We start from the raw sequence: 57392 nt of genomic DNA on the forward strand, positions 1-57392 counted from the left end.
CGAGGCCAGGCGGGCCGCGACCGCGAGCGAGCCGTCGTTGTTGAAGCCCATGCGGTTGATCAGCGCGCGGTCCGGTACGAGCCGGAACAGCCGCTTCTTGGGGTTGCCGGGCTGCGCCTCGCCGGTGACCGTGCCGATCTCGACGTGGTCGAAGCCGAGCATCGACATCCCGTCGATCGCGACGGCGTTCTTGTCGAAGCCCGCGGCGAGCCCGAAGGGGCCGTGCATGCGCAGTCCGAAGGCCTCGGTGCGCAGTTCCTTGTGGCGGGGCGCGAGGGCGGCTGCGACGAACGTGCGCAGGACGGGGATCCGCGCCGCCAGCCGGATCCAGCGGAAGGCCAGGTGGTGGGCCTGTTCGGGGTCCATCCGGGTGAAGACCAGGCGGAAGAAGAGCTTGTACATGTCGGTGTCCTCACCAAGAGGGGGACACCGTTTCCGGTGTCCCCCTCCTGGCTGCTAGTCGCGGGCCGCGGTCAGGTGTTCGGCGTGTTCCTGGAGCGAGCGGACGCCCACGTCGCCGTGGTTGAGGGCGTCGATGCCCTGCACCGCGGCGGCCAGCGCCTGCACGGTCGTCAGGCACGGCACGGACCGCGCCACGGCCGCCGTGCGGATCTCGTAGCCGTCCAGGCGGCCGCCGGTGCCGTACGGGGTGTTGACGATGAGGTTGACCTCGCCGTCGTGGATGAGCTGGACGATGGTCTTCTCGCCGTTCGGGCCGGTGCCCTCGGACTGCTTGCGGACCACGGTGGCGTTGATGCCGTTGCGCTTGAGGACCTCGGCGGTGCCGGAGGTGGCCAGCAGCTCGAAGCCGTGCGCCACCAGCTCGCGCGCCGGGAAGATCACCGACCGCTTGTCGCGGTTGGCCACCGAGATGAAGGCGCGGCCCCTGGTGGGCAGCGGGCCGTAGGCGCCGGCCTGCGACTTGGCGTACGCCGTGCCGAAGACGTTGTCGATGCCCATGACCTCGCCGGTGGAGCGCATCTCCGGGCCGAGGACCGTGTCGACCCCGCGGCCGTGGATGTCGCGGAACCGCGACCACGGCATGACGGCCTCCTTGACGGAGATCGGCGCGTCCAGCGGCAGCTCGCCGCCGTCGCCGGTCTTCGGCAGCAGCCCCTCGGCGCGCAGTTCGGCGACGGTCGCGCCCAGCGAGATCCGGGCGGCGGCCTTGGCCAGCGGCACCGCGGTCGCCTTCGAGGTGAAGGGGACCGTGCGCGACGCGCGCGGGTTGGCTTCGAGGACGTAGAGGATGTCGCCGGCCATCGCGAACTGGATGTTGATCAGGCCGCGGACGCCGACGCCCTTGGCGATGGCCTCGGTGGAGGCGCGCAGGCGCTTGATGTCGAAGCCGCCGAGGGTGATCGGGGGCAGCGCGCACGCGGAGTCGCCGGAGTGGATGCCGGCCTCCTCGATGTGCTCCATCACGCCGCCGAGGTAGAGCTCCTCGCCGTCGTAGAGCGCGTCGACGTCGATCTCGATGGCGTCGTCGAGGAAGCGGTCGACGAGGACCGGCCGGGAGGGGCTGATCTCGGTCGACTCGGCGATGTAGGACGACAGGCGGGTCTCGTCGTAGACGATCTCCATGCCGCGGCCGCCGAGGACGTAGGACGGGCGGACGAGGACCGGGTAGCCGATCTCGTCGGCGATGGCCTTGGCCTCGGCGAAGGTGGTGGCGGTGCCGTGCTTGGGGGCGGGCAGGCCGGCCTCCTTGAGCACGCGGCCGAAGGCGCCGCGGTCCTCGGCGGCGTGGATCGCCTCCGGGGAGGTGCCGACGACGGGGACGCCGTTGTCCTTCAGCGCCTGTGCCAGGCCCAGCGGGGTCTGGCCGCCGAGCTGGACGACGACGCCCGCGATCGGGCCGGCCTGCGCCTCCGCGTGGACGATCTCCAGCACGTCCTCCAGCGTCAGCGGCTCGAAGTACAGCCGGTCGGAGGTGTCGTAGTCGGTGGAGACGGTCTCCGGGTTGCAGTTGACCATCACAGTCTCGTAGCCGGCCTCGCTCAGCGCGAAGGAGGCGTGGACGCAGGAGTAGTCGAACTCGATGCCCTGGCCGATGCGGTTGGGGCCGGAGCCCAGGATGATGACGGCCGGCTTCTCGCGCGGCGCGACCTCGGTCTCCTCGTCGTAGGACGAGTAGAAGTACGGCGTCCTCGCGGCGAACTCGGCGGCGCAGGTGTCGACCGTCTTGTAGACCGGGCGGATGCCGAGGGCGTGCCGGACCTCGCGGACGACGTCCTCGCGCAGGCCGCGGATCTCACCGATCTGCTGGTCGGAGAAGCCGTGCCGCTTGGCCTCGGCCAGCAGGTCGGGGGTCAGTTCCGGGGCCTGGGCGAGCTCGTCGGCGATCTCCTTGATCAGGAAGAGCTGGTCGACGAACCAGGGGTCGATCTTCGTGTACTCGAAGACCTCCTCGGGCGTGGCGCCCGCGCGGATGGCCTGCATGACCGTGTTGATCCGGCCGTCGGTGGGCCGTACGGCCTCGGCGAGCAGTGCGGTCTTGTCGCCGGGCTCGCCGACGAAGGTGAACTGGCTGCCCTTCTTCTCCAGCGAGCGCAGCGCCTTCTGGAAGGCCTCGGTGAAGTTGCGGCCGATGGCCATGGCCTCGCCGACCGACTTCATGGTGGTGGTCAGCGTGGAGTCGGCCTGCGGGAACTTCTCGAAGGCGAACCGCGGGGCCTTGACGACCACGTAGTCGAGCGTGGGCTCGAAGGAGGCCGGGGTCTCCTGCGTGATGTCGTTCGGGATCTCGTCGAGGGTGTAGCCGACGGCGAGCTTGGCGGCGATCTTGGCGATGGGGAAGCCGGTCGCCTTGGAGGCGAGGGCGGAGGAGCGCGACACGCGCGGGTTCATCTCGATGACGATGACCCGGCCGTCCTCGGGGTTCACCGCGAACTGGATGTTGCAGCCGCCGGTGTCCACGCCGACCTCGCGGATCACGGCGATGCCGATGTCGCGCAGGATCTGGTACTCGCGGTCGGTCAGTGTCATCGCCGGGGCGACGGTGATGGAGTCACCGGTGTGCACGCCCATGGGGTCGAAGTTCTCGATGGAGCAGACCACCACGACGTTGTCGTGCTTGTCGCGCATCAGCTCCAGCTCGTACTCCTTCCAGCCGAGGATGGACTCCTCCAGGAGCACCTCGGTGGTCGGGGAGAGCGTGAGGCCCTGGCCGGCGATGCGGCGCAGCTCCTCCTCGTCGTGGGCGAAGCCGGAGCCGGCGCCGCCCATGGTGAAGGAGGGGCGGACGACGACCGGGTAGCCGCCGAGCGTCTCGACGCCCTTGAGGACGTCGTCCATGGAGTGGCAGATCACCGAGCGGGCGGACTCGCCGTGCCCGATCTTGGCGCGGACGGCCTCGACGACCTCCTTGAACAGGTCGCGGTCCTCGCCCTTGTTGATCGCCTCGACGTTGGCACCGATCAGTTCGACGCCGTACTTCTCCAGCGTGCCCGCCTCATGCAGCGAGATGGCCGTGTTGAGGGCCGTCTGGCCGCCCAGGGTGGGCAGCAGGGCGTCCGGGCGCTCCTTGGCGATGATCTTCTCGACGAACTCGGGGGTGATCGGCTCGACGTAGGTGGCGTCGGCGATCTCCGGGTCGGTCATGATCGTCGCCGGGTTGGAGTTCACGAGGATGACCCGCAGGCCCTCGGCCCGCAGGATGCGGCACGCCTGGGTGCCGGAGTAGTCGAACTCGGCGGCCTGGCCGATGACGATCGGGCCGGAGCCGATGACCAGGACGGACTGGATATCGGTGCGCTTAGGCACGCTGGCCCTCCATCAGGGAAACGAAGCGGTCGAACAGGTAGGCGGCGTCGTGCGGGCCCGCTGCCGCTTCGGGGTGGTACTGGACGCTGAAGGCCGGGCGGTCGAGCAGCTGCAGGCCCTCCACCACGTTGTCGTTGAGGCAGACGTGGGAGACCTCGGCGCGGCCGTAGGGGGTCTCGGAGACCTTGTCGAGCGGTGCGTCGACGGCGAAGCCGTGGTTGTGCGCGGTGACCTCGACCTTGCCGGTCGTACGGTCCTGCACCGGCTGGTTGATGCCGCGGTGGCCGTACTTGAGCTTGTAGGTGCCGAAGCCGAGGGCGCGGCCCAGGATCTGGTTGCCGAAGCAGATGCCGAACAGCGGGGTGCCGCGCTCCAGGACCGCCTGCATGACGGAGACCGGGTGGTCGGCGGTGGCCGGGTCGCCCGGGCCGTTGGAGAAGAACACGCCGTCCGGGTTGACGGCGTAGACGTCCTCGGCGGTGGCCGTGGCGGGCAGCACGTGCACCTCGATGCCGCGCTCCGCCATGCGGTGCGGGGTCATGCCCTTGATGCCGAGGTCGACGGCGGCGACGGTGAACTTCTTCTCGCCGATCGCGGGGACGACGTACGCCTCCTTGGTGGCGACCTCGGCGGAGAGGTCGGCGCCCTTCATCTCGGGGGCCTGGCGGACCTCGGTGAGCATGGTGCCCTCGTCGGGCAGGGCGTTGCCGGAGAAGATGCCGACGCGCATGGCGCCGCGCTCGCGCAGGTGGCGGGTGAGGGCGCGGGTGTCGATGCCGGAGATACCGACGACGCCCTGGCGGCGCAGTTCCTCGTCCAGCGTCCGCTTGGCGCGCCAGTTCGACGGCACGCGCGCGGGGTCGCGCACGACGTAGCCGGCGACCCAGATGCGCTTGCTCTCCGGGTCCTCGTCGTTGACGCCGGTGTTGCCGACGTGCGGGGCGGTCATCACGACGACCTGGCGGTGGTACGACGGGTCGGTGAGGGTCTCCTGGTAGCCGGTCATGCCGGTGGAGAACACGGCCTCGCCGAAGGTCACCCCCACGGCCCCGTAGGCACGGCCGCGGAAGATCCGGCCGTCCTCCAGGACGAGGACGGCGGGAACCTTGGTGGCTCCCCTTGTGGAGGTCGTCATCGTGCGCCTTCCGTCTTGTTGATCATCTTGTTCAGGGTGTCGACCCACTCGTTGTGCTCGGCGGCCGTGTCCGAGCGGAAACCGGAGTCGATCAGGCGTTCGCCGTGCGCCCAGGTCACCACGAGCAGTCCGCCCTCGGTGAGGACCTTGCCGGCGATGCCCTTGTCGAGCCGGGCCTCGCGCAGCTGCCCGGCCGGGACGAAGAAGTCGGTCGCGCCGGGGCGAACGACGTCCAGTCCCGCGTCCGTCAGCGTGAGCTCGACCCGGCTGCGGGTGCCCAGGCCGTGCGCCACGATGCGGTCGAGCCACTGCCCGGCGGTGGTGGAGCCGTGGTAGCGGCCGCTCATGCTCAGTCTCACCGGCCCCGGCTCATCGGGCGCGCTGGGCAGCTCCGGGAGGTCGCTCTGGAGGGTGCCGCGCCACTTCCAGCCCTCGCGCATCAGCCAGTAGACGAGCGCGACGAACAGGGCGAGTCCGACGAGCCAGCCGATGCGGGCGGCCCAGTCGGTCACCTCGGCCGACTTCTGTTCTGCGGCGATGGTCAGGAGTGGTGTCACGTGAGCTTCCCGTCGACGAGCGTGGCCTTGCCCCGGAGCCACGTGTGCGTCACACGGCCCGGCAGCTCACGCCCCTCGTACGGAGTGTTGCGGCTGCGCGAGGCGAAGCCCGCGGGGTCCACGGACCCACGGTATTCCGTGTCGACGAGCGTGAGGTTGGCGGGCTCACCAGCCGAGACGGGGCGACCGTGGCCCTTGGCCTGCCCGATCTCGGCGGGCTTGAAGGACATGCGCGCGGCGACCCCGGCCCAGTCGAGGAGCCCGGTGTCGACCATGGTCTCCTGCACCACTGACAACGCGGTCTCCAGGCCGACCATGCCCATGGCGGCCGCGGCCCACTCGCAGTCCTTGTCCTCGTGCGGGTGCGGGGCGTGGTCGGTGGCGACGATGTCGATCGTGCCGTCGGCGAGCGCCTCGCGCAGCGCCAGCACGTCGCGCTCGGTGCGCAGCGGCGGGTTGACCTTGTAGACCGGGTTGTACGTGCGCACCAGCTCGTCGGTGAGGAGCAGGTGGTGCGGGGTGACCTCGGCGGTGACGTCGATGCCGCGGGACTTGGCCCAGCGCACGATCTCCACGGACCCGGCGGTGGACAGGTGGCAGATGTGGACGCGGGAGCCGACGTGCTCGGCGAGCAGCACGTCCCGGGCGATGATCGACTCCTCGGCCACCGCCGGCCAGCCCCCGAGCCCCAGCTCGGCGGAGACGATGCCCTCGTTCATCTGGGCGCCCTCGGTCAGCCGCGGCTCCTGCGCGTGCTGGGCGACGACGCCGCCGAAGGCCTTCACGTACTCCAGGGCGCGCCGCATGATGACGGCGTCGTCGACGCACTTGCCGTCGTCGGAGAAGACGGTGACGCCGGCCGCGGACTCGTGCATGGCGCCGAGCTCGGCGAGCTTCCTGCCCTCCAGGCCGACGGTGACGGCGCCGATGGGCTGCACGTCGCAGTAGCCGTGCTCCTGGCCGAGCCGGTAGACCTGCTCGACGACGCCGGCGGTGTCGGCGACGGGGAAGGTGTTGGCCATGGCGAACACGGCGGTGTAGCCGCCGCTCGCCGCCGCACGCGTGCCGGTGAGAACCGTCTCGGAGTCCTCGCGGCCGGGCTCACGCAGGTGCGTGTGCAGGTCGACCAGGCCGGGCAGCAGCACCTTGCCGGCCGCCTCGACGACCTCGGCACCCTCTGCCGAAAGCCCCGTACCGACGGCCTCGATGACCGAGCCGTTGATCAGCACGTCCTGCGGCTCGCCGCCGAGCACCTTGGCACCACGGATCAGGATCTTGCTCATGTGTCTTACTTCTCCTCGATACGGGTGTGGCTGACGGCGGGCTCGCTGCCGCCCAGCAGGAGGTACAGGACGGCCATCCGGATGGAGACTCCGTTTGCGACCTGCTCGACGACGGTGCAGCGGTCGGAGTCGGCGACCTCGGCGGTGATCTCCATGCCGCGGACCATCGGGCCGGGGTGCATGACGATGGCGTGCTCGGGCATCTTCGCCATGCGCTCGCCGTCGAGGCCGTAGCGCCGGGAGTACTCGCGCTCGGTCGGGAAGAACGCGGCGTTCATGCGCTCGCGCTGCACGCGCAGCATCATCACCGCGTCGGACTTGGCGAGGGTGCTGTCGAGGTCGTACGCCACCTCGCACGGCCAGGTCTCGACGCCGACCGGCACCAGGGTGGGCGGGGCGACGAGGGTGACCTCGGCGCCGAGGGTGTGCAGCAGGTCGACGTTGGAGCGGGCGACGCGGCTGTGCAGGACGTCGCCGACGATGGTGATGCGCTTGTCGGCGAGGTCCTGGCCGATCCCGGCGTCCCGGCCGACCAGGCGGCGGCGCATGGTGAAGGCGTCCAGCAGGGCCTGGGTGGGGTGCTGGTGGGTGCCGTCACCGGCGTTGATGACGGCGGCGTCGATCCAGCCGGAGTTGGCCAGCCGGTACGGCGCTCCGGAGGCGCCGTGCCGGATGACGACCGCGTCGACGCCCATGGCCTCCAGGGTCTGGGCGGTGTCCTTGAGGGACTCGCCCTTGGAGACGCTGGAGCCCTTGGCGGTGAAGTTGATGACGTCCGCGGACAGGCGCTTCTCGGCGGCCTCGAAGGAGATACGCGTGCGCGTGGAGTCCTCGAAGAAGAGGTTGACGATCGTGCGGCCGCGCAGGGTCGGCAGCTTCTTGATGGGGCGGTCGGCCACCCGGGCCATCTCCTCGGCGGTGTCGAGGATCTGGACGGCGTCGTCACGGGTGAGGTCGGCGGCCGAGATGAGATGACGCTGCATCTGTCAGGCTCCGTAAGGCAATTCGGGAGTTTTCGGGCAAACGGACGCACACGTCGGCACGCGAAGCGGTGCCGTGCGCCCGGCTTGCTACTGCGCGGTCTGCTTCACACCGAGCAGCACGGTGTCGCGACCGTCCTCCTCGGCGAGCTGGACCTTGACCGTCTCCCGCAACGACGTGGGGAGGTTCTTGCCGACGTAGTCGGCGCGGATGGGCAGTTCGCGGTGGCCCCGGTCGACGAGGACCGCGAGCTGTACCGCGCGCGGGCGCCCGATGTCGTTCAGCGCGTCGAGGGCGGCGCGGATGGTGCGGCCGGAGAAGAGGACGTCGTCGACGAGGACGACGAGGCGGCCGTCGAGGCCGTCACCGGGGATCTCGGTACGGGCCAGCGCACGCGGCGGATGCATGCGCAGGTCGTCGCGGTACATGGTGATGTCCAGCGAGCCGACCGGGATCTTGCGCTCGGTGATCTCTTCGAGCTTGACGGCGAGCCGCTGGGCGAGGAAGACGCCTCGGGTGGGAATGCCGAGGAGCACCACGTCGTCGGCGCCCTTGGCGCGTTCGACGATCTCGTGGGCGATGCGGGTCAACACCCGCGCGATGTCGGGGCCTTCGAGGACGGGCCGCGCATCGGACGCTTGAGTGTCCATACGAAAAGGACCTCCTTCTCCGCCTCACGGGACGGACCTTAAAGGACGTCGGGTTTGCGCCACTCACCCTAGCAGGCCGCACCACGCCCCCGGTTCACCCCCATGGCGTAATCGGCCGCCACTCCCACGGAAGAGTCGGTGTGGACCATTCGGCTTGACGCAGAAGAGTCACGCTGCGTAACCTCACAGTGAGTTACCAGCCGCGCGGCGGGAACACAGCCGGCCGCGTCGACACAGTGTCCGGGGAGCTATATGTCCAGCGAATACGCCAAACAGCTCGGGGCCAAGCTCCGGGCCATCCGCACCCAGCAGGGCCTTTCCCTCCACGGTGTCGAGGAGAAGTCCCAGGGTCGCTGGAAGGCCGTCGTGGTGGGCTCGTACGAGCGCGGCGACCGTGCCGTGACCGTGCAGCGCCTCGCCGAGCTGGCGGATTTCTACGGCGTTCCGGTGCAGGAGCTACTGCCGGGCACCACGCCGGGCGGCGCCGCCGAGCCGCCGCCGAAGCTGGTCCTGGACCTGGAGCGGCTGGCCCACGTGCCGGCCGAGAAGGCGGGCCCGCTGCAGCGGTACGCCGCGACGATCCAGTCGCAGCGCGGTGACTACAACGGCAAGGTCCTCTCGATCCGTCAGGACGACCTGCGCACACTCGCCGTCATCTACGACCAGTCCCCCTCGGTGCTCACCGAGCAGCTGATCAGCTGGGGCGTGCTGGACGCCGACGCGCGTCGCGCGGTGTCCCACGAGGAGAACTGAGCCTTCTCCCGTCTCAGCAGAAACGTGCCGCCGGGGTGGCCGGAACTTGACGGTTCCGGCCACCCCGGCGGCTTTCGGCGCGTCTCACGCGTCACGGACGTACCAGGGCGCGTCTCACGCGCCACGGACGCACCAGAGAGGCGCACGATGCCGGAGGGGCCCACAGCGCGTCGCTGTGGACCCCTCCGGCATGTGGGTGCGTGCCCCGTTACGCCTCTTCGCGGCGCAGTGAGGGCTTGAGCTCCTTCAGACGGCCGAGGAGGCCGTTGACGAACGACGGCGACTCGTCCGTGGAGAACTCCTTGGCCAGCTGCACCATCTCGTCCAGCACGACGGCGTCCGGGGTCGCGTCGACCCAGATCAGCTCGTAGGCGCCGAGCCGCAGGAGGTTGCGGTCGACGACCGGCATCCGGTCGAGCGTCCAGCCGACGGAGTACTGCGCGATCAGCTCGTCGATGCGCGCCGCCTGCCGGGCGTAGCCCTCGACCAGCTCCATCGTGTACTCGCTCACGGGGGGCTGCCGGGTGTCGCTCCGGGACAGCCGGACCCAGTCCGCGAGGACCGTCAGGACGTCGACGCCACGCTGGTCGCCCTCGAAGAGGATCTGGAAGGCGCGCTTGCGGGCCGTGTTGCGGGCAGCCACGGTTAGCTGTTCACCCGGCCGAGGTAGTCGCTCGTGCGGGTGTCGACCTTGATCTTCTCACCGGTGGTGATGAAGAGCGGGACCTGGATCTGGTGGCCGGTCTCCAGCGTGGCGGGCTTGGTGCCGCCGGTGGAGCGGTCGCCCTGGACGCCCGGCTCGGTCTCCTGGACGACGAGCTCGACGGCGGCCGGCAGCTCGACGAAGAGCACCTCGCCCTCGTGCTGCGCGACGGTGGCGGTGAAGCCCTCGATCAGGAAGTTGGCGGCGTCGCCGACGGCCTTGCGGTCGACCATGAGCTGGTCGTAGGTCTCCATGTCCATGAAGACGAAGTACTCGCCGTCCATGTACGAGAACTGCATGTCGCGCTTGTCGACAGTGGCCGTCTCGACCTTGACACCGGCGTTGAAGGTCTTGTCGACGACCTTGCCGGAGAGCACGTTCTTGAGCTTGGTGCGCACGAAGGCCGGGCCCTTGCCGGGCTTGACGTGCTGGAACTCGACGACGGACCAGAGCTGGCCGCCTTCGAGCTTGAGCACCATGCCGTTCTTGAGGTCGTTCGTGGAAGCCACGGTTGCGGAATCTCCTGGACTGACGTGGACGACCCCGGGGCACGCACCTGCCTAGAGTGCGAGCAGCTCCTTGGTCGTGATGGTGAGTAGCTCGGGTCCGCCGTCCGCCTCGGGGCGAACGACGAGCGTGTCATCGATCCGGACACCGCCCCGGCCCGGGAGGTGGACCCCCGGTTCGACGGTGACCGGCACGCAAGCGTCCAGTTTACCCATGGCCGCGGGGGCCAACTGCGGGTCCTCGTCGATTTCGAGCCCGACACCGTGCCCGGTGAGCGGTGGCAGGCCCTCCGTGTATCCCGCGGAGTCCAGTACGTGGCGTGCGGCACGGTCCACGTCACGGCAGGCGGCGCCGGGTGCGAGGGCCTCGCGGCCGGCGCGCTGGGCGGCGAAGACGAGGTCGTACAGCTCGATCTGCCAGTCGGCGGGGGACGTGCCGATGGCGAAGGTGCGGCCGATCTCGCAGCGGTAGCCGCGGTAGGTGGCGCCCAGGCAGACGGAGAGGAAGTCGCCCTCCTCGACCCTGCGGTCGGTGGGGCGGTGGGCGCGGCGACCGGAGTGCGGGCCGGTGGCGACGGAGGTCGGGAAGGCCGGGCCGTCGGCGCCGTGGTCGACGAGGCGGCGCTCCAGCTCCAGGGCGAGATGCCGTTCGGTGCGGCCGACGAGGATGGATTCCAGGAGCTCGCCCAGGGCCTGGTCGGCGATCTCGGCGCCGATGCGCAGACAGGAGATCTCCTCCTCGTCCTTGACCACCCTGAGCTGCTCGACGGCTCCGCCCAGGTCGGCCAGGCGCAGGCGCGGCGCGACCGAGCGGATGGCGCGGTGGCGGGCCACGGTGACGTAGTGCTCCTCCAGGGCGAGGGAGTCGGCGTCCTGCGCGGCCGCGAGGTCGGCCGCCGCGACGGCGGGATCGCCGCCGATGCCGGGGAGGGTGTGCAGGCGCAGGGCCTCGTCCGGGCGCCCCTCGGCGGGACGGTCGTCCGGCGGGCCGGCGCACACCAGGACGTCCTCGGTCCTGCCGACCAGCAGGACGGCGCCGCGCGGGGCCGCGCCTGCGAGGTAGCGGACGTTGGCGGGGCGGGTCACCAGGGCGGACTGGCTGCCGCCGGCTTGGCAGCGGTCCCTGAGCCTGGCTCGGCGGGTGGCGTACACCTCTGACATGTGTCGAGCGTAGGAGCGTTGTCTGTTTTGTGCCGGTTGGGAGGGCCGAGTGGGGGTTGCGGGGGTGGTGCGTCGGGTGCGGGCCGGTGGGGGTTTCTCGCGCAGTTCCCCGCGCCCCTTGAGTACGTCAGCTCCCCTGCGCCCGGAAGAACCGCGCTACCACTTCGGCGGGCTGGCGATCGAGCGTGCCAGTACGTCGTCCAGCACCTGTGCCGTCTGCGGTACGTCCAGCTGGGAGTTGTCGATGATCGGCAGGCCGGAGCCGTACCAGCCGGCCATACGGCCGTGGATGCGGGCGACCTCCTCGTCGGTGAGGCGGCGGTTGCCGGAGCGTTCGGCGTTGCGCTCCAGGACGATCTCCAGGCCCGGCAGGAGAACCACCGGCAGCAGCCCCGGACCCACATGGCGCTTCCAGCCGCCGAGGCCCACGACCGGGCGGTCGGGGAAGACGGCGTCGTCGAGGATGCAGGAGATGCCGTTGGCCAGGAAGTTGCGCGCGGCGAAACCGCAGGTGCGGCGGGCCAGGCGGTACTGCGCCTCGGAGTTGTCGTTCCAGCCCGTCTGGGGGTCGGCGAAGCCCGAGCGGACCCATTCGCGTACGTCGTCGAGGCTGATGTGGGCGGTGGGCACCCGGCGGTGGTCCGCCCAGTACTTGGCGACGCTGGTCTTGCCGGCCCCGGCCGGGCCGATGAGCAGCACCGCGATCGCCGCGATCGCCGTGGTCGCCGGGTCGTGCGCGGCGGTGGCCGGCGGCGGACTCGGCATGGCCACGGGGCCGCCGGGCGGCAGCGTGACGTGCCCCGTGGTGTCCGGGGCCGGCGGCGCCGGGACGTGATGCGGAGCGGGCGGGACCGATCCCGGCGGGGGCGCGGTGAAGCCCGGCGCGGGGTGCGGCGGGGGGACGGGGGCCGATCCGTGGTACGGCGGAGGCACGGGTCCGGAGCCCTGGTGCGCCGGAGGGACCGAGCCGGAACCCTGATGCGCCGGAGGAACGGGGGCCGAGCCCTGATGCGGCGGAGGCACAGGAGCCGAGCCGCCCTGATGGGGCGGAGGAAGCGGGCCGGACGCCTGATGCGCCGGAGGGACAGGGGACGCCCCCGGATGCGCCGGAGCCGCGGGAGCGGATCCCTGGTGTGTGCCCGGGTGCGGTTGACCCGGGTCCTGTGCGGCCGGGGACCAGCCGACGGCCGGTCCGTGCCCCGGCTGGTGGGGCGGCGGCAGCGGAGAACCCACTGCGTGCTGCATCCGGTGCCACTCCATCTCGTACGGGCCATGGGCGCTGGCAGCGAGGTACGACCCCGCTCCCTACCGAACGGTACCGCCCCCGGCCACCGATTGGTGAACGGCCGGGGGCGGTCCGAAGTGCCCGTGCCCGCAGGGTAAATCGGGCGTACGACGTGGCAGCGGACTTACTGGCCCACTTCTCCGTAGGCGGCGAGCAGCACCGCCGGGTCCGGTCCTTCCAGGACGGTGGGCTTGGCCAGGCCGTCCAGAACGATGAAGCGCAGGAGGTCGCCGCGGGACTTCTTGTCGACCTTCATGTTCTCCACCAGCTTGGGCCACTGGTCGTAGCGGTAGGTCAGCGGCAGTCCGACCGCCTCCAGGATGGTGCGGTGGCGGTCGGCCGTCGCGTCGTCCAGGCGTCCGGCCAGCCGGCCCAGCTCGGCGGCGAAGTGCATGCCGACGGCGACGGCCGCGCCGTGCCGCCACTTGTAGCGCTCGTTCTTCTCGATGGCGTGGCCGAGGGTGTGGCCGTAGTTGAGGATCTCGCGCAGGCCCGCCTCCTTCAGGTCGGAGGAGACGACCTCGGCCTTCACGCGGATGGAGCGCTCGATCAGCTCGGCGGTGTGCGGGCCGGCCGGGGTCCGGGCGGCCTGCGGGTCGGACTCGATGAGGTCGAGGATCGCCGGGTCGGCGATGAAGCCGGCCTTGATGATCTCGGCGAGTCCGGAGACGTAGTCGTTGACCGGCAGCGAGTCCAGCGCGGCCAGGTCGCACAGGACCCCGGCGGGCGGGTGGAAGGCGCCGACGAGGTTCTTGCCCTCGGCGGTGTTGATGCCGGTCTTGCCGCCGACGGCCGCGTCCACCATCGCCAGCACGGTGGTGGGCACCGCGATCCAGCGCACCCCGCGCAGCCAGGTCGCCGCCACGAAACCGGCCAGGTCCGTGGTGGCACCGCCGCCGACGCCCACGACCACGTCGGTGCGGGTGAAGCCGGACTGGCCGAGCGCCTTCCAGCAGTAGGCGGCGACCTCGGCGGTCTTGGCCTCCTCCGCGTTCGGCACCTGGATGGCGACGGCGTCGTAGCCCTGGCCGGCGAGGTCGGCGCGCAGCGCGTCACCGGTCTCGGCGAGCGCCTCGGGGTGGATGACGGCCACCCGCTTGGCCTTGTCGCCGATCAGCCCGCCGAGCTCGCCCAGGAGCTGACGGCCCACCAGGACCTCGTAGGGGTCACTGCCCGCGGTGCCGCCGACCTGGATCCGGGTGACTGCCTCGCTCATGCTTCCTTCAACTCCAGTGCGTCCAGCGCCGCTTGCGTGACTTCTTCGGGCGTACGGCCGTCGGTGGCGACGACAGCCGTGGCGATCTGCTCGTACAGATGGCGGCGGGCCTCCATCAGCTCGCGCCACTGCTTGCGCGGGTTGACCGCGAGCAGCGGGCGGGCGGCGTTCAGGCCGGTGCGCTTGACCGCCTCCTCGACGTCCATCGAGAGGTAGACGACCCGCTGGCCGGCCAGTAGCGCGCGGGTGTCCTCGTCCAGGATCGCGCCGCCGCCGAGGGCGAGGACGCCGTCGTGCTCGGCCAGCGCCTGCCGGACGGTCCGCTTCTCGACGGCACGGAAGGCGGCCTCGCCCTCGTCGACGAAGATCTCGGCGATGGTCCGGCCCTGCTCGGCCTCGATGTCGTCGTCGGTGTCCCGGAAGCCGACACCGAGCCGCTCGGCCAGCAGCCGGCCGACGGTGGACTTGCCCACGCCCATCGGGCCGACGAGCACCATGACCGGGGTCATCGGATCGCCAGGTTGTCGAGGTAGGACCGGACGTTGCGGCGGGTCTCCACCACGTTGTCACCGCCGAACTTCTCCGCCACCGCGTCCGCGAGGACCAGGGCCACCATCGCCTCGGCGACGATGCCCGCGGCCGGAACGGCGGAGACGTCGGAGCGCTGGTGGTGCGCCTGCGCCGCCTCGCCCGTCGTCACATCCACGGTCTGCAGGGCGCGCGGCACGGTCGCGATCGGCTTCATCGCGGCGCGCACCCGCAGCAGCTCACCGGTGGACAGGCCGCCCTCGGTGCCGCCCGCGCGGCCGGACACGCGGCGGATGCCCTCGGGGGTGTTCACGATCTCGTCGTGCGCCTTGGAGCCGGGCACCCGGGCCAGGTCGAAGCCGTCGCCGATCTCGACACCCTTGATCGCCTGGATGCCCATCAGCGCACCGGCGAGCCGGGCGTCCAGCTTGCGGTCCCAGTGCACGTGCGAGCCCAGGCCCACGGGGACGTCGTAGGCCAGGACCTCGACCACGCCACCGAGGGTGTCGCCGTCCTTGTGGGCCTGGTCGACCTCCGCCACCATCGCCTTCGAGGTGTCCGCGTCCAGGCAGCGCAGCGGATCGGCGTCCAGCTTCTCGACGTCGGCCGGGGTCGGGTACACACCCTGCGGCGCCTTCACCGAGCACAGCTCGACGACATGGCTGACGATCTCGATCCCGGCCGTCTCCTTCAGGTACGACCGGGCCACCGCGCCCAGCGCCACCCGGGCCGCCGTCTCCCGCGCGGAGGCCCGCTCCAGGATCGGCCGGGCCTCGTCGAAGCCGTACTTCTGCATACCGGCGAGGTCGGCGTGACCGGGACGGGGACGGGTCAGCGGCGCGTTGCGGGCCAGGCCCGCGAGGATCTCCGGGTCGACCGGGTCGGCCGCCATGACCTGCTCCCACTTCGGCCACTCGGTGTTGCCCACCATGACCGCGACCGGGGAACCGAGGGTCAGCCCGTGCCGGACGCCGCCGAGGAAGGTGACCTCGTCCCGCTCGAACTTCATCCGCGCACCGCGTCCATAGCCGAGCCGCCGCCGGGCCAGGTGGTCCGCCACCATCTCCGTGGTGATCGGCACACCGGCGGGAAGGCCCTCCAGCGTCGCCACGAGTGCGGGGCCGTGGGACTCCCCCGCGGTCAGCCAGCGCAACCTGCTCAACGGTGCTCCTCAGTGCTCGCGCCCTGGTACTGCCCTCGTACGCGCTTCCTCGCGTACGGCGATGGCGCGACCAGGTGCGCGGCCCCGGCCCGCCACCTCCGATCCTCCCACGCCCGGCGCCTGTTTCCGGCCGCCGGTCCATCAGACGGACGGGACAGTGTCAGGTTCCTGCTGGGCGGCGCTCGGACGGAACCGCTCTCCAAGCGCTACCGAGGAGCCCCGCGGCGATCGGAGTCGCCGCACTGCCGCCGCGGAACCCGCCCTGCCCTGCGTCGCGCCCGGTACCGGACGATCCTTCTGCGCAGCGCGAGGACCCAGCTCGCCAGGACGGCGACCGCGATCAGCCAGAGCGCGACGTCCATGACCCAGGTGGGCAGGAACCACAGCAGCTGCCGAAGCAGTTCGGCAGACGCCAGCGGCATGCCTGCGGACACGAGACGCTTCCCTCCCGGCCCCGCACCCGCGGAACCAAGCGGATCCTAACGTTCCGCCAGCGCGTGCTCGCCCGCCTTCCGCATGGCGTCCAGCGGCGCGGGCGCGCGTCCCGTCATCTGCTCGACCTGGAGCACCGCCTGGTGCACCAGCAGGTCGAGGCCGCTGACCACGGCACCGCCGAACATCGACCAGCGGGCCGCGAGCTCGGTGGGCCACGGCTCGTAGAGCACGTCGAAGAGGGTGGCGGGCCGTTCCGGTACGGCGGTGGCCAGGGCGTCCGTCGTGCCGGCCGGCGTGGTCGCGATCACCAGCGGCGCGCGCAGCGCCCCGGCTGCGTCCGCCCAGTCCGCCGTACGCACCTCGACGTCCAGCCGCTCGCCCCACTGCCGCATCTCGGCGGCCCGGGCCTCGCTGCGGACGTAGGCGACGACCTCACCGGTGCAGACGCGGGCGAGGGCGGCCAGCGCGGAGGAGGCGGTGGCGCCGGCGCCGAGGATCGCCGCCGAGTCGACCTGCTCGATGCCGCGTTCCCGCAGGGCGGCGACCATGCCGGGGATGTCGGTGTTGTCGCCGACGCGGCGGCCGTCCTCGGTGAGGACGACCGTGTTGACCGCCTCCACCGAGCGGGCCGTCTCACTGACCTCGTCCAGCAGCGGGATGACCGCCCGCTTCAACGGCATGGTCAGCGACAGCCCGGCCCACTCCGGCCCGAGCTCGGCGAAGAACCCGGGCAGCGCCGCCTCGTCCACCTCGAACCGGTCGTACGTCCAGCCGGTCAGCCCCAGTTCCTGGTACGCGGTGCGGTGCAGCACCGGGGAGAGGGAGTGGGCGATGGGCGAGCCGAGCACGGCGGCCCGACGGGCGTTGGCGGCCCGAGCTGTCATTGAACCTGTCCTCAGTCCTTGTTCCGCGAGGCGTTGAACTCCTGGACCAGCTTGTCGTGTTCGGCGAGCGTCCTGGTGAACTTGCTGGTCTTGCCGTCGAGGGAGATGAAGTAGTACCAGCCGTCGCTCGTCGGATCGAGCGCGCCCTTGAGCGCGTCGTTGCCGGGGTTGGAGATGGGTCCGGGCGGCAGCCCCTTCACGTAGTACGTGTTGTAGGGGTTGTTGTACTGCTTCAGCTCGGCGATCGTCAGATCGATCTTGCTCTGGTTCTTGATGTAGTTGTACGTGGAGTCGAACTCCAGGGCGCCGTACGTCTGCGGGTTGCCGGGCTTGAGGCGGTTGTAGACGACCTCGGCCATCTTGCGGAAGTCGTCGTGGCTCGTACCCTCGGCCTGCACCATGCTGGCCACGGTGAGCAGTTGCCAGGGATCGTCGAGGCCCAGGCCCTCGGCCTTCTTCTCCAGGCCGAGTTCCTCGTACGTCGCGGTGGCCCGGCCGACCATCTCCTTCAGGACGGTCTCCGGCTTCTGCCCCTTGGCGGCGGGATAGGTGCCCGGGTGGAGGAAGCCCTCCAGCGGGTCCTTGACGTCGCCGCCCTTCTCCGCCCAGTCCGGCAGTCCGAGGCTGCCGTAGTTCTTCTGCGCCGCCTTCTTGGTGGCGCCCGACTCCAGGTCGAGCTTCTCGTCGATCGCCTTGTAGATGCTGAAGTTGCGCTGCCCCGGTGTGACCATCAGGTTGTTCTGGCTCTTGGGGTCGAGCATCATCACGACGGCGCTCTTGGCGGACATCTCCTTCTTCAGGAGGTAGGCGCCGGCCTGGATCTTGTTCCCGTCGGGGTTCTGGGACTGCGCGGCGACGAACGCGTCGACGCTCTTGACGACCCCCGCCTCCTTGAGAAGACGGCCGATCTCGTAGCCGCCCGCGCCCTTGGGAATCTCGACGGACACCGTCGTGGACGTGCCGTCCCCGGCATAGTCCGGAGCCTCGGCGAAACGATCCTGATAGAACTGATACCCGAAATATCCGACACCGGCGATGCCGCCACCGAAGACCAGCAGCACCACCAGACAGGCACACCCGCTACGGCGCTTCTTCCCGCCCTTGCCACCCCGGCCCCGCCGCTCCCCGCGGCCGCGCCGGCTCCCCGGCTCGTCGGCGTCCACGTCGTCGTCGGCGTCGGTGTCCTCTCCGCCGCCCGCGAAGAAGGCGTGTTCACCCTGGTCGGGCCCCGGATCCCAGTCGGTTCGGGGCTCCGGTTCGGTGCTGCGCCGGTTCGGGGGCTCCGGCGGCGGATAGGCCTCGGGCGTGCCGTAGTAGTCCGGCTGCTGCCCCTCGTATCCGCCGGCCTGCTGGCCGTAGGGGTCCGCGGGGTCGGTGTACTGGACCTGCGGTTGGTGCGTGCCGGCACCCCAGCCGCCGTTGTCGTAGCCCTGCTGGTAGCCGTCCCCCTGCTGGTAGCCGTCTCCCGGGTACTGCTGCTGGTTGTACTGCTGCGCCTGACCGTATCCGGCCTGTTCGCCGGTGCCCCAGTCGCCGTACTGCGGCTGCTGCGGCTGCTCTGGATAGTGCTGCGGCTGGCCGCCGTAGGAGGACTGCTGGCCCATGTGGGCCTGCTGTCCTTCCCATCCACCGTCCCCGTAGTACGGGTCCTCGGGATGCCACGGTTCGGAGCCCTGGCCCCGGCCATACTCAGTCATCGATCCCCTAGAGCCGCGAGGCGGCGGTCACGCGGCGTCGGGCCCGGCTTCCGATCCGCCTCTCTTTGTGCGGAGGCTGTTCGAACACCTCCGCATCGCGCGGAACGTTACCGTATCGCGATCAGATGACCACTTCGACGCCCTCGCCCGGCGCTTTGCCTGACACCCGTTCGGATTCCAGTGCCTGCTGGAGGATGATCACGGCGGCTGCCTGGTCGATGACCGATCTGCCCTTCTTGGACTTCACGCCCGAGGCGCGCAGCCCCTGACTGGCCGTCACCGTGGTCATGCGCTCGTCCACGAGTCTCACCGGAATCGGCGCGATCATGCGGGCCAGTTCCTGGGCGAAGCCCCGCACCTTGACCGCGGCCGGGCCCTCGCCGCCCTTGAGGGAGCGCGGGAGCCCGACGACGACCTCGATCGGCTCGTACTCCTCGACCAGTTGCCTCAACCGGCGTTGAGCTGCGGGGATGTCCCGGCCGGGGACGGTCTCCACCGGGGTGGCGAGGATCCCGTCGGGGTCGCACGAGGCGACCCCGATGCGGGCGTCCCCGACGTCGATGGCGAGCCGACGTCCTCTGCGCATTACTTGGCCGTCTCCTGGACGAGGCGCTCGACGGCGTCCACGGCCTCGCCGAGGGCGGCCGGGTTCTGGCCGCCGCCCTGGGCGACGTCCGGCTTGCCGCCACCGCCGCCGCCGAGGGTCTTGGCGGCCGTGCGGACCAGGTCACCGGCCTTCAGGCCGCGCTCGCGGGCGGCCTCGTTGGTGGCGATGACGGTCAGCGGCTTGCCGTTCGCCACGGTGAACAGGGCGACGACGGCGGCCCGTCCGCCCTGGATGCGGCCGCGCACGTCGAGCACGAGCTTGCGCAGGTCGTCGGCGGTGGTGCCGTCCGGGACCTGACCGGTCACCAGGGCGATCCCGCGTACGTCCTTGGCGGACTCGGCGAGACCGGCGGCGGCCTGGAGCACCTTCTCGGCGCGGAACTTCTCGATCTCCTTCTCGGCGTCCTTCAGCTTGCCGAGCATGGCGGAGACCTTCTCCGGGAGCTCCTCCGGACGCCCCTTGATCAGCTCCTGGAGCTGGGCGACGACCGTGTGCTCACGGGCGAGGAAGTTGTAGGCGTCAACACCCACGAGGGCCTCGATACGGCGTACGCCCGAGCCGATCGACGACTCGCCGAGCAGCTTCACCAGGCCCAGCTGGGCGGTGTTGTGGACGTGCGTGCCGCCGCACAGCTCCTTGGAGAAGTCACCGATGGTCACGACGCGGACCCGCTCGCCGTACTTCTCGCCGAACTCGGCGATGGCGCCCTGCTTCTTGGCCTCGTCGATGCCCATGACCTCGGCGTGCACGTCGAGGTCGCGGGCGAGCACCTCGTTGATCTTCTGCTCGACGTCGGTCATCACGGCCGTGGGAACGGCGGACGGGGAACCGAAGTCGAAGCGGAAGCGGCCGGGCTGGTTCTCGGAACCGGCCTGGGCGGCCGTCGGGCCGAGGGCGTCGCGCAGGGCCTGGTGGGTGAGGTGGGTGGCCGAGTGGGCGCGGGCGATGGCCTTACGGCGGCGGTGGTCGATGGAGGCGTGGGCCTTGGCGCCGACGGTCACCTCGCCGACCTGGACGACGCCCTTGTGGACGTAGACGCCGGGGACCGGCTTTTGGCAGTCGCGGATCTCGATGACGGCACCGGAGTCGACCTTGATCTTGCCGGTGTCGCCGATCTGGCCGCCGCCCTCGGCGTAGAACGGGGTGCGGTCGAGGACGATCTCGACCTCGTCGCCCTCGGTGGCGGCCGGGGAGGAGGAGCCATCGACGAGGATGCCGACGATCGTCGACTCGCCCTCGGTGTCGGAGTAGCCGATGAACTCGGTCTCGCCGGCGGAGTCGGCGATCTCCCGGTAGGCGCCCATGTCGGCGTGGCCGGTCTTCTTGGCCTGGGCGTCGGCCTTGGCGCGCTCCCGCTGCTCCTTCATCAGGCGGCGGAAGCCGTCCTCGTCCACGGACAGGCCCTGCTCGGCGGCCATCTCCAGGGTGAGGTCGATCGGGAAGCCCCAGGTGTCGTGGAGCAGGAAGGCCTTGTCGCCGGCGAGGACCGTGCCGCCGGCGGCCTTGGTCTCGGTCACGGCGGTGTCGAGGATGTTGGTGCCGGCCTTCAGCGTCTTGAGGAAGGCGTTCTCCTCGGCCAGGGCGACCTTCTCGATGCGCTCGCGATCGGTGACCAGCTCCGGGTACTGCTGGCCCATCATGGCGATCACGGTGTCCACGAGGTCCTTGACGACGGGGCCCGTGGCGCCGAGGAGGCGCATGTTGCGGATGGCGCGGCGCATGATGCGGCGCAGGACGTAGCCGCGGCCCTCGTTGCCCGGGGTGACGCCGTCGCCGATGAGCATCACGGCGGTGCGCATGTGGTCGGTGACCACGCGCAGGGAGACGTCCGAGGCCTGGGCGTCGCCGTAGCGGACGCCGGTCAGCTCGGTGGCCTTGTTGATGACGGCCATGGAGGTGTCGATCTCGTACATGTTCTGCACGCCCTGCAGAATCATGGCGAGGCGCTCCAGGCCGAGACCGGTGTCGATGTTCTTGCTCGGCAGGTCGCCGAGGATGTCGAAGCTCTCCTTGCCGGTGCCCTCGCCCCGCTCGTACTGCATGAAGACGAGGTTCCAGATCTCCACGTACCGCTCGTCGTTGACGGCCGGGCCGCCCTCGACGCCGAACTCGGGGCCGCGGTCGTAGTTGATCTCGGAGCAGGGGCCGCAGGGGCCGGGGACGCCCATGGACCAGAAGTTGTCCTTCATGCCCAGGCGCTGGATGCGCTCCATGGGCACGCCGACGACGTCGTGCCAGATGCGCTCGGCCTCGTCGTCGTCCTTGTAGACGGTGATCCACAGGCGCTCGGGGTCGAGGCCGTAGCCGCCCTTGTCCTGGGGGCTGGTGAGCAGCTCCCAGGCGAGCTTGATGGCGCCTTCCTTGAAGTAGTCGCCGAAGGAGAAGTTGCCGCACATCTGGAAGAACGTGCCGTGCCGGGTGGTCTTGCCGACCTCTTCGATGTCCGGCGTGCGCACGCACTTCTGCACGCTGGTGGCGCGGTCGAACGGCGGCTTGACCTCGCCCAGGAAGTAGGGCTTGAAGGGAACCATGCCGGCGGGGACGAGGAGCAGAGTCGGGTCGTCCGCGATGAGCGACGCCGAAGGGACGACGGTGTGCCCGCGCTCCTCGAAGAAGCTCAGCCAGCGGCGGCGGATCTCAGCCGACTCCATCAGTGGTCCTCATTCCGGTTGTACGAGTACGTCGTGCTGTCGATGACGTACGTCTTCGGCTTGTTGCGGTTCTCGATCGCGGCGTGGCGCCGCGGCGCGGGGAGTTCGGGGTCCGCGTTGAGGCCCAACGCGTCCTCCAGCTCGGCCTCCCGCCGGGCCATGTTGTCGCGGACGTCGAGGGCGAAGCCCACGGCCCGGTCCTTGAGGCGGTGGCCCGCGTCGAGCGCCTTGTTCGTCGCGGTGACGGCGAGGTGCTCGGGGGTCAGCTGCTTCAGCTTGCGGTTGACTTTGGTGGTGGCCCACACACCGGCGGCGACGCCCGTGGTGAACCAGAAGGTACGGCGGAACATCGCCTGGTCTCAGCCCTTCTTCCGCTTGTCCCGCCGTGCGGCCGGAACCGTGCGGCCCACGATGACGGTACGCCGGGGTGTCGTCCTCGCGGGCGCTTCGTCGTCCTTGCGGCCGGAGATGGCCCGGCGCACGCCGTAGCCGAAGGCCGCGACCTTGACCAGGGGGCCGCCGAAGGTGGAGGCCACGGTGGTGGACAGGGCGGAGGCGTTGGAGGTGACCTCCTGGACGTCCGAGGCGATCGCGTCGACCCGGTCGATCTGGGTCTGCGCCGAGCGCACCGCGGAGGAGGCGTCCGCCAAGAGCGGTACGGCCTGGTCGGTCACGTCCGCGACCAGCTTGGTGGTCGCCCTGAGCGTCTGGGCCAGCCTCGCGAGAGCCACCGCGAGGAAGGAGACCAGGATCGCCCAGAAGACGGCCACCAGCATCCCGGCAACCTCGCCTCCGGACACTGTGTGCACCCGCTCCCTGAAACGTGCAGTCAACTTCGGAACCTGAAGAAAACAGTAGGCCGAGCCTATCGCGCCGGGGGTGCGGCTCCGAACCGGATTACCGCCCCGCGCGGGCACCGGAATGCGGCAGCCCGCCGCCTCGCCCGCCCGGAAGGGCGGGGAGGCGGCGGGCCGGGGCGCGGAGGGTGCTACGACCGCTGAAGGATCAACGGGCGTAGTACTCGACGACGAGCTGCTCGTCGCAGATCACCGGGATCTCCTTGCGGTTCGGCTCACGGTCCAGGCGGAACGCCAGGGCCTTGAGGTTCACCTGGAGGTAGCGCGGGGTCTCGCCCTCGGGGGCGAAGCCGCCCTCACGGGCGATCGAGAAGAGGGTCTTCTCGCGGCTGCGCTCGCGGACCATCACGACGTCGTCGGGACGGACGCGGAACGACGGCTTGTCGACCTTCTGGCCGTTGACCTCGATGTGGCCGTGCACGACCATCTGACGGGCCTGGTAGATGGTGCGGGCGATGCCCGAACGCAGCACCAGGGCGTCGAGGCGACGCTCGAGCTCGATGATCAGGGCCTCACCGGTCTTGCCCTGGACCTTGGAGGCACGCTCGTAGGCGCGGACGAGCTGGCGCTCGGACACGTCGTACTGCGCACGCAGACGCTGCTTCTCCAGCAGACGGACCTTGTAGTCCGAGTTCTGCTTGCGGCCGCGGCCGTGCTCACCCGGCGGGTAGGGACGGGCCTCGAAGTACTTGACGGCCTTCGGGGTCAGCGCGATGCCGAGGGCACGCGACTTCTTGACCTTGGGGCGGGACTGGTTCGCCACAATCTCTCATTTCCTGGTTTCGGCTTGTCAGGGTTGTGGGAGGTCGCATCCGCAGCCGGGGAAACCCGCCTCGGTCCCGAGGGACCTCGGTGGGCAGCCGCTCCCTGGTCTGGGCACATACGTGCAGCACGCGAGTGGCCCACCGACCGGTCCCGTCCTGCGACGAGTGGTGGTGGGCTGCCCGCGACACCTGTCGAACGGTGCGCGACGCTCCTGGGACCCACTGGGGGCCCCGGCTGACCGTCCCGTTCTGACTGCACGGGACACAGCACTTCGAGGGATTCTACAGGGCGGTCAGGGCCGTCTGCGACCGAGGTGCTTGCGGGTCCACTCCACGGCGTCCGCGTACCGCGCCTCGGCGCCGTGCCGGGACGGCTCGTAGTACTCGCGGTCCTTGATCGCGTCCGGGGCGTACTGCTGCTCGGCGATGCCCTCGGCCAGGTCGTGCGGGTACACGTACCCCTGCGCGTGCCCGAGCTTGGCGGCGCCCTTGTAGTGCCCGTCGCGCAGGTGCGCCGGCACGGGCCCGGCCAGCCCTTTGCGTACGTCCTCCATGGCGGCGCCGATCGCGGTGGTGGCGGAGTTGGACTTCGGGGCCAGGGCGAGGGCGATGGTGGCGTGGCTGAGGGTGAGGGCGGCCTCGGGGAAGCCGATCATGGCGACGGCCTGGGCGGCGGCGACCGCGATGGGCAGGGCGTTCGGATCGGCCAGGCCGATGTCCTCGCTGGCGGAGATCATCAGGCGGCGGGCGATGAAGCGGGGGTCCTCGCCGGCCTCGATCATCCGGGCCAGGTAGTGCAGGGCGGCGTCGACGTCGGAGCCGCGGATGGACTTGATGAGGGCGCTGGCCACGTCGTAGTGCTGGTCGCCGTCGCGGTCGTACTTCACGGCGGCCCGGTCGACCGTCTCCTCCAGCGTCTGCAGGCCTATCTCCCGCTCGCCCTTGTCGAGGGCGGCCCCGGCTGCGGCCTCCAGGGCGGTCAGGGCGCGTCGGGCGTCGCCGCCCGCGATGCGCAGCAGGTGGTCCTCGGTGTCCTCGGCGAGGGTGACGGAGCCCTTGAGGCCGCGCTCGTCGGTCAGCGCGCGCCGGAGCAGGCCGCGCAGGTCGTCGTCGGTGAGGGGTTCGAGGGTCAGCAGCAGGGAGCGGGAGAGGAGGGGGGAGATGACGGAGAAGTACGGGTTCTCCGTCGTCGCCGCGATGAGCGTGACCCAGCGGTTCTCGACGGCGGGGAGCAGGGAGTCCTGCTGGGCCTTGCTGAAGCGGTGGATCTCGTCGAGGAAGAGGACGGTCTCCTTGCCGTAGCCGCCGGTGGCGCGGCGGGCGCCCTCGATGACCGCGCGGACCTCCTTGACGCCGGCGGTGATCGCGGACAGCTCCACGAAGCGCTTGTTGGTGGCCTTGGAGACGACGTACGCCAGGGTGGTCTTGCCGGTGCCGGGCGGGCCCCACAGGATCACCGAGGAGGGGCCGGCGGGGCCGCCGCCGGAGGCGCCGACGAGTCTGCGCAGGGGTGAGCCCGGCTTGAGCAGGTGCTGCTGGCCCACCACCTCGTCGAGGGTGCGCGGGCGCATCCGTACGGCCAGGGGGCTGGCGGTCGGGTCCTTCTCCTGGCGGTCTTCCGCTGCGGCGGTGAACAGGTCGGGCTCCACGCTGAAACCCTAAATCACCGCACTGACAATCCCGTCCGGACCGTCAGCCGGTCCAGAAGTCCCACCAGCGGGTCATGATCAGGATGCCGATGACGCCGATGTGCAGCACCGGCAGCACCCAGGTGAACTCGCTGAAGAAGCCCTTCAGCCAGCGCGGGCCGGGAAGGAAGCCCTGACGCACGTTGAACGAGGTCACGTACCAGAACATGATGATCGTCGCGACCCAGGCGAGGGAGCACCACAGGCACAGGGCGCCGATGCGGTACAGCGACTGGAACGTCAGCCAGGCGCAGAAGCTCACGCCGAAGAGCGTGCCGGCGTTGAAGGTGAGCCAGTACCAGCGCGGGAAGCGGGCGCGGGCGAGCAGGCTCACGCCGACGCAGATGACGATGCCGTAGGCGACGAGGCCGAGCATCGGGTTGGGGAAGCCGAAGACCGAGGCCTGGTCGCTCTCCATGACGCTGCCGCAGGAGACGACGGGGTTCAGGCTGCAGCCGGGGACGAAGGTCTTGCCCTCGACCTTGGCTTCGAGGAGCTTGAACTTGTCGATCGTGATGACCCACGCGGCGAGCAGTCCGGCCGCGCCCGTGATCACCAGCATCAGCGCGAACGCGCGGCTGCCGCCCACCGTGCGCGGCGCCTCGGCGGCGCGCTCCGGCTCCGGCTCGGTGGAGACGTCTTTGACTGTCGTCTTGCTCATCACGCCGATTCCGTCACTTGAGAGTTGGACCTTCTCCGGACACGGGTCATTGTGCCGCAGACGGGTGCGTGCCCACCGTTCACTGGAGATAAGGAAACTCTTGCGAGGGACGGGTTCCGGACAACGGGGCCCCGCCCTGCGGCGAAGCCCCGTCACCCTCAGCCCAGACGGGCCTCCAGCTCGGCGACGATCTCGTTCACGCCGATCGCCGTCTGCTCGCCCGACTCCATGTCCTTGAGCTGGACGACGCCTTCGGCGAGGTCTCGCTCGCCCAGCACGAGGGCATAGCGTGCGCCGGAGCGGTTGGCCGCCTTCATCGCGGCCTTGAGGCCCTTGCCGCCGTACGAGAAGTCCGCGGCGATGCCGACCTTGCGCAGTTCGGTGACCTTCGCGAACAGTACGCGGCGGGCCTCCTCGCCGAGCGGGACGGCGAAGACGCTGGTCGTGGAGGGGAGTTGGAGTTCGACGCCCTCCGCCTCCAGGGCGAGGACCGTGCGGTCGACGCCGAGGGCCCAGCCGACGGACGGCAGCGCGGGACCGCCGATCATCTCGGACAGGCCGTCGTAGCGGCCGCCGCCGCCCACCGCGGACTGGGAGCCCAGACCGTCGTGGACGAACTCGAACGTCGTCCGGGTGTAGTAGTCCAGGCCGCGGACCAGCTTGGGGTCGTCCTCGAAGGCGACGCCGGCGGCCGTGATCAGTTCGCGGACCTCCTCGTGGTACGCCTTGCAGGCGTCGCAGAGGTAGTCGCGCAGCAGCGGGGCGCCGGTGAGCTGCTTCTGGACCGCCTCGCGCTTGTCGTCCAGGACGCGCAGCGGGTTGATCTCCGCGCGGCGCAGGGTGTCCTCGTCGAGGTCGAGGCCGCGCAGGAAGTCCTGGAGGGCGGCCCGGTAGACCGGACGGCACTCCTTGTCGCCCAGGCTGTTGAGCAGGATGCGGAAGTTGCTGAGGCCCAGGGAGCGGTACGCCTGGTCGGCCAGGATGATCAGCTCGGCGTCCAGCGCGGGGTCCTCGGCGCCGATCGCCTCGGCGCCGACCTGGGAGAAGTGGCGGTAGCGGCCCTTCTGGGGGCGCTCGTAGCGGTAGTACGAGCCGGAGTACCAGAGCTTGACGGGGAGGTTGCCCGCCTTGTGCAGGTTGGCCTCGAGGGCGGCGCGCAGCACGGAGGCCGTGCCCTCGGGGCGCAGGGCGAGCCGGTCGCCGCCCTTGGTCTCGAAGGCGTACATCTCCTTGGTGACGATGTCGGTGGACTCGCCGACTCCGCGCGCGAACAGCTCGACGTTCTCGAAGCCGGGGGTCTCGATGTAGCCGTAGCCGGAGTTGCGCAGCGGGGCCGCGATCGCCTCGCGGACGGCCAGGTAGGTGGCGCTGTCCGGCGGGATCAGGTCGTAGGTGCCCTTGGGGGCCTTGAAGGTGCTCACGGAAGGTCTTTCGTCACATTCCTCGTCGGGGAGCCTGCTGGGGTGCGCCGCGACCTTGGCGGTCTGCGGCCACTTGCCGCAGATACGGGTTGGTGGCGCGCTCCTGGCCGATGGTCGTCTGGGGGCCGTGGCCGGACAGCACCACGGTCGAGTCGTCGAGCGGCAGGCACACGCGGGCCAGCGAGTCGAGGATCTCGGCCATGTCACCGCCGGGCAGGTCGGTGCGTCCGATGGAGCCGGCGAACAGCAGGTCGCCCGAGAACAGGATCGGCGGGATGTCCGCCGCCTCGGGCAGGCCGAAGGTCACCGACCCCTTGGTATGGCCCGGGGCGTGGGCGACGGACAGCTCCAGGCCCGCCAGCTCCAGCTTCGCGCCGTCGGTCAGCTCCTTGACGTCGTCGGGCTCCCCCACGGTCAGCTCGCCCATCAGCGGCATGCCGATGGAACGGCCGAGCGCCTTCTCGGGGTCGCTCATCATGTACCGGTCCTCGGGGTGGATCCAGGCCGGTACGTCGTGCGCGCCGCACACGGGGACGACCGAGGCCACGTGGTCGAGGTGGCCGTGGGTGAGGACGACGGCGACGGGCTTGAGGCGATGCTTTCGGATCGCTTCCTCGACACCTTCGGCGGCCTGGTGGCCGGGGTCGATGATCACGCACTCCTCACCGGCGGCGGGGGCGACGAGATAACAGTTCGTCCCCCAGGCCCCGGCGGGGAACCCGGCAATGAGCACGATCGTCCTTCGTTGTGTCGGTTCGGGTGGCAAGTTCGGTGGGCTGCGCCTTGCGGTCAGAGCCTACCGGCGCTGCCGATTCCACAGCGAACCCATATACGGTACGGGGCACACGCAGACGGTCGACCCGAAGGACGCACGCGTACCGGTCGACGTACGAGACGCATGAGGAGACAACCCCGTGGTCAGCCAGGAACAGCGGCGGCGTCAGCTCGCCCGGGAGAAGTTCTTGCGGCAGCAGCAGCGGCGCACGGACGCGCGGCGCAAGGCCCGCACGCGCAACGCGGTGATCGCGTCGACGGTCGGCGTCGTCCTCATCGGCAGCCTCGGGCTGTACACGGCCGGCGCCTTCGAAGGGGACGACGGCAAGGCGAACGCCGGCGCGGAGGTCACGCCGAGCACCACGCCGACCAGCAAGGTGCCGGACCCGTGCGAGAAGCCCGCCAAGGGCAAGGTCGAGACCATGAGCTGGAAGAAGGAGCCGGCCATGACCATCGACAAGTCGGCGGACTACACGATGGAGCTGGAGACCACCTGCGGTGACATCGACATCGCGCTGAAGGCCGAGGCGGCGCCGCGCACGGTCAACTCGTTCAACTTCCTCGCCGGCAAGGGCTACTTCGACCACACCAAGTGCCACCGGCTGGTCGACGGCGGCATCTTCGTGCTGCAGTGCGGGGACCCGACGGCCTCCGGCAGCGGCGGCCCCGGGTACACGATTCCGGACGAGAACCTCAAGGACAAGTCCCTCAAGGGCGACGTCTACCCGGCGGGCACGGTGGCGATGGCCAACCAGTACAACGCGCAGACCGGAGAGGGCCGCGACTCGGGCGGCAGCCAGTTCTTCCTGGTCTACCAGGACAGTCCGCTGCCGCCGAACTACACGCCGTTCGGCACGGTGTCGGAGTCGGGCATGAAGGTGCTCAAGAAGCTGGCCGCCGCGGGAGCGCAGGCCGCGGACCCCGCAACGGGCAACACGGCACCGAACGCGACCGTGGTGATCAACAAGGCGACCGTCACCAAATCCTGACCCCTCAAGTGCGAAATTTCGGTCGCGCGGGATGCGGACAGGCAACCCGCCGGTCGCCTATGTTGGCCGTGACGAAACTGTGGACGATGCCCAGGGGCCCCGAGGCCCCTCGCAGGCATCATGTGGAGGAGGCGCTGTGAGCAGCGACCCGTGGGGCCGCGTCGACGAGACGGGGACCGTGTACGTGCGTACGGCCGACGGCGAGCAGGTCGTCGGTTCCTGGCAGGCAGGCTCCCCCGAGGAGGCGCTGGCCTACTTCGAGCGCAAGTACGAGGGCCTGGTTGTCGAGATCGGCCTCCTCGAGAAGCGAGTGAAGACCACCGACCTGTCGGCGAAGGACGCGCAGACGGCGATCGACCACATCCGGGAGCAGGTTGACGCGCATCACGCGGTCGGCGACCTGGCCGCCCTGCGGGTCCGTCTTGACAAGCTGGTGGAGACCGTCGAGAAGCGGCGCGAGGAGCGCAAGGCCCAGCGGGCCAAGCAGTCCGACGAGGCGCGGCACGCCAAGGAGGCGCTGGTCGCCGAGGCGGAGGAGCTGGCCCAGTCCGACCAGTGGCGGGCCGCCGGTGAGCGGCTGCGGGCGCTGGTGGACACCTGGAAGGGTCTGCCGCGTCTGGACCGCAAGTCGGACGACGAGCTGTGGCACCGCTTCTCGCACGCCCGGTCGGCGTTCTCCAAGCGCCGCAAGGCGCACTTCGCGCAGCTGGACGCGCAGCGCGAGGAGGCCCGCAGGACCAAGGAGCGGCTGGTCGGCGAGGCCGAGGCGCTGTCCGGTTCGACGGACTGGGGTCCGACGGCGGCCCGCTACCGCGAGCTGATGGCGGAGTGGAAGGCCGCGGGCCGGGCCCAGCGCGAGCACGAGGACGACCTGTGGAACCGCTTCCGCGGCGCGCAGGACGTGTTCTTCGCCGCCCGCAGCTCGGTCTTCGCCGAGCGGGACGCCGAGCAGGCCGAGAACCTGAAGCTGAAGGAGGAGCTGGCCCAGGAGGCCGAGAAGATCCTCCCGGTCACGGACCTGAAGGCGGCGCGTGCCGCGTTCCGTTCGATCAACGAGCGCTGGGAGGCCATCGGCCATGTGCCGCGGGACGCCCGGCCGAAGGTCGAGGGCCGGATGCACGCCGTGGAGCGGGCCATCCAGGAGGCCGAGGAGGCCGAGTGGCGCCGGACGAACCCGGAGGCACGCGCGCGTGCCGAGGGTCTGACCGGTCAGCTCCAGGCCGCCGTGGACAAGCTGCGGGGCCAGATCGAGCAGGCGCGCGCCCAGGGCAACGACGCCAAGGCCGCCAAGCTGGAGCGTGAGCTGGAGGGCCGTCAGGCGCTGCTGGAGCAGGCACTGAAGGGTCTGCAGGAGTTCGGCGGCTGACGTCGGCCACGCGGACATGAGAGGGGGCTCCCCGCGGGGAGCCCCCTCTGTCGTTGTCGTACGGGCGATTACGTCCGGCGTGCCGACGTGACCCGGTAGACGTCGTAGACGCCCTCGACGCCTCTGACCGCCTTCAGGACGTGGCCGAGGTGTTTGGGGTCGCCCATCTCGAAGGTGAAGCGGGAGGTGGCGACGCGGTCGCGGGAGGTCTGGACGGCCGCGGAGAGGATGTTGACGTGCTGGTCGGACAGGACGCGGGTGACGTCTGACAGGAGCCGGGAGCGGTCGAGGGCCTCGACCTGGATGGCGACCAGGAAGACCGAGGACTGGGTGGGTGCCCATTCGACGTCGAGGATGCGCTCAGGCTCCCGGGACAGTGACTCCACGTTGACGCAGTCGCTGCGGTGAACCGATACGCCACTACCCCGTGTGACGAAACCGATGATCGGGTCGCCGGGGACGGGCGTACAGCAGCGGGCGAGCTTGACCCAGACGTCGTCGACGCCCTTGACCACGACACCGGGGTCCTGGCTGCTGCGCCGCTTGCGGCCGCGGCCGCGGGCCGGCGGTACCGCCTCGTCGATCTCCTCGGAGGCGGCTTCCTCCCCGCCGAGGGCCTGGACGAGCTTCTGTACGACGTTCTGCGCGGCCACATGGCCCTCGCCGATCGCCGCGTAGAGCGAGGAGATGTCGGGGTAGCGCATCTCGTGCGCCAGGGTGACGAGGGAGTCGCCGGTGAGGATGCGCTGGATCGGCAGGTTCTGCTTGCGCATCGCGCGGGCGATGGCGTCCTTGCCCTGCTCGATCGCCTCGTCGCGGCGTTCCTTGGAGAACCAGGCCCGGATCTTGTTGCGGGCGCGCGGCGACTTCACGAAGCCGAGCCAGTCGCGGGAGGGGCCCGCGCCGGACGCCTTGGAGGTGAAGACCTCCACCAGGTCGCCGTTGTCCAGGGTGGATTCCAGCGGTACGAGACGGCCGTTGACCCGCGCTCCTATGGTGCGGTGGCCGACCTCGGTGTGCACGGCGTACGCGAAGTCGACGGGGGTGGCCCCGGCCGGGAGCGCTATGACGTCGCCCTTGGGGGTGAAGACGAAGACCTCGTTGCGGGACAGGTCGAAGCGCAGGGAGTCCAGGAACTCGCCCGGGTCCTCGGTCTCCTTCTGCCAGTCGAGCAGTTGGCGCAGCCACGCCATGTCGTTGAGGTGGTCGTCCTTGCCCTTGCCCGCCTTGGGCACGTCGGTGCGCACCTTGGAGGCGCCGGCGACGGCCTCCTGCTTGTACTTCCAGTGCGCGGCGATGCCGTACTCGGCGCGGCGGTGCATGTCGAAGGTGCGGATCTGCAGCTCGACCGGCTTGCCGTTGGGGCCGATGACCGTCGTGTGCAGCGACTGGTACATGTTGAACTTGGGCATCGCGATGTAGTCCTTGAACCGCCCCGGAACCGGGTTCCAGCGGGCGTGGACGGTGCCCAGGGCCGCGTAGCAGTCGCGGACGGTGTCCACCAGGACGCGGATGCCGACCAGGTCGTAGATCTCCGCGAAGTCCCGGCCGCGGACGATCATCTTCTGGTAGACGCTGTAGTAGTGCTTCGGGCGGCCGGTGACGGTGGCCTTAATACGGGCCGCGCGCAGGTCCTGCTGGACCTCGTCGGTCACTATGGCCAGGTACTCGTCACGCTTCGGTGCCCGCTCGGCCACCAGCCGGACGATTTCGTCGTACATCTTGGGGTAGAGGATCGCGAAGGCGAGGTCCTCCAGTTCCCACTTGATGGTGTTCATGCCCAGGCGGTGGGCGAGCGGCGCGTAGATCTCCAGCGTCTCGCGCGCCTTCTTCTCCTGCTTCTCGCGCTTGAGGTAGCGCATGGTGCGCATGTTGTGCAGGCGGTCGGCGAGCTTGATGACCAGGACACGCGGGTCCTTGGCCATCGCCACGACCATCTTGCGCACGGTCTCGGCCTGCGCGGCCTCGCCGAACTTGACCTTGTCCAGCTTGGTGACGCCGTCGACGAGGAGGGCGACCGAGTCGCCGAAGTCGCGGCGGAGCTGGTCGAGGCCGTACTCGGTGTCCTCGACGGTGTCGTGCAGCAGGCCCGCCATCAGCGTGGCCGGATCCATGCCCAGCTCGGCGAGGATCGTGGTGACCGCGAGCGGGTGCGTGATGTACGGGTCGCCGCTCTTGCGCTTCTGGCCGCGGTGCCAGCGCTCGGCGACCTGGTAGGCCTTCTCGATCTGGCGGAGGGTGGCGGTCTCGATCTTCGGGTCGTTGCTGCGCACTATCCGCAGCAGCGGCTCCAGCACCGGGTTGTACGGGTTGGAGCGCTGGACGCCGAGGCGGGCGAGACGGGCGCGGACGCGGTTGGAGGAGCCGGAGCGGGGCGGCTGGCCGGTGTTGGGCCGGACCGCGGGCGTGCTGGGGCGCTCGGGCGGGGCCGGCTTGGGGCGCGACTGCTCTGCCGACTTGTCGACGGGCGCGGACTGGGCGTGCTCGACCGTGCCGCGGGTGTCGTTCTTCGCGTTCGACGTGTTCGGCGCGGGCTTCGCCGCGGGGCCCGAGGCGGACTCGGGCTTGGCGGCGGTCAGGTGCTGGGCCTCGTCTGGCAAGAGGACTCCTCGTGCGCGATCCGGGTCCCCCGGTCAGGCTCCGGAGACCCCATGGTAGCGATCCTGGGCCGCGGGATCGCCTTCAGGCCGTTGTGAGGGCCTTGTACGGGAGAAACGCGGGGGGCTGCCGCCGGATTCCCGAGGGGGGTGCGGGGTGGGTGAGACCGTTGTCCGGTGCCCCGCCCGTCGCGGCTGGTAGCGCTGTTCCCCGCGCCCGTGCGTGGCACGCGAAACGGCCGCTCCCGTCGCCGGGGCGGCCGTTTCGTGTGCCATGCGGGTCAGACCCTGAGCAGCGCTTCCAGCGGGGCGTCCGCGAGGGCCGGCTCCAGTCGGGCGCGGCCGCCCAGGAAGCCCAGTTCCATCAGGACCGCGAGGCCCGCGACCTCGGCGCCCGCCCGTCGGATCAGCTCGATGGAGGCCTCGGCGGTGCCGCCCGTGGCGAGGACGTCGTCCACGACGAGCACGCGGTCGCCGCTGGTCAGGTCCTCGGCGTGCACCTCGATCTCCGCCGAGCCGTACTCCAGGTCGTAGGCCTGGCTGAGGGTGGCTCCGGGGAGCTTGCCCGCCTTGCGTACGGGGATGAAGCCGAGGCCGGCGCGGACGGCGACCGGGGCGCCCAGGATGAAGCCCCGGGCCTCCAGGCCGACGACCTTCGTGGCGTTGGTGCGCTCGGCGATGCCGGCGAGGGCGTCGGTGAGCGCGGTGAACGCGGAGGGGTCGGCCAGGAGCGGGGTGATGTCCTTGAACATCACGCCCGGCTCCGGGTAGTCCGCCACGTCACGGATGCGGCTGAGCAGCAGCGTCGTGATGTCTGCGAGACCGGTCATCGGCGCTTCCCCGAGGGTCGGCCGCGGCCCCGGCTACGGGACGCGGGCTGGTTGCGCGGGCCGACGACGGCAGCCGCGGCGTCCTCGGGGCCGTCGTCGAGCGCCTCCGCGAAGCCGTTGTCCAGGGACTCGCCCTTGGCGGCGGACTGGGCCCGCTTGGCGAGTACGCGCTTGCGCAGGGCCTTCATCTGCGGCTCGAGCTCCTTGAGGTCGGCGACGAGCGGCGTGGCGATGAAGATCGAGGAGTACGCACCGGCCGCGAGACCGACGAACAGCGACAGCGAGATGTCGTTGAGCATGCCCGCGCCGAGGAAGCCGCCGCCGATGAACAGCAGGCCCGCGACCGGCAGCAGCGCGACCACGGTGGTGTTGACGGACCGGACCAGGGTGCTGTTGATCGAGCGGTTGGCGATCTCGCTGTAGGTCCAGCGGGTCTGTTTGGTGATGTCCTTCGTCTGCTCCTTGAGGCTGTCGAAGACGACGACCGTGTCGTAGAGCGAGTAACCGAGGATGGTCAGCAGACCGATCACCGTGCCCGGGGTGACCTCGAAGCCCACCAGGGCGTAGATGCCGACCGTGATGGTGATGTCGTGGATGAGGGCGACGAACGCGGCGACGGCCATACGCCACTCGAACGCGATCGCCAGATAGATCACCACCAGGACCAGGAAGATCCCGAGTCCCTGCCAGGCCTTGTTGGCGATCTGCTCGCCCCAGCTGGGGCCGACCAGCTCGCCGGTGACGTCGCTCTCGTCGACCTTCAGGTGCATGGCCAGTTCCGCGGAGACCCGGTCGGCCTCCTTGGTCTCGATGCCCGAGACCTGGATACGGAGCTTGCCGTCGCCGAGCTTCTGGACGATCGCGTCGTGGCCGGAGGCGTCTTCCGCGTATTCCCGGGCCTGGGCGACGGAGACGGATGTCTTCGGGGTGGTGAAGACCGCTCCGCCCTGGAACTCGATGCCCATGTTCAGGCCGCGCACCGCCAGGCCGACGATGGCCGTGATGGTGATCAGGATCGAGATGCCGTACCAGATCTTGCGGTTCTTGACGAAGTCGTAGCCGATCTCGCCACGGTGCAGTCGGGCGCCGAGGTTGCCGAGCTTGGACATCTCACGCCTCCTTGGTCTCGACGGGGCCCGCGGCAGGACCGACGGGACGGCGGGTACGGCGGAGCGGCGGCTTGGCCCCCAGTCGCTCGGGGTCGAGGCCGGACCACTTGTGGCCGTTCGCGAAGAACTTCTTGCGCGCCATGATGGTCAGGAGCGGCTTGGTGAACAGGAACACGACCACCACGTCGAGCACGGTGGTCAGGCCGAGCGTGAACGCGAAGCCCTGGACCTTGCCGACCGTGACGACGAACAGCACGGCGGCGGCGAGGAACGACACGAAGTCCGAGACCAGGATGGTGCGCCGGGCGCGCGGCCAGGCCCGCTCCACGGCCGGGCGCAGGGTGCGGCCCTCGCGGATCTCGTCCCGGACGCGTTCGAAGTACACGATGAACGAGTCCGCGGTGATGCCGATGGCGACGATGGCGCCGCAGACGGCCGGCAGGTTCAGCGCGAAGCCGATGGCCGGGCCGAGCAGCGACATGATCACGTAGGTGAGCGCGGCGGAGACCAGCAGCGAGGCGACGGCGATGAACGACAGGCCCCGGTAGTAGATCACCAGGTAGAGGACGACCAGGACGAGACCGATCGCACCGGCGATCAGACCGGCCCGCAGCTGCTCGCCGCCGAGCGCGGCGGTCACCGTGGTGACGCTGTCCTCGCTGAAGGACAGCGGCAGAGCGCCGTACGACAGCATGTTGGCGAGGCTCTGCGCCGACTCCTGGTCGAAGTTGCCGGAGATCTCGGCGTTGCCGCCGGTCAGCGCCTGGCGGACGGACGGGTCGGAGACGACCTCGTTGTCCAGGACGATGGCGAACTGGTTCTGCGGGGGCTGGTTCTGGGCGAGCTTGCCGGTGATCTCACCGAACTTCTTGCGGCCCTCGCTGTTGAACTCCATGGTGACGGTCCAGCCGGCGGCGGTCGTCGTGTTGAAGACCGCGTCGGCCTCCTTGACGTCCGTGCCGTCGACCTCGGCCGGGCCCAGGATGTACTTCTGCCACTGGCCGCCGGAGTTCAGGCCGCAGGCGACGGTGGGGTCCTCGGGCTTGACTCCGTCGCCGGCCTTGGCGCGGGCGGCCTCGTCGGTGCAGTCGAGCGCGGCGTACTGCTCTTCGAGCTTGCTGCTGTCGGCGCTGCCGGAGGGGCTGGCGCTGGCCGACGGGGAGGCGCTGGGGCTCGCGCTGTCCGACGGGGTGGGGTCGGCCTTCAGGGCGTCGCTGGCCGCGCGGCCCTGGGTGGTGGAGGTCGCCGACGGCGTGGTCGAGGCCGAGGGGGACGAGGAGGAGGTCGCCTTGTCGGTCGCCTTGTCCGAGGCGTCCTCCGAGGGGCTGCCGGAGCCGCTCGGGGACGGGCTGGTCGTCGCGGCGGCGCCGGAGACCTCGGTGGCGATGACCGGGCGGAAGTACAGCTTGGCGGTGGTGCCGACCTGTTCCCGGGCTTCCTTGGAGTTCGTGCCCTTGGGGATGTTGACGATGATGTTGCGATCGCCCTGGGTCTGCACCTCGGCTTCCTGGACACCAAGACCGTTGACGCGGCGTTCCATGATCGACACCGCGGTGTCCATGTTGGTCTTGTTGATCGCGGATTCCTGGCCGGGCTCGGCCTCCGCCCGGAGCGTGATGCTCGTACCGCCGGCAAGGTCGATGCCGAGACGCGGGGTGGTGTCGCCCGAGAGGAACATTCCCCCGGTGAGCGCCACCATGGCGATCAGAATCAGGGCCAGCGAGCGCCCTGGCTTGCTCTGGGCACTCGCGCTCCGGCCCTTCTTAGGTGCTGCCACCTTCTCGTACTCCCTCTCGGGCCGCCGCACGCCGGGTCGGCGGGCGGGCGGCCATGACATGGTGTCGGGGTCCCCGTGCGGGAGCCGCGCGTGTCCCGGTACGCGCGGGCGGTGCCCGCGCGTACCGGGAAGCGACTACTTCGCGTCGGAGTCGCCGTCGGTCTTCTTCGGCTCGGCGTCGGCCTTCGGCTCCTCGTCCGTGTCCTCGTCCTTCTTCCCGAGGTCGACGGGCTTCTCGTCGGAGGCGGCGGCAGCGTCGGCGGACTCGTCGGAGTCGGTGAGGGAGGAGGCGTCGTCCGGGACGACGTCGGTGTCGGTCTTCAGGTCGTGCTCGATGCCGTGGACGATGCGGTTGTACTCGTCGTCCGAGAGGACGGCACCGATGGCGTTCTTCGCGAAGAGCAGTTCCACACCCGGGCCGGCGTCAACGAGGACGGTGTCGTCGTTGACCTCCTTGACCGTGGCGTACATGCCCCCGATCGTGCGGACGCCGGAACCGGGCTGCATCTGGTTCCGCATGTCGGCAGCCTGCTGCTGCTTCTTCTTGGCCGACCGAGTCATCAGGAACATGGCCCCGATGAGCACGATGAACGGGAGGAGGGTCACGAGACTCACGGGTCGGAACTTCCTTCACACGACCGCGATGGGGAGCGGCCTGATGGTTGGGGGTATGTGTGCCGCCGACAACGGCGGCATCGGCGGAGTCTAAGCGAGTCCGCGCGCATGGAACAACGCTCAGCATGGCACCCGGGTTCCTTACCCTGCCAATGCCCGCGCCGTCACGAAGCCGTCACGCCCCGAACAGGTCCTGTTGTCCGTTTCCGGCCGTACGCGGCTGGGGCGGGGTGAGGCCGAGATGCGCCCATGCGGCGGGCGTGGCCACCCGGCCGCGCGGGGTACGGGCGAGCAGACCCTCTCTGACCAGGAAGGGCTCGGCGACCTCCTCCACCGTCTCGCGCTCCTCCCCCACCGCCACCGCGAGGGTGGACAGGCCGACGGGACCGCCGCCGAACAGCTTGAGCAGCGCCTCCAGGACCGCCCGGTCCAGGCGGTCCAGGCCGCGGGAGTCGACCTCGTAGACCGCGAGGGCCGCCGCCGCGATGTCCTTGGTGACCACGCCGTCGGCCTTGACCTGCGCGTAGTCGCGGACGCGACGCAGCAGGCGGTTGGCGATACGGGGTGTGCCGCGGGAGCGGCCGGCGATCTCCGCGGCGCCCTCGGTACCGATCTCGACGTCGAGGAGGTGTGCCGAGCGGTGGATGACCCGCTCCAGCTCGGCGGGCTCGTAGAACTCCATGTGGGCGGTGAAGCCGAAGCGGTCGCGCAGGGGGGGCGGCAGCAGGCCCGCGCGCGTGGTGGCGCCGACCAGGGTGAAGGGGGGCAGTTCGAGGGGGATGGCGGTGGCGCCGGGGCCCTTGCCGACGATGACGTCGACGCGGAAGTCCTCCATCGCCATGTAGAGCATCTCCTCGGCGGGCCGGGACATGCGGTGGATCTCGTCGAGGAAGAGGACCTCGCCCTCCTGGAGCGAGGAGAGGATCGCCGCGAGGTCGCCGGCGTGCTGGATGGCGGGCCCGCTGGTGATACGGATCGGGGCGCCCATCTCGGCGGCGATGATCATCGAGAGGGTGGTCTTGCCGAGGCCGGGGGCGCCGGAGAGCAGGACGTGGTCGGCGGTGGCGCCGCGCGCGCGTGCGGCGCGCAGCACCAGGTCGAGCTGTTCACGCACCTTTTCCTGGCCGATGAACTCGTCCAGGTCCTTGGGGCGCAGGGCCGCCTCTACGGCCTGGTCCTCGCGGTCGGCTGACGCGCCGACGAGCCGCTCGGCGGCGGAGGTGTCGGTCGTGTCGTCCCAGTTCACTGAAGTTCTCCTCGGGTGCGGGCTAGCGGGCGCGGTTCAGCGTCTGGAGTGCCGCCTTCAGCAGTTGGCCCACCTGGGGCGTGCCCTCGGCGGCCTCGGCCTGGGGGGCGACCGCGGTGACGGCCTCGTCCGCCTCGCGAGTGGCGTAGCCGAGGCCGATGAGGGCGGCGTGCAGCTGGTCGCGCCAGCCCTGGGAGACCGGTGCGCCGACCGCGGGGGCGCCGATCGGCTCGCCGAGGCGGTCCTTGAGCTCCAGCAGCAGCTTCTGCGCGCCCTTCTTGCCGATGCCGGGGACGGCGGTGAGCGCCTTCTCGTCGCCGGTGGCGACCGCGCGGCGCAGCGCGTCCGGCGTGTGCACGGCGAGCATCGCCTGGGCGAGGCGGGGGCCGACACCGCTCGCGGTCTGGAGCAGCTCGAAGACCTGGCGTTCGTCGTCGTCCACGAAGCCGTACAGGGTCAGCGAGTCCTCGCGGACGACGAGGGAGGTGGCGAGCTTGGCCGGCTGGCCGAGGCGGAGGGTGGACAGCGTGTTGGGCGTGCATTGCACGGCCATGCCGACGCCGCCCACTTCGACCACCGCGGTGTCGGGGGCGAGGGCGGCGACCGTGCCGCTCACGAAGGCGATCATGCCGTACGGCCTTTCGGTGCTTTGGCTGAATGCAGGGCCACGGCCTGCTGGAGTCGGTTCTGGGCGGGGGCCCGCCAGATGTGGCAGATGGCGAGGGCGAGGGCGTCGGCGGCGTCGGCGGGTTTGGGGGGTGCGCCGAGCCGCAGCAGGCGGGTGACCATGGCGCCGACCTGTGCCTTGTCGGCGCGGCCGGTGCCGGTGACGGCCGCCTTGACCTCGCTGGGGGTGTGCAGGGCGACGGGGATGCCGCGGCGGGCGGCGCAGAGCATGGCGACGGCGCTGGCCTGGGCCGTACCCATGACGGTACGGACGTTGTGCTGGCTGAAGACCCGCTCCACGGCGACGTATTCGGGCCGGTGTTCGTCCAGCCACTCCTCGATGCCCTGCTCGATGGCGACGAGCCGGTGGCCCAACTCCGCGTCCGCGGGCGTGCGTACGACGCCCACGCCGAGCATGGTGAGCGGACGGCCCGCGACGCCCTCGACGACACCGACACCGCACCGGGTCAGTCCGGGGTCCACCCCCAGTACACGCACCGCGCCCCCCTTCTTTCGATCGCCTGTTTGTGCAGGCTATCGGGTGCCACCGACAAAGCCCGACAACGCGACGGGCCGACGGGGGTGTCCCGTCGGCCCGTTCGAGCGTGAGCGTCGGCTCAGGCGTCTACCTTCTCCATGATCTCGTCGCTGACGTCGAAGTTGGCGAAGACGTTCTGCACGTCGTCGCTGTCCTCCAGCGCGTCGATCAGCTTGAAGATCTTCTTGGCGCCCTCTTCGTCCAGTTCGACCTGGACGGACGGCACGAAGCTGGAGTCGGCCGAGTCGTAGTCGATGCCGGCCTCCTGGAGGGCGGTGCGGACCGCGACGAGGTCGGTGGCCTCGCTGATGACCTCGAAGGACTCGCCGAGGTCGTTGACCTCCTCGGCACCGGCGTCCAGGACGGCGGTGAGGACGTCGTCCTCGGTCAGCTCGCCCTTGGGCACGATGACGACGCCCTTGCGGCTGAACATGTACGACACCGAGCCCGGGTCGGCCATCGAGCCGCCGTTGCGGGTCATGGCGACGCGGACGTCGGAGGCCGCGCGGTTGCGGTTGTCGGTGAGGCACTCGATGAGCACCGCGACGCCGTTCGGGCCGTAACCCTCGTACATGATCGTCTCGTAGTCGGCGCCACCGGCCTCGAGACCGCCACCGCGCTTGATCGCGGAGTCGATGTTCTTGTTCGGCACCGACTGCTTCTTCGCCTTCTGGACGGCGTCGTAGAGCGTCGGGTTTCCGTCGAGGTCGACGCCGCCCATGCGCGCCGCGACCTCGATGTTCTTGATCAGCTTCGCGAAGAGCTTGCCGCGCTTGGCGTCGATCACGGCCTTCTTGTGCTTCGTCGTAGCCCATTTAGAGTGGCCGGACATCTGCCTGTCTCCTTCGCGTAACCATCTACCTAACGAACCCCAGAGATCCTACAAGGACTCCGCCGTCCGGTTCGCGTGCACCATCTCGACGAACAGGGAGTGCACGCGGTGGTCGCCGGTCAGTTCCGGGTGGAACGACGTGGCGAGCGCGTTGCCCTGGCGGACGGCGACGATGTGGCCGTCGTGCTCGGCGAGCACCTCGGTCTCGGCGCCGACGGACTCCACCCAGGGGGCGCGGATGAAGACGCCCTCCACAGGATCGCCCGCGATGCCCTTCACGTCGAGGGCCGCTTCGAAGGACTCGTTCTGACGTCCGAAGGCGTTGCGGCGCACGATCATGTCGATGCCGCCGACCGTCTCCTGGCCCGAGCGCGGGTCGAGGATCTTGTCGGCCAGCATGATCATGCCCGCGCAGGTGCCGTAGACGGGCATGCCGTCCCGCACGCGCGCGCGAAGGGGCTCCATCAGGCCGAAGAGAACGGCGAGCTTGGAGATGGTGGTCGACTCACCGCCGGGGACGACCAGGCCGTCCACCTCGGCGAGTTCCTCGGGGCGCCGCACCGGCCTGGCCACGGCGTCGGCCGCGGCCAGGGCGATGAGGTGCTCCCGTACGTCGCCCTGGAGTGCGAGCACTCCGACTACGGGAGCGGTCATTACCAGCCCCGGTTCGCGTAGCGCTCGGCCTCGGGGAGGGTGTCGCAGTTGATGCCCACCATGGCCTCGCCCAGGTTGCGGGAGGCGTCGGCGATGATCTTCGGGTCGTCGTAGAAGGTGGTGGCCTTCACGATGGCGGCGGCCCGCTTGGCCGGGTCGCCGGACTTGAAGATGCCGGAGCCGACGAAGACGCCCTCGGCGCCGAGCTGGCGCATCAGCGCGGCGTCGGCCGGGGTGGCCACACCGCCGGCGGAGAACAGCACGACCGGGAGCTTGCCCAGCTCGGCGACCTCCTTGACCAGCTCGAAGGGGGCGCGCAGCTCCTTGGCGGCGGCGTAGATCTCGTTGTTGTCGCAGCCGCGCAGCTTGGCGATCTCGCCCTTGATCTGGCGCAGGTGGCGGACGGCCTCGACGACGTTGCCGGTGCCGGCCTCGCCCTTGGAGCGGATCATCGCGGCGCCCTCGGCGATACGGCGCAGGGCCTCGCCCAGGTTGGTGGCACCGCAGACGAAGGGGGTGGTGAACGCCCACTTGTCGGAGTGGTTGACCTCGTCGGCCGGGGTGAGGACCTCGGACTCGTCGATGTAGTCGACGCCGAGGGACTGCAGGACCTGGGCCTCGACGAAGTGGCCGATGCGGGACTTGGCCATGACCGGGATGGAGACGGCCTCGATGATGCCCTCGATCATGTCCGGGTCGGACATACGGGCCACGCCGCCGTCCTTGCGGATGTCGGCCGGGACCCGCTCCAGGGCCATGACGGCGACGGCGCCCGCGTCCTCGGCGATCTTGGCCTGTTCCGGGGTGACGACGTCCATGATCACGCCGCCCTTGAGCTGCTCGGCCATGCCGCGCTTCACGCGGGCGGTGCCGGTCTCGGGGGCCTGGTTGTCGGAGTGCGTGCTGGACACGGATGACCTCACTGAAGTGAAAGAGGGTTTGTGCAGCACCGAGGAAACGTGAGGGGACCAGGCCACAGCAAGGGCCAATGGTGAGGCGGTGGCTCGTTTTCCGGCCGTCGGCTTCAGGCCGAACGCTCGGCGAGGGCTGCCGGCGGCTCGTCGTCCATCTCGAACGCCAGGGGGAACGGGGCGTGTCCCGCCAGTCGGAACCAGCGCACCTTGCGGTGCCGGCGCAGGGCCCGCGCCGCGCGCACGGCGTCGTTGTGGAAGCGGCGGGCCATCGGCACCCGCAGCACGGCCTCGGTCAGCTCGCGGGCGGCCTCCTCTCCCCCGGGCGCCTCCCGGACCGCCTCCACCTGCTGGCTCTCCGCGAACACGGCCCGCAGCGCCTGGCTCAGTTCGCTCTCGGCCACCTCCCGCTGCTCCTCCTCGGCCTGCCGGGCGGCGTGGGCCGCCTCGTACAGGACGATCGAGGCCGCCGGGTCGAGCACCCCGGAGGTCGCCAGCTCCTGGGTCACCGAGGCCCGCCGCAGCAACTGCGCGTCGAGCCCGGCGCGGGTCGCGTCGATCCGGGCGTGCAGCCGGTCCAGCCGGCCCGCCGTCCAGCTCAGGTAGAGGCCGATCGCGACGACGGCGACAAGGATCCAGATGAGGGTTGCGGTCACGGGCGGCAAGGTTACCGAGGCACGAGCCCAGCGCTACGGGACCCCACGCCAGGAAGCAGCCTGGCAGAGGCCCACTCCAGGAACCGGCCCGGCGCGCCAGGGGCCCGCACCAGGACGCGGCCCGGCACAACAGAAGCCCACGCCAGGAAGCTGCCCGGCGCGCCAGCGGCCCGCGCCAGGACGCGGCCCCGGCTCAGCAGGGCGCCCACGCCAGAACACGACCGGGCTCGCAGGGATGCCCGCACCACAAAACGGGCGGGCTCGCGAGGATGCCCGCACCACAAGACGGCCCAGCTCGCGGGATGCACGCCAGAACACCACCTGGCTCGCAGGACACCCGCGCCAGAACACCGCCAGCCGGCGACGCCCAACGCCCGAACGCGCCCCGCCCCAGCGGGCCCCACCAAAACGCGCCCCCGCGCAGCAGCCCCCACCACCCACGCGCGGCCCCCACTCGGCAACACGCCACGCCTCAACGCGCCCCGGTGCGGCAACGCCCCCACAGAACGCGCCTCAGCCCAGCAGCCCCCGCGCCCACGCGCGGGACGGCTCAGTCCCGAGCCAGTCCCAGCCGTGCCCGTAGGCCCGTGGTCCGCTCGTCGGCGGCGACCGCTGCCGCGCCGGCGGTCACCGTCTCGTACACCGAGAGGATGTCCGCGCCGACCGTCGACCAGTCGAAGCGCCGTACGTGTGCGGAGCCGCGCTCGCGGAGTTCGGTGAGGCGGGCGGGGTCCTCCAGGAGCCGTACGGCCGCCTCGGCGAGCGCGTCCGCGTCCTCGTTGGCGAAGAGTTCGCCCGCGGCCCCGTTGTCGAGCACCTGCGCGAAGGCGTCCAGGTCGGAGGCGAGGACCGGGGCGCCGGCCGACATCGCCTCGACGAGGATGATCCCGAAGCTCTCGCCGCCGGTGTTGGGAGCGACGTAGAGGTCGACGCTCCGCAGCAGGCGTGCCTTGTCCTCGTCGCTGATCATGCCGAGGAACTCCACGCGCGCACGCAGCTCCTCGGGCAGGTTCTCCACGGCCTCCTCCTCGTCGCCGCGGCCCGCGACCAGCAGCCTGGTCTGCGGCCGGGCGGCGAGGATCTTCGGCAGTGCCTGCATCAGCACCGGCAATCCCTTGCGGGGCTCGTCGATCCGGCCGATGAAACCGATCGTGTCGCCCTGCCACTCGGCCTTCGGCTCGGCCTTGGCGAAGAAGTCGACGTCGACACCGTTGGGGATGACGACCGCGTCGCCGCCCAGGTGCTCGACCAGGGTGCGGCGGGCGTACTCGCTCACCGCGATCCGTGCGCTGATCTTCTCCAGGGCGGCCTGGAGGATCGAGTACGCGGCGATCATGGCCTTGGAGCGCGGGTTGGAGGTGTGGAAGGTGGCCACGAGCGGCCCCTGCGCGGCCCAGCAGGTCAGCAGGCCGAGGGAGGGCGAGGACGGCTCGTGGATGTGCACGACGTCGAACTCGCCGTCGTGCAGCCAGCGCCGTACCCGGGCCGCCGACAGGAAGCCGAAGTTCAGCCGGGCCACCGAGCCGTTGTACGGCACCGGGACCGCGCGGCCGGCCGAGACGACGTACGGCGGCAGCGGGGTGTCGTCGTCGGCCGGGGCGAGCACGGACACGTCGTGGCCGAGGCGGATGAAGTACTCGGCCAGGTCCCGGATGTGGAACTGGACGCCGCCCGGCACGTCCCAGGAGTACGGGCAGACGATGCCGATCCTCACGACGGGCCCTTCCCGGGGTCGAGGTCGGCGACCCACAAGCGCTGCAGCATGTGCCAGTCCTCCGGATGCTCGGCGATCCCCGTGGCGAAGGCGTCGGCCAGCGCCTGTGTCATGACAGACGTCTTTTCGACCCGGGTGCCTGTCTCCGGCACCTCGACCGGCGGATGCACGCGTCCTCGCATCACGGGCGAGTCGTCGTACCAGAGCGTCACCGGCAGCAGCAGCGCGCCGGTCTGCTGGGCGAGCAGGGCCGGTCCGGCCGGCATCCGGGCCGTCTCGCCGAAGAACTTCACCTCGACGCCGGAGGCGGACAGGTCACGGTCGGCGACCAGGCAGACCAGGCCGCCGTCGCGCAGCCGCCGGGCCAGCGTGCCGAAGGCCGAGCCGCCGCTGTGCGGCAGCACCTCCATGCCGAGGCCCTCGCGGTAGGCGACGAAGCGGTCGTAGAGGGTCTCCGGCTTCAGGCGTTCGGCGACCGTCGTGAAGGGGGTCTTCAGCTCGGTGGTGACCCAGGCGCCCGCCAGGTCCCAGTTGGCCAGGTGGGGCAGGGCCAGGACGACGCCCTTGCCGGCGGCCAGGCCCTCGGTCAGGTAGTGCACGTCCTTGGGGTCGAAGCCGGTCCTGACGCGTTCGGCGCTCCAGGCGGGGAGCCGGAAGGACTCCATCCAGTAGCGCAGGTACGAGCGCATGCCCGCGCGCGAGAGCTCGGCGAGCCGCTGCGGGCTCGCGTCGGGCACCACGCGCGCGTAGTTGCTCTCCAGCCGCTGCACCCCCTTGCCGCGCCGCTTCCAGGCGGCGTCGGCGATGGTGCGGCCGAGCCGGACCGCGACCGGCTCGGGGAGCTTCTTGACGGTGCTCCAGCCGAGGCCGTACAGCGCGTCCGTCACCCGCTCCTGGGTGCTCATTTCGCGGCCTCACTCCCTTGGGCGGCGTTCTGCTCGGCGTTCTCCTCGGCGTTTTCCTCGGCGGCGGCCGCCGCGTCCGCCTCGGCGGCTTCCCGGCGCACCGTGACGACCCGTTGGATCAGGGTGACCAGGCTGCCCACGGCGACGATCCACAGCGCGACGGGCAGCAGGTACTGGATGCCGGGTACCCCGAACGCGTGCATGCCGGCCAGACCGGCCGCGACCAGCGAGATCACCAGGCGCTCGGCACGCTCCACGAGGCCGTTGACGGCGACCGGCAGGCCGATCGACTCGCCGCGGGCCTTGGTGTACGACACCACCTGGCCGCTGGCCAGGCAGAAGATCGAGACGGCGCACAGGACGAGGTCGTCGCCGCCACCGGCGTACCACAGGGCGAAGCCGCCGAAGATCGCGCCGTCGGCGACTCGGTCGAGCGTGGAGTCCAGGAAGGCTCCCCAGCGGCTGGAGCGGCCCAGCTGGCGGGCCATGTTGCCGTCGACGAGGTCGGAGAACACGAACAGCGTGATCACGACCGTGCCCCAGAAGAACTCGCCCTGCGGGTAGAACACCAGCGCGCCCGCCATCACGCCGGCGGTGCCGATCAGCGTGACCGTGTCGGGGCTGACGCCCCGACGGATCAGAAACGCGGCAAACGGTGTGAGGACACGCGTGAAGAATGCACGCGCGTACTTGTTCAGCATGGCCTTCCCGAGGGTCGGTGTGGCCGCGCGGCCCCTGCTGGCCACCGGCTGGCCCATCGTAGCCACGCGCGCGGGCGGGCGACGGCCGGGCGCCTCCTGACGGAAACGAGCGGAACGCACTGGCGCGATCACGTCCACCGTATGGACGCACCGTGACGGGAGTGGAAAGCTCGAAGCACCGCGGGCGTCACCGGAGCCGCACCGCACGCGGGTCCGCATGTCCGCGCCCACAATGACCTCACCGTGCACGGGAGGCAAGGCCATGGGCGACAAGGCGAACGCACACCCCGGGGCCGCCGGCAGGGCAACAGCGGCCGACCACCCCGCGTCCGTACGGAATGTGGTGCTGGTCGGCCACAGCGGATCGGGCAAGACAACACTGGTGGAAGCCCTCGCGCTGACAGCGGGGGCGGTGAACCGGGCGGGCCGCGTGGAGGACGGCGGCACCGTCTCCGACTACGACGACATCGAGCACCGGCAGCAGCGGTCGGTACAGCTCTCCCTGGTGCCCGTCGCATGGGACGGCATCAAGATCAATCTTCTCGACACCCCCGGGTACGCCGACTTCGTCGGAGAGCTGAGGGCCGGTCTGCGAGCGGCGGACGCGGCCCTCTTCGTCGTCTCGGCCTCCGACGGGGTGGACGGGTCGACCCGCATGGTGTGGGAGGAGTGCGCGGCCGTCGGCATGCCGCGCGCCATCGTGATCACGCACCTGGAGTCCGCGCGCGCGGACTACGAGGAGATGACGCGGATCTGCGCGGAGGCCTTCGGCGCCGACGACCCCGACGCGGTCCTGCCGCTCTACCTGCCGCTGCACGGCCCACAGGGGCCCGACGGGCACGCGCCCGTGACGGGGCTGACCGGACTGCTGTCGCAGAAGCTGTACGACTACGCCTCCGGCGAGCGCAAGGAGTCCGAGCCCGGCGAGGAGCTGCTGCCGCGGATCGAGCAGGCCCGCAACCGGCTGATCGAGGGCATCATCGCCGAGAGCGAGGACGAGACCCTCATGGACCGCTATCTCGGCGGCGAGCAGGTCGACGTCAAGACGCTGATCGAGGACCTGGAGCGGGCGGTCGCGCGCGGGGTCTTCTTCCCCGTCCTGGCCGCCGCCCCCGCCGCAGAGGGCGCCCGGCAGGGACTCGGCACGGTCGAGCTGCTCGAACTCATCACGCGCGGGTTCCCGACGCCGTTCGAGCACCCCACGCCGGGCGTCACCACCGTCGACGGCAAACCGCGCGAGATCAAACCCTGCGACACCGAAGGACCGCTGGTCGCGGAGGTCGTGAAGACCTCCTCCGACCCCTACGTCGGGCGGGTCTCCCTGGTCCGGATCTTCTCCGGCACCCTGCGCCCCGACGAGACGGTCCACGTCTCCGGGCACGGGCTCGCCGACCGCGGGCACGAGGACCACGATGTCGACGAACGTGTCGGCACCCTGTCCACCCCCTTCGGCAAGCAGCAGCGCCCGGTGACGCACGCCATCGCGGGCGACCTGGTCTGCGTGGCGAAGCTGAACCGCGCGGAGACCGGCGACACGATCTCCGCCAAGGACGACCCGCTCCTGATGGAGCCCTGGCAGATGCCCGACCCACTGCTGCCGCTCGCCATCCGCGCACACAGCAAGGCGGACGAGGACAAGCTCTCCCAGGGCCTGTCCCGGCTGGTCGCCGAGGACCCGACCATGCGCCTGGAACAGAACCAGGACACCCACCAGGTCGTGCTCTGGTGCCTGGGCGAGGCCCACGCCGACGTCGCGCTGGAACGGCTGCGCAGCCGCTACGGCGTCCAGGTCGACGTCATCCCGCACAAGGTCTCCCTCCGGGAGACGTTCGCGGGGAAGTCCGGCGGCCGCGGACGGCATGTGAAGCAGTCCGGCGGGCACGGGCAGTACGCCATCTGCGAGATCGAGGTCGAGCCGCTGCCCGGCGGATCGGGCATCGAGTTCGTGGACAAGGTGGTCGGCGGCGCGGTGCCGCGGCAGTTCATCCCGTCCGTGGAGAAGGGCGTCAGGGCCCAGGCGGCCAAGGGAGTCGCGGCCGGCTATCCGCTCATCGACGTACGGGTCACCCTCCTCGACGGCAAGGCGCACTCGGTGGACTCCTCCGACGCCGCCTTCCAGACGGCCGGGGCGCTGGCGCTGCGGGAGGCGGCGGCCGACGCGAAGATCCATCTGCTCGAACCGGTGGCCGAGGTGACCGTGCTGGTCGGCGACGCGTACGTGGGCGCCGTGATGAGCGACCTGTCGGGGCGGCGCGGCCGGGTGCTGGGCACGGAACAGACCCCGGGCAACCGCACGCTGGTGCGGGCCGAGGTGCCGGAGATCGAGATCGGCCGCTACGCCGTCGACCTGCGTTCGCTGTCGCACGGCACCGCACGCTTCAGCCGCTCCTACGCGCGGCACGAGCCGATGCCGCCGCAGATCGCCGAAAGGATCCGTCAAGACACCAGCGATTCCGCGTAGTTGGCGGCGGGCACACCACAGGAGGAGGCCTACGGGCCCCGGACGAACGACCTTTGTGGAACGCTCCCCTCCGAGTCGGCGGGCGGCTTCGGCCGTCCGCCGACGAATGTCGGTGGCTGCGGATACGCTGATGACCTGATCAACAGGTGTGCGGGGCAGGCAAGTCGGGAAGGCCGCAGAGGCGAGACCGGCTGCGTTGGGGGGCGGGAATGACCGTAGGGATTGAGAACGTCTTCGGACCGCAGGTTCCCCTCACGGGCGACGACGGCCAGACGGCGACCTTCGCCCTCGCCTCCGCCGCCTACCGGGACAACCCGGTCGAGGACATCACCAAGGCCAACAACGAATGGCACAAGACGACCGTCAAGGGCGGCCAGAAGTGGGCCGGCAAGCTCTTCAGGCCGAACCTGGGCGAGGCGTACTCCCGGGCGGTGATCGAGCGCATGCTCGGCACCGGGCGCAAGGGACTGATCCAGTCCTTCGGCGCCGAACCCCAGGTCGTCGTCGACCACTGTCTGGCCGCCTACCGGCTGCGCCGGGACCGCGACAAGCAGTTGTCCGCCGTCATGGTGGTGTGCGGTCTGCTGTTCCTGCCCGGGCTGCTGGTCTGGCTCCTGGTCTTCCAGCTCCGCACCGGCATCGACAAGACCACCAACAAGCGGGCCTCCGCCCTCGCCACGGCCCTCCTCGTCGCCGTCGGCGCGCTCGCCGTCCTCTTCCTGGTCCGGATGCCGTTCTCCGGCTTCTGGGGCTGGTACGCGCGCGCGTGCGTGGTCGTCCCCGTCCTGGGCTGGTTCTGGGCCAAGCAGATCTGCGAGCGCTCGACGAGGGACCTGCGCGCGCGGTGGGACGGCCTGCTGGCGGGCTCCAGCGTCGGCGCCCAGGTCCCCGAGGCGGTGCCGAGCAGCCCCAGCGAGGCCCGGGCCGAGCAACTGCGCCAGTCCCTGGCCCGGCTGAGCGCCGAACAGCAGTCCAACATCGTCTTCTACGCCGGGCCCAAGGGCATCCTGGGCATGGGCACCCGCTGGGGCAGCTGGCAGCTCGCCGAGGACCTCACGCCGGCCGACCCGAGCCGTGAGATCAACCCCTTCCGCAGTTGGGACGTCATCCGCGCGATCCACGACAGACTGCGCATGCTGGAGCGGAACACGATCAACACCGGCGGCTTCCCGAAGGCCTCCGTACGGCACTGGATCGTCACGCCGATCGGGGAGAACGCCACGGCGGTGTCCCGCACCGAGCAGTCGGGGGACGTGGAGGCGTTCCAGCACAAGTCCCACTCGATACAGGACATCTGCAACAAGCAGCAGTTCGGCAGCGGGGACCGGCACTACCTCGGCGTGCAGTGGACCCTGTGGGACGGCCAGTTGATCCTCACCATGATGATCACCGTCACCGTGCTGCACGAGACCCTGCGCATCGAGGTGACGGGACACGCACTGGGTCCGGTCAACCCCCTCTTCATGGGCAAGCCCGAGGACCCCACCAAGGACGTCCCCAAGTCCTTCAAGCCGTGGGAGACCCGCAAGGTGAAACTCCCCCTGGTCCCCACCAACGAGGTGGTGCGCCTCGCCGTCCGCGCGCCCCTGTCCTGGTACCCGCCGCTGCTCAACTGGCTCGGCGGCACGATATCCCTGCCCGAGCCCTTCGGCCTGCGGCACGTCTGGGCGGACAAGCCCTGGCGCCACCGCTTCATGGCCGACGACGCGATGCGCGCCGCCACGCCCGTGCTGCGCGTGGTGCACGCGGCGGCCATCAAGGTCCTTGAGGACAACGGCGTCGACACGGACAAGTTCGGCACGCGGTCGGCGTTCCTGAGCACGGCCGTGCAGGACCCGTCCCCCAGGAAGGCCGACCTCTACGACGCCTGACGGCTGGGCCTGTCCGGCGGATCAGGTCGCAGGAAAGCGGCGGTGGCTCACCGGCATGATCCGCCGGACAGGCCCTAGGCCGGCCAGGCCTCCGCGAGCATCTTGCGGGTGTCCGCGAGCAGTTGCGGCAGGACCTTCGTGTGGCCGACGACCGGCATGAAGTTCGTGTCGCCGCCCCAGCGCGGGACGATGTGCTGGTGGAGGTGGGCGGCGATGCCGGCGCCGGCGACCGTGCCCTGGTTCATGCCGATGTTGAAGCCGTGCGCGCCGGACGCGGCGCGCAGGGCCGTCATCGCCTGCTTGGTGAGCGCCGCCAGCTCGACCGTCTCGGGCTCGGTGAGGTCGGTGTAGTCCGCGACATGGCGGTAGGGCACGACCATCAGGTGACCGCCGTTGTACGGGTACAGGTTGAGCACCGCGTACACCAGCTCACCGCGCTGGACCACCAGCCCGTCCTCGTCGGACTTGGCCGGAATCGAGCAGAAGGGACACCCGTCGTCGGCCCCCGGGCCGGTCGGCTTGTTCTCGCCCTGGATGTAGGCCATCCGATGGGGTGTCCACAGGCGCTGGAACGCGTCCTGCGTCCCCACTCCCCACTGCTGCTCCGGCTCACTCGTCATGCAGTGCAGCATATGGCTTCGCCCGTTCGGGGCGTGTCGCCGGGGCCGCGGGAAAAGGCTCCCGCGCGAAGCTGTGCGGATGGACGACGACAGCCGCACGGCTCGCTGGGAGCAACGCCTGGAGATGCCCCTCGCCGTGGCATCCCTGGCCTACCTCACCTCGTACGCGGTCCGGGTCCTCGCCCGTGACCTGCCGGAGTCCTGGCGCGCACTGTGCCTGGCCACGACGCTCACCGCCTGGGCGGTGTTCGTCGTCGACTACGCGGTGCGCTGGCGCCTGAGCGGACAACGCCTGCGCTTCATTCGCAGCCACCCGATCGACACCGTGGTCCTGCTGCTGCCCCTGCTGCGGCCGCTCCGGATCGTGAAGGTCTACGAGGCGGTGCAGCACCGGCACGGCCGCCCCCGCCTCCCCCTGCACGGCCGCGTGATCGCCTACGCCGGGATCGCCACCGTACTCCTCGGCTTCGCCGGCGCCCTCGCCGTCTACCAGCAGGAACGGGACGCCGCGGGCACCACCATGCGCTCCTTCGGCGACGCCGTGTGGTGGACGTGCTCCACCCTGACGACCGTCGGCTACGGCGACATCGCCCCGGTGACCCCGCTGGGGCGCGTGATCGCGGCCGGGATGATGGCCTGCGGCCTGGCGCTGCTGGGGGCTGTGACCGGGTCGTTCTCGTCCTGGCTGCTCCAGACCTTCGCCCGCGAGGACGACGAAAGGCCCCCGGGGAGCTGAACTCCCCGGGGGCCTCGCGTACGGCGTCGGATCAGACCTGTGTCCGCTCCTCGACGACCTTCGCGATCTTCGCGATGGCCTCGTCGAACGGGATGCCGTTCTCCTGCGAGCCGTCGCGGTAGCGGAAGGAGACGGCGTTGTTGGCCATGTCCTCGTCGCCCGCGATGACCATGAAGGGCACCTTCTGCTTCTGGGCGTTCCTGATCTTCTTCTGCATGCGGTCCGAGGAGGAGTCCACCTCGACCCGCAGGCCCTTGCGCTTGGCGGCCGAGGCGAACTTCGCCAGGTAGTCCACGTGCGCGTCGCCGATCGGGATGCCGATCGCCTGCACCGGCGCGAGCCACGCCGGGAACGCGCCCGCGTAGTGCTCCAGGAGCACCGCGAAGAACCGCTCGATGGAGCCGAACAGTGCGCGGTGGATCATGACCGGGCGCTGCTTGGCGCCGTCCGCGCCGGTGTACTCCAGGTCGAACCGCTCGGGCAGGTTGAAGTCGAGCTGGATGGTCGACATCTGCCAGGTGCGGCCGATGGCGTCCTTGGTCTGGACGGAGATCTTCGGGCCGTAGAAGGCGGCGCCGCCCGGGTCCGGGACCAGCGGCAGGCCCTGCTTCTCGGCGACCTGGCGCAGCGTCTCGGTCGCCTCCTCCCAGACCTCGTCGGAGCCGACGAACTTCTCCGGGTCCTTGGTGGACAGCTCCAGGTAGAAGTCGGTCAGACCGTAGTCGCGCAGCAGGCCGAGGACGAAGGTGAGCGTCTTGTCGAGCTCCTCCGACATCTGCTCACGGGTGCAGTAGATGTGCGCGTCGTCCTGCGTGAAGCCGCGCGCGCGTGTGAGGCCGTGCACCACGCCGGACTTCTCGTACCGGTACACGGTCCCGAACTCGAAGAGGCGCAGCGGCAGTTCACGGTAGGACCGCCCGCGCGCGTCGAAGATCAGGTTGTGCATCGGGCAGTTCATGGGCTTGAGGTAGTAGTCCACGCCCTCGTCGAGCTGCATGGGCGGGTACATGCCGTCGGCGTACCAGTCCAGGTGGCCCGAGGTCTCGAAGAGCTTCCCCTTCGTCGCGTGCGGGGTGTAGACGAACTCGTAGCCCTCTTCCTCGTGGCGGCGCCGCGAGTAGTCCTCCATCACACGGCGGACGACGCCGCCCTTGGGGTGGAAGACGGCGAGGCCGGAGCCGATCTGCTCCGGGATGGAGAAGAGGTCCAGCTCGGAGCCGAGCTTGCGGTGGTCGCGCTTCTCGGCCTCGGCGAGGAAGTCGAGGTAGCCCTTCAGCTCGTCCTTGGACGGCCAGGCGGTGCCGTAGATGCGCTGGAGCATGGGGTTCTTCTCGCTGCCGCGCCAGTAGGCGGCCGCGTTGCGCATCAGCTTGAACGCCGGGATGAGGCGGGTGGAGGGCAGGTGGGGACCGCGGCAGAGGTCCTTCCAGCACAGCTCGCCGGTCTTGGCGTCCAGGTTGTCGTAGATCGTCAGCTCACCGGCGCCGACTTCGACGTCCGCGCCGTCGTCGGAGGAGGCGGAGCCCTTGAGGCCGATCAGCTCCAGCTTGTAGGGCTCGTCGGCGAGCTCCTCACGGGCGGCCTCGTCGGTGACCACGCGGCGGGCGAACTTCTGCCCCCGCTTCTGGATCTCCTGCATCTTCTTCTCGATGGCCTTGAGATCCTCGGGCGTGAACGGCTTCTCGACGTCGAAGTCGTAGTAGAAGCCGTCCTTGACCGGCGGGCCGATGCCCAGCTTGGCCTCGGGGAAGAGTTCCTGCACGGCCTGGGCCATGACGTGCGCGGTGGAGTGGCGCAGGATGTTCAGACCGTCCTCGGAGGAGATCTCCACACCCTCGACGGTCTCGCCGTCGGCGAGGACGTAGGCGAGGTCCTTCAGCTCACCACCCACGCGCGCGGCGATGATCGAGCGCTCGCCGGCGAAGAGGTCGGCCGCCGTAGTGCCCGTCGTCACCACGCGCTCTTCCCGCTCGGAATCGCGTTGGATGATCACACGGACGTCTGACACCGGTCTCTCCTGACTGCAGGTGGGGTGCGGCGCCATACCGGGAGCGCGCGCAAGAGGGAATCGTACCGACCCACCCCCTCCGACCGCGAAACGGATAATGTCCACACCCGCCGCCACCGACCGCCCAGCCCCCGCCGCAGGTCCCCGCTCAGCCCCGACTCAGGCCGCCACTCAGCACCGCCGCAGGCCCCCGCCGCCCACTCCCTGCGGCAAGCCCCCACCCAGCCCCAGCCCCACCCCCGCCCGCCCACCGCTCACTCCCCGCCGCAGGCCTCCTCGAAGAAGTCGAGGTTCTCCTGCAGCGACTTCATCAGCCGGTCCCGTTCCGCCTCGTCGACCTGGACGGGTACGACGCAGGAGGCGCCGGTGAGCCTGCGGAACCCGCCGCGGCTCTCCAGCCGTCCGTGCACGCGCACGGGCAGGCCCACCAGGTGGGCGTGGCCGGCGATGCGATAGGCCTCTTCGTCCAGGGTCAGCCGGACGTGCGGGATCTCGGCCCCGGCCAGCACCCGCAGCCGTACGGCGCCCTCCCCGCGCGGCCCCGATCTGCGCATCCGGACCACCGTGCCGGTGATGCGGACGGCCACGGACGGCTCCTCGCGCAGATAGCGGGCCCCGGCCTCGCGCAGTGCCGGCAGGTCGCCGGGCGAGAACTCGACGGCCTCGGCGTGCGCCGCGCAGCCGTCCGGGACCCCCGCGCCGGGCGCCCACTCGACGGCGACCCGCGCGCCCTCGGTGCCCCGGACGAGGGCGATCAACGCCTCGGTGAGCTCACGGCTCACCCCTGCCGTCACGGCACCGTCGAAGGCGTCCATGCCGCCGGTGGCCCGCTGGTAGTCGATGGCCTCGCGGGCGGCGTACAGGGCCTGGTGCAGGCGTACGGCAAGAGGGCGGGCGGTGGCGACGGGGGCGAAGGCGGTCAGGTGGCCGCCGACCGGGGAGCCGACGAGGACGTCCTCCAGCAGCGCGGCAGCGGGGCGGCGGTGCCGGGCGCCGTAGTAGCCGGCCCGCGCGCGTGTGGCGAGGGCGGCGGCCAGGAGCATCTGGCGGGCGGCGGCGCGCAGTTGCTCCTCGACGGTCCAGGGCACGGTGCCGGCCGGGCCGGCGGGGGCGTCGCGCCACCAGCGGATCTCGTCGCTGGGGACGACGAGGGAGACGAGCACCTCGCGCGCGGAGGGCGTGCCGCTGCGGGACAGGGCGACGAGCGCCTCGCCGAGCAGGTCCTCGCTGTCGGGGAAGGCGCGGCTCTCGGGCACCAGCAGGCTCGTCCCGCCGCCGCCCGGGCCGGGCGGGGTCCAGCGGCCGTAGCGTCCGGCGGCGCCCCCGCGGCGCTGCCAGCCGTGCCGGCGCAGCAGGGCGCCGAGGACGGCGGGGTCCACCTGGCCTGGCTCGGGGGGCCGGTGCCAGGTGTCGGCGGGGTGCGGCCGGACCGGCCGCAGGGGTTCCTCGGTGGGGCGGTGCGTCATGGTCTGCCTCCCGTCCCGACCCGCGTCATGATCTCGCACAGCGCCCGGTCGTCGAAGACGCGTGCGGTCGGTATGCGCACGGTGGTCCGGGTCCGGCCGGTGACCGGGTGGCCGGCGAGGTTGACCCAGTAGCAGCAGTGTCTGAGGTCGAGCCGGTCGTGGCTGGCGCGCAGCCAGTCGTCCTGGGACCGGGGCACGAGCATCACGACGAGGATCTTGTGCACGGAGACCGGGGTGCGGGCGAGCTTGCGCAGGTGGTCGTTGTCCAGCGTGAAGGAGAAGGAGCGGCCCGGCGGGTTGGGCGGGACCTGGTAGGTGGCCTTGAGCTGGACCTTGATGGTGACCTCGTCGTCGACGGTGTGCCCGGGTGAGCCGTGGCTGACGTGCCAGTCGATGCCGTTGTCGGGGAACGGCTGGGACAGCGAGCAGCCGGCGGCTGCGGCCACCGCGTGCAAGTAGCCCACCTGCAGTGTCTCCATGCAGGCGGTGGTGGCGAGTGTGCCGCGATGGGGGCCCGTACGTTCGGGCAGCAGCCCGCCCCGCTCGGGCTGCGCTATCGCCATGACCAACAGCCTTCCCAGCCAAGTGAATTGCGTGATTCCGCGCGAACGGGCTCGCTGAACTGCAAAGACCCGTACCTCTGTTGTCTCCTTCCGGCGTACGGCGCAAACAGCCCGGGTATCACCAAACGGGCAGAAGACGGTGCGTCAGCTGCCGTGGGTGAACGAGGGGTTGTGCAGATATGGGGTGCTGGTACGAAGGCCCGCTGGCGGCATTCGACACAGAGACGACAGGCGTGGACGTCGAGACCGACCGAATCGTTTCGGCGGCGGTCGTCGTCCAGGACGCCCCGGGCACCCGGCCGCGGGTGACCCGGTGGCTGGTGAACCCGGGTGTGCCGGTGCCGGAGGCGGCGACGGCGGTGCACGGGCTGACGGAGGACCATCTGCACCGCAACGGCCGCTGGCCGGCGCCGGTGATGCAGGAGATAGCCGAGGTACTGGCCGAACAGGCGCTCGCGGGCCGCCCGCTGGTGGTGATGAACGCGCCGTTCGACCTGACGATGCTGGACCGCGAGCTGCGCCGCCATCGCGCGTCGTCGCTCGACCACTGGTTCCAGACGAGTCCGCTGCTGGTGCTCGATCCGCGGGTGCTCGACAAGCACCTGGACCGCTACCGCAAGGGCCGCCGCACGCTCACCGACCTGTGCGGGCACTACGGCGTCACCCTGGACGGCGCGCACGAGGCGGGCGCCGACGCGCTGGCCGCCATGGAGGTCGTACGGGCGGTGGGGCGCCGGTTCGCGGCGCGGCTCGAGCGTCTCTCCCCCGCCGAACTGCACACGTTGCAGGCGGTGTGGCACGCGGCGCAGGCACGTGGCCTTCAGGCGTGGTTCGCGCGCAGCGGCAGCGAGGAGGCGGTGGACCCGGCGTGGCCGCTGCGTCCGGATCTGCCGGCGGCGGCATGAAGAAGGCCGGTCCGCGTTGCTGCGGACCGGCCTTTCCCGGTGGGCGATACTGGGTTCGAACCAGTGACCTCTTCGGTGTGAACGAAGCGCTCTCCCACTGAGCTAATCGCCCGGGAACGCACTGAACAATACAGGTCTCCGCGGCTTTCCTTCAAACCGCTTCCAAGTGCGCGGCCAGGCCACGCCGTCCGGCCCGCATCATCAGCCGGTGGTTGGCGCGGAAGACGGGCCGTCCCGGCACGGCGAGTCGGCGCAGGAGCGGCTTGTGCACGTCGACGACCTGGTCGTAGCGGACGCGGGTGCCGGTGCCGTCCGGGGTAAGAGTCCAGCGTGCCCAGCCCTCCAGGTCGCCGGTCATGGCGATCTCCAGGACCCCGGCGGCCGCGTCGCGCCGCACCTCACGAGCGGTGAAGGTCAGCTCGTAGGGCAGGAGGGCGCGAATCCGGACCAGGCCGCTGGTGTCGTCGAGGCGGTGCACCTCGCGGACCTGGGGCCACCAGCGGGGGTAGTCCTCGGCGTGTTCCAGGACGTC

Annotated in this window: 53 protein-coding genes and 1 tRNA gene (2 of these 54 only partly in view); 7 read left to right on the forward strand and 47 right to left on the reverse strand. The window is 70.6% G+C overall.

Annotation, left to right across the window (positions count from 1 at the left end; translation table 11 throughout):
- The 7 genes from ICC28_RS03690 to pyrR form a co-directional block, all read right to left on the reverse strand.
- Positions 1–402, reverse strand: partial view of a quinone-dependent dihydroorotate dehydrogenase gene (locus ICC28_RS03690; RefSeq protein ID WP_188286919.1) — the start only. Its footprint begins 705 nt before the window's first position; 402 of the gene's 1107 nt are visible here — the first part of the coding sequence; its start codon is at positions 400–402; its stop codon lies beyond the left edge, outside the window.
- A gap of 54 nt (positions 403–456) precedes the next feature.
- Entirely contained in the window at positions 457–3765 is a 3309-nt protein-coding gene (gene carB, locus ICC28_RS03695; RefSeq protein ID WP_188286920.1) for a carbamoyl-phosphate synthase large subunit, read from the reverse strand.
- Positions 3758–4900, reverse strand: coding sequence for a glutamine-hydrolyzing carbamoyl-phosphate synthase small subunit (gene carA, locus ICC28_RS03700; protein WP_188286921.1), 1143 nt, complete (start codon positions 4898–4900; stop codon positions 3758–3760). The genes carB and carA overlap by 8 nt, the downstream gene beginning before the upstream one ends.
- Positions 4897–5457 (reverse strand): hypothetical protein, encoded by a 561-nt coding sequence (locus ICC28_RS03705; RefSeq protein ID WP_188286922.1) that lies wholly within the window; start codon positions 5455–5457, stop codon positions 4897–4899. Before ICC28_RS03705 ends, carA begins: the two co-directional genes overlap by 4 nt.
- Positions 5454–6740: a dihydroorotase gene (locus ICC28_RS03710; RefSeq protein ID WP_188286923.1), complete on the reverse strand. Its 1287-nt coding sequence runs from the start codon at positions 6738–6740 to the stop codon at positions 5454–5456. Before ICC28_RS03710 ends, ICC28_RS03705 begins: the two co-directional genes overlap by 4 nt.
- A 5-nt stretch (positions 6741–6745) precedes the next feature.
- Entirely contained in the window at positions 6746–7723 is a 978-nt protein-coding gene (locus ICC28_RS03715) for an aspartate carbamoyltransferase catalytic subunit (RefSeq protein ID WP_188286924.1), read from the reverse strand.
- Between the two features lie 87 nt (positions 7724–7810).
- Positions 7811–8371 carry a bifunctional pyr operon transcriptional regulator/uracil phosphoribosyltransferase PyrR gene (gene pyrR, locus ICC28_RS03720; RefSeq protein ID WP_188286925.1) on the reverse strand — a complete coding sequence of 187 codons (561 nt, stop codon included), beginning with the start codon at positions 8369–8371 and terminating at the stop codon, positions 7811–7813.
- 252 nt (positions 8372–8623) lie between these two features.
- Between pyrR and bldD the strand changes: the two genes are divergently transcribed.
- Entirely contained in the window at positions 8624–9124 is a 501-nt protein-coding gene (gene bldD / locus ICC28_RS03725; RefSeq protein ID WP_019059743.1) for a transcriptional regulator BldD, read from the forward strand.
- Positions 9125–9332: 208 nt separating this feature from the next.
- On the opposite strand, the gene nusB is transcribed toward bldD, so the two are convergent.
- The 19 genes from nusB to ICC28_RS03820 form a co-directional block, all read right to left on the reverse strand.
- Positions 9333–9767, reverse strand: coding sequence for a transcription antitermination factor NusB (nusB, locus tag ICC28_RS03730; RefSeq protein ID WP_188286926.1), 435 nt, complete (start codon positions 9765–9767; stop codon positions 9333–9335).
- Between the two features lie 2 nt (positions 9768–9769).
- Positions 9770–10336 (reverse strand): elongation factor P, encoded by a 567-nt coding sequence (efp, locus tag ICC28_RS03735; RefSeq protein WP_031486831.1) that lies wholly within the window; start codon positions 10334–10336, stop codon positions 9770–9772.
- Positions 10337–10387: 51 nt separating this feature from the next.
- On the reverse strand, positions 10388–11494 hold the full coding sequence (locus ICC28_RS03740; protein WP_188286927.1) for an aminopeptidase P family protein: 1107 nt from the start codon (positions 11492–11494) through the stop codon (positions 10388–10390).
- Between the two features lie 156 nt (positions 11495–11650).
- Positions 11651–12739 (reverse strand): Pro-rich N-terminal domain-containing protein, encoded by a 1089-nt coding sequence (locus ICC28_RS03745; protein WP_188286928.1) that lies wholly within the window; start codon positions 12737–12739, stop codon positions 11651–11653.
- 164 nt (positions 12740–12903) lie between these two features.
- Positions 12904–13995, reverse strand: a complete 1092-nt coding sequence (gene aroB, locus ICC28_RS03750; RefSeq protein WP_188286929.1) for a 3-dehydroquinate synthase — start codon at positions 13993–13995, stop codon at positions 12904–12906.
- Positions 13992–14504 (reverse strand): shikimate kinase, encoded by a 513-nt coding sequence (locus tag ICC28_RS03755; RefSeq protein WP_188286930.1) that lies wholly within the window; start codon positions 14502–14504, stop codon positions 13992–13994. Before ICC28_RS03755 ends, aroB begins: the two co-directional genes overlap by 4 nt.
- Entirely contained in the window at positions 14501–15685 is a 1185-nt protein-coding gene (aroC, locus tag ICC28_RS03760) for a chorismate synthase (protein ID WP_188286931.1), read from the reverse strand. Before aroC ends, ICC28_RS03755 begins: the two co-directional genes overlap by 4 nt.
- Before the next feature lie 206 nt (positions 15686–15891).
- On the reverse strand, positions 15892–16119 hold the full coding sequence (locus tag ICC28_RS03765) for a hypothetical protein (RefSeq protein ID WP_188286932.1): 228 nt from the start codon (positions 16117–16119) through the stop codon (positions 15892–15894).
- Between the two features lie 45 nt (positions 16120–16164).
- Entirely contained in the window at positions 16165–17004 is an 840-nt protein-coding gene (locus tag ICC28_RS03770; protein ID WP_188286933.1) for a shikimate dehydrogenase, read from the reverse strand.
- An 11-nt stretch (positions 17005–17015) separates the two neighbouring features.
- Entirely contained in the window at positions 17016–18701 is a 1686-nt protein-coding gene (gene mltG / locus ICC28_RS03775; RefSeq protein ID WP_188286934.1) for an endolytic transglycosylase MltG, read from the reverse strand.
- A gap of 121 nt (positions 18702–18822) precedes the next feature.
- Complete coding sequence (gene ruvX, locus ICC28_RS03780) at positions 18823–19287, reverse strand: Holliday junction resolvase RuvX (protein ID WP_188286935.1); 465 nt, start codon at positions 19285–19287, stop codon at positions 18823–18825.
- Positions 19287–21959 carry an alanine--tRNA ligase gene (alaS, locus tag ICC28_RS03785; RefSeq protein WP_188286936.1) on the reverse strand — a complete coding sequence of 891 codons (2673 nt, stop codon included), beginning with the start codon at positions 21957–21959 and terminating at the stop codon, positions 19287–19289. The genes ruvX and alaS overlap by 1 nt, the downstream gene beginning before the upstream one ends.
- Positions 21959–22309 carry a hypothetical protein gene (locus tag ICC28_RS03790; RefSeq protein ID WP_188286937.1) on the reverse strand — a complete coding sequence of 117 codons (351 nt, stop codon included), beginning with the start codon at positions 22307–22309 and terminating at the stop codon, positions 21959–21961. The genes alaS and ICC28_RS03790 overlap by 1 nt, the downstream gene beginning before the upstream one ends.
- A 9-nt stretch (positions 22310–22318) precedes the next feature.
- Positions 22319–22759 carry a DUF948 domain-containing protein gene (locus tag ICC28_RS03795; protein ID WP_188286938.1) on the reverse strand — a complete coding sequence of 147 codons (441 nt, stop codon included), beginning with the start codon at positions 22757–22759 and terminating at the stop codon, positions 22319–22321.
- A 205-nt stretch (positions 22760–22964) separates the two neighbouring features.
- Entirely contained in the window at positions 22965–23579 is a 615-nt protein-coding gene (gene rpsD / locus ICC28_RS03800; protein ID WP_015661793.1) for a 30S ribosomal protein S4, read from the reverse strand.
- Between the two features lie 294 nt (positions 23580–23873).
- Entirely contained in the window at positions 23874–25229 is a 1356-nt protein-coding gene (locus ICC28_RS03805) for a replication-associated recombination protein A (protein WP_188286939.1), read from the reverse strand.
- A 43-nt stretch (positions 25230–25272) separates the two neighbouring features.
- The gene (locus ICC28_RS03810) at positions 25273–25929 is read right to left on the reverse strand and encodes a vitamin K epoxide reductase family protein (RefSeq protein ID WP_188286940.1); all 657 of its coding nucleotides are present in this window, start codon (positions 25927–25929) and stop codon (positions 25273–25275) included.
- Between the two features lie 158 nt (positions 25930–26087).
- A complete protein-coding gene (gene hisS / locus ICC28_RS03815) occupies positions 26088–27350 on the reverse strand; it encodes a histidine--tRNA ligase (protein ID WP_188286941.1) in 1263 nt (420 codons plus the stop codon).
- A gap of 13 nt (positions 27351–27363) precedes the next feature.
- Complete coding sequence (locus tag ICC28_RS03820; protein WP_188286942.1) at positions 27364–28083, reverse strand: MBL fold metallo-hydrolase; 720 nt, start codon at positions 28081–28083, stop codon at positions 27364–27366.
- Positions 28084–28264: 181 nt separating this feature from the next.
- Between ICC28_RS03820 and ICC28_RS03825 the strand changes: the two genes are divergently transcribed.
- Both ICC28_RS03825 and ICC28_RS03830 read left to right on the forward strand, forming a co-directional pair.
- A complete protein-coding gene (locus ICC28_RS03825) occupies positions 28265–29113 on the forward strand; it encodes a peptidylprolyl isomerase (RefSeq protein WP_188286943.1) in 849 nt (282 codons plus the stop codon).
- Positions 29114–29249: 136 nt separating this feature from the next.
- On the forward strand, positions 29250–30479 hold the full coding sequence (locus ICC28_RS03830) for a DUF349 domain-containing protein (protein WP_188286944.1): 1230 nt from the start codon (positions 29250–29252) through the stop codon (positions 30477–30479).
- 68 nt (positions 30480–30547) lie between these two features.
- Here the strand turns inward: ICC28_RS03830 and ICC28_RS03835 are convergent, their stop codons facing one another.
- The 15 genes from ICC28_RS03835 to pgsA form a co-directional block, all read right to left on the reverse strand.
- Positions 30548–33079: a RelA/SpoT family protein gene (locus tag ICC28_RS03835; RefSeq protein WP_188286945.1), complete on the reverse strand. Its 2532-nt coding sequence runs from the start codon at positions 33077–33079 to the stop codon at positions 30548–30550.
- A gap of 278 nt (positions 33080–33357) precedes the next feature.
- Positions 33358–33906 (reverse strand): adenine phosphoribosyltransferase, encoded by a 549-nt coding sequence (locus ICC28_RS03840; RefSeq protein WP_188286946.1) that lies wholly within the window; start codon positions 33904–33906, stop codon positions 33358–33360.
- Complete coding sequence (gene secF, locus ICC28_RS03845) at positions 33903–35015, reverse strand: protein translocase subunit SecF (protein WP_188286947.1); 1113 nt, start codon at positions 35013–35015, stop codon at positions 33903–33905. Before secF ends, ICC28_RS03840 begins: the two co-directional genes overlap by 4 nt.
- A gap of 1 nt (position 35016) precedes the next feature.
- Positions 35017–36792 carry a protein translocase subunit SecD gene (secD, locus tag ICC28_RS03850; protein WP_188286948.1) on the reverse strand — a complete coding sequence of 592 codons (1776 nt, stop codon included), beginning with the start codon at positions 36790–36792 and terminating at the stop codon, positions 35017–35019.
- Positions 36793–36927: 135 nt separating this feature from the next.
- Complete coding sequence (yajC, locus tag ICC28_RS03855) at positions 36928–37407, reverse strand: preprotein translocase subunit YajC (protein ID WP_188286949.1); 480 nt, start codon at positions 37405–37407, stop codon at positions 36928–36930.
- A gap of 175 nt (positions 37408–37582) precedes the next feature.
- Entirely contained in the window at positions 37583–38653 is a 1071-nt protein-coding gene (ruvB, locus tag ICC28_RS03860) for a Holliday junction branch migration DNA helicase RuvB (RefSeq protein ID WP_188286950.1), read from the reverse strand.
- 22 nt (positions 38654–38675) lie between these two features.
- Positions 38676–39281, reverse strand: a complete 606-nt coding sequence (ruvA, locus tag ICC28_RS03865; RefSeq protein ID WP_188286951.1) for a Holliday junction branch migration protein RuvA — start codon at positions 39279–39281, stop codon at positions 38676–38678.
- Positions 39278–39817, reverse strand: coding sequence for a crossover junction endodeoxyribonuclease RuvC (gene ruvC / locus ICC28_RS03870; protein WP_188286952.1), 540 nt, complete (start codon positions 39815–39817; stop codon positions 39278–39280). The genes ruvA and ruvC overlap by 4 nt, the downstream gene beginning before the upstream one ends.
- Before the next feature lie 119 nt (positions 39818–39936).
- Positions 39937–40689, reverse strand: coding sequence for a YebC/PmpR family DNA-binding transcriptional regulator (locus ICC28_RS03875; RefSeq protein WP_188286953.1), 753 nt, complete (start codon positions 40687–40689; stop codon positions 39937–39939).
- 48 nt (positions 40690–40737) lie between these two features.
- Positions 40738–41343, reverse strand: a complete 606-nt coding sequence (gene pdxT, locus ICC28_RS03880) for a pyridoxal 5'-phosphate synthase glutaminase subunit PdxT (protein ID WP_188286954.1) — start codon at positions 41341–41343, stop codon at positions 40738–40740.
- The gene (gene pdxS / locus ICC28_RS03885; RefSeq protein ID WP_188286955.1) at positions 41343–42254 is read right to left on the reverse strand and encodes a pyridoxal 5'-phosphate synthase lyase subunit PdxS; all 912 of its coding nucleotides are present in this window, start codon (positions 42252–42254) and stop codon (positions 41343–41345) included. The genes pdxT and pdxS overlap by 1 nt, the downstream gene beginning before the upstream one ends.
- Before the next feature lie 113 nt (positions 42255–42367).
- On the reverse strand, positions 42368–42910 hold the full coding sequence (locus ICC28_RS03890) for a hypothetical protein (protein WP_188286956.1): 543 nt from the start codon (positions 42908–42910) through the stop codon (positions 42368–42370).
- Positions 42911–43460: 550 nt separating this feature from the next.
- Positions 43461–44624, reverse strand: coding sequence for a glycosyltransferase family 4 protein (locus ICC28_RS03895; RefSeq protein ID WP_188286957.1), 1164 nt, complete (start codon positions 44622–44624; stop codon positions 43461–43463).
- Positions 44621–45529: a phosphatidylinositol mannoside acyltransferase gene (locus ICC28_RS03900; RefSeq protein WP_188286958.1), complete on the reverse strand. Its 909-nt coding sequence runs from the start codon at positions 45527–45529 to the stop codon at positions 44621–44623. The genes ICC28_RS03895 and ICC28_RS03900 overlap by 4 nt, the downstream gene beginning before the upstream one ends.
- Positions 45526–46287: a phosphatidylinositol phosphate synthase gene (pgsA, locus tag ICC28_RS03905; protein WP_188287245.1), complete on the reverse strand. Its 762-nt coding sequence runs from the start codon at positions 46285–46287 to the stop codon at positions 45526–45528. Before pgsA ends, ICC28_RS03900 begins: the two co-directional genes overlap by 4 nt.
- Before the next feature lie 205 nt (positions 46288–46492).
- On the opposite strand from pgsA, the gene ICC28_RS03910 reads away from it, so the two are divergent.
- Positions 46493–48691: an elongation factor G-like protein EF-G2 gene (locus tag ICC28_RS03910; RefSeq protein ID WP_188286959.1), complete on the forward strand. Its 2199-nt coding sequence runs from the start codon at positions 46493–46495 to the stop codon at positions 48689–48691.
- A gap of 209 nt (positions 48692–48900) precedes the next feature.
- Complete coding sequence (locus tag ICC28_RS03915) at positions 48901–50562, forward strand: hypothetical protein (protein ID WP_188286960.1); 1662 nt, start codon at positions 48901–48903, stop codon at positions 50560–50562.
- 74 nt (positions 50563–50636) lie between these two features.
- Here the strand turns inward: ICC28_RS03915 and ICC28_RS03920 are convergent, their stop codons facing one another.
- Positions 50637–51194 (reverse strand): HIT family protein, encoded by a 558-nt coding sequence (locus ICC28_RS03920; protein ID WP_188286961.1) that lies wholly within the window; start codon positions 51192–51194, stop codon positions 50637–50639.
- Positions 51195–51261: 67 nt separating this feature from the next.
- On the opposite strand from ICC28_RS03920, the gene ICC28_RS03925 reads away from it, so the two are divergent.
- On the forward strand, positions 51262–51918 hold the full coding sequence (locus ICC28_RS03925; RefSeq protein ID WP_188286962.1) for a potassium channel family protein: 657 nt from the start codon (positions 51262–51264) through the stop codon (positions 51916–51918).
- Between the two features lie 31 nt (positions 51919–51949).
- On the opposite strand, the gene thrS is transcribed toward ICC28_RS03925, so the two are convergent.
- From thrS to ICC28_RS03940, 3 genes are all read right to left on the reverse strand, one after another.
- Positions 51950–53926, reverse strand: coding sequence for a threonine--tRNA ligase (gene thrS, locus ICC28_RS03930; RefSeq protein ID WP_188286963.1), 1977 nt, complete (start codon positions 53924–53926; stop codon positions 51950–51952).
- Positions 53927–54180: 254 nt separating this feature from the next.
- On the reverse strand, positions 54181–55392 hold the full coding sequence (locus ICC28_RS03935) for a hypothetical protein (RefSeq protein ID WP_188286964.1): 1212 nt from the start codon (positions 55390–55392) through the stop codon (positions 54181–54183).
- Positions 55389–55955: a DUF4365 domain-containing protein gene (locus ICC28_RS03940; protein ID WP_188286965.1), complete on the reverse strand. Its 567-nt coding sequence runs from the start codon at positions 55953–55955 to the stop codon at positions 55389–55391. Before ICC28_RS03940 ends, ICC28_RS03935 begins: the two co-directional genes overlap by 4 nt.
- A 179-nt stretch (positions 55956–56134) precedes the next feature.
- Here ICC28_RS03940 and ICC28_RS03945 point away from each other — a divergent pair, with 179 nt between their 5' ends.
- Positions 56135–56860, forward strand: a complete 726-nt coding sequence (locus ICC28_RS03945) for a 3'-5' exonuclease (RefSeq protein ID WP_188286966.1) — start codon at positions 56135–56137, stop codon at positions 56858–56860.
- 40 nt (positions 56861–56900) lie between these two features.
- Here the strand turns inward: ICC28_RS03945 and ICC28_RS03950 are convergent.
- Together ICC28_RS03950 and ICC28_RS03955 are read right to left on the reverse strand one after the other, a co-directional pair.
- Positions 56901–56972 (reverse strand) — tRNA-Val (locus ICC28_RS03950).
- 39 nt (positions 56973–57011) lie between these two features.
- Positions 57012–57392 carry the 3' portion of an SRPBCC family protein gene (locus ICC28_RS03955; RefSeq protein ID WP_188286967.1) on the reverse strand. The gene runs 66 nt beyond the window's last position, so the window shows 381 of its 447 coding nt (coding positions 67–447); its start codon lies beyond the right edge, outside the window — the gene reads right to left on this strand; the stop codon is at positions 57012–57014.

It is taken from the genome of Streptomyces sp. TRM68416 (assembly GCF_014596915.1).
Lineage (GTDB): Bacteria > Actinomycetota > Actinomycetes > Streptomycetales > Streptomycetaceae > Streptomyces.

Bases quoted from the DNA above. Each gene is read 5' to 3' on its own strand.
- carA (WP_188286921.1), bottom strand. From the start codon at position 4,900: ATGACGACCTCCACAAGGGGAGCCACCAAGGTTCCCGCCGTCCTCGTC.
- ICC28_RS03710 (WP_188286923.1), bottom strand. From the start codon at position 6,740: ATGAGCAAGATCCTGATCCGTGGTGCCAAGGTGCTCGGCGGCGAGCCG.
- ICC28_RS03715 (WP_188286924.1), bottom strand. From the start codon at position 7,723: ATGCAGCGTCATCTCATCTCGGCCGCCGACCTCACCCGTGACGACGCC.
- pyrR (WP_188286925.1), bottom strand. From the start codon at position 8,371: ATGGACACTCAAGCGTCCGATGCGCGGCCCGTCCTCGAAGGCCCCGAC.
- bldD (WP_019059743.1), top strand. From the start codon at position 8,624: ATGTCCAGCGAATACGCCAAACAGCTCGGGGCCAAGCTCCGGGCCATC.
- ICC28_RS03740 (WP_188286927.1), bottom strand. From the start codon at position 11,494: ATGTCAGAGGTGTACGCCACCCGCCGAGCCAGGCTCAGGGACCGCTGC.
- ICC28_RS03745 (WP_188286928.1), bottom strand. From the start codon at position 12,739: ATGCAGCACGCAGTGGGTTCTCCGCTGCCGCCGCCCCACCAGCCGGGG.
- aroB (WP_188286929.1), bottom strand. From the start codon at position 13,995: ATGAGCGAGGCAGTCACCCGGATCCAGGTCGGCGGCACCGCGGGCAGT.
- ICC28_RS03755 (WP_188286930.1), bottom strand. From the start codon at position 14,504: ATGACCCCGGTCATGGTGCTCGTCGGCCCGATGGGCGTGGGCAAGTCC.
- ICC28_RS03770 (WP_188286933.1), bottom strand. From the start codon at position 17,004: ATGACAGCTCGGGCCGCCAACGCCCGTCGGGCCGCCGTGCTCGGCTCG.
- mltG (WP_188286934.1), bottom strand. From the start codon at position 18,701: ATGACTGAGTATGGCCGGGGCCAGGGCTCCGAACCGTGGCATCCCGAG.
- ruvX (WP_188286935.1), bottom strand. From the start codon at position 19,287: ATGCGCAGAGGACGTCGGCTCGCCATCGACGTCGGGGACGCCCGCATC.
- alaS (WP_188286936.1), bottom strand. From the start codon at position 21,959: ATGGAGTCGGCTGAGATCCGCCGCCGCTGGCTGAGCTTCTTCGAGGAG.
- ICC28_RS03790 (WP_188286937.1), bottom strand. From the start codon at position 22,309: ATGTTCCGCCGTACCTTCTGGTTCACCACGGGCGTCGCCGCCGGTGTG.
- ICC28_RS03810 (WP_188286940.1), bottom strand. From the start codon at position 25,929: ATGAGCAAGACGACAGTCAAAGACGTCTCCACCGAGCCGGAGCCGGAG.
- ICC28_RS03840 (WP_188286946.1), bottom strand. From the start codon at position 33,906: ATGACCGGTCTCGCAGACATCACGACGCTGCTGCTCAGCCGCATCCGT.
- secF (WP_188286947.1), bottom strand. From the start codon at position 35,015: ATGTCCAAGCTCGGCAACCTCGGCGCCCGACTGCACCGTGGCGAGATC.
- ruvA (WP_188286951.1), bottom strand. From the start codon at position 39,281: ATGATCGCCTTCGTGAGCGGCACGGTCGCCGCCCTCGCCCCCGACACC.
- ICC28_RS03875 (WP_188286953.1), bottom strand. From the start codon at position 40,689: ATGTCCGGCCACTCTAAATGGGCTACGACGAAGCACAAGAAGGCCGTG.
- pdxT (WP_188286954.1), bottom strand. From the start codon at position 41,343: ATGACCGCTCCCGTAGTCGGAGTGCTCGCACTCCAGGGCGACGTACGG.
- ICC28_RS03900 (WP_188286958.1), bottom strand. From the start codon at position 45,529: ATGAGCACCCAGGAGCGGGTGACGGACGCGCTGTACGGCCTCGGCTGG.
- pgsA (WP_188287245.1), bottom strand. From the start codon at position 46,287: ATGGGCCAGCCGGTGGCCAGCAGGGGCCGCGCGGCCACACCGACCCTC.
- ICC28_RS03910 (WP_188286959.1), top strand. From the start codon at position 46,493: ATGGGCGACAAGGCGAACGCACACCCCGGGGCCGCCGGCAGGGCAACA.
- ICC28_RS03915 (WP_188286960.1), top strand. From the start codon at position 48,901: ATGACCGTAGGGATTGAGAACGTCTTCGGACCGCAGGTTCCCCTCACG.
- ICC28_RS03920 (WP_188286961.1), bottom strand. From the start codon at position 51,194: ATGCTGCACTGCATGACGAGTGAGCCGGAGCAGCAGTGGGGAGTGGGG.
- ICC28_RS03925 (WP_188286962.1), top strand. From the start codon at position 51,262: ATGGACGACGACAGCCGCACGGCTCGCTGGGAGCAACGCCTGGAGATG.
- ICC28_RS03935 (WP_188286964.1), bottom strand. From the start codon at position 55,392: ATGACGCACCGCCCCACCGAGGAACCCCTGCGGCCGGTCCGGCCGCAC.
- ICC28_RS03940 (WP_188286965.1), bottom strand. From the start codon at position 55,955: ATGGCGATAGCGCAGCCCGAGCGGGGCGGGCTGCTGCCCGAACGTACG.
- ICC28_RS03945 (WP_188286966.1), top strand. From the start codon at position 56,135: ATGGGGTGCTGGTACGAAGGCCCGCTGGCGGCATTCGACACAGAGACG.